We start from the raw sequence: 57,504 nt of genomic DNA, 5'->3' as shown, positions 1-57,504 counted from the left end.
TGACGTTGCGCTGTGAAAAGCTGCTGGCGCAGGTGAGCCTGGCGATCTCCCCCGACACCCGGGTGGGTGACCTCGGTCTGGGTCAGCAGCAGCTGGTCGAAATTGCGAAAGCGCTTAACAAGCAGGTGCGGCTGCTGATCCTCGATGAACCCACCGCCTCGCTGACTGAACAGGAAACCGCGGTATTGCTGGACATCATTCGTGACCTGCAAAACCACGGGATTGCCTGCATTTATATCTCCCACAAGCTTAACGAAGTGAAGGCGATTTCAGACACGGTCTGCGTTATTCGCGACGGGCAGCATATCGGCACCCGTGAGGCGCAGGGGATGAGCGAAGACGACATCATCACCATGATGGTCGGTCGCGAGCTGACCGCGCTATATCCCAATGAGCCGCATACCCTGGGCGAAGAGATCCTGCGCGTTGAACACCTGACCGCATGGCACCCGGTAAATCGCCACATCAAGCGGGTGAATGACATCTCCTTCTCCCTGCATCGGGGAGAAATTCTCGGCGTCGCGGGGCTGGTAGGGGCCGGACGCACCGAGGCCGTCCAGTGTCTGTTCGGCGTGTGGCCCGGGCGCTGGGAAGGCAGCGTCTATATTGACGGGCAGCAGGTCGACATTAAAAACTGCCAGCAGGCGATTGCTCACGGCATTGCGATGGTGCCGGAAGACAGGAAAAAAGACGGCATCGTGCCGGTGATGGCGGTGGGTAAAAACATCACCCTTGCCGCACTGGATCAATTCACCGGCAAGCTCAGCAGCATGGATGACGCCGCCGAACAGCACTGCATTCTTCAGTCCATACAGCGCCTGAAGGTCAAAACGTCTTCCCCCGAGCTGGCAATTGGTCGTCTGAGCGGGGGCAATCAGCAGAAGGCGATCCTTGCCCGTTGCCTGCTGCTCAATCCGCGCATTTTAATCCTCGACGAACCCACCCGGGGGATCGATATCGGCGCGAAGTACGAAATCTATAAGCTTATCAACCAGCTGGTGCAGCAGGGTATTGCCGTCATCGTGATTTCGTCGGAACTGCCTGAGGTGCTGGGTCTGAGCGACCGCGTGCTGGTGATGCATGAAGGGAAACTGAAAGCCAATCTGAACAACCAGAACCTGACGCAGGAACAGGTGATGGAAGCCGCATTAAGGAGCGAACGCCATGTCGAAGAGCAATCCATCTGAAGTCAAAGTCGCGGTGCCTACACCGGGCATATTTTCGGGGCTAAAAGCCCTGAATCTGCAGGTATTTGTGATGATTGCCGCGATTGTGGTGATTATGCTGTTTTTCACCTGGATGACCGACGGCTCCTATCTCAGCGCGCGTAACATCTCTAACCTGCTGCGTCAGACCGCCATCACCGGTATTCTGGCCGTCGGGATGGTATTCGTGATCATCTCGGCAGAAATCGATCTCTCCGTGGGCTCGATGATGGGGCTGCTGGGCGGCGTGGCGGCCATTTTCGACGTCTGGCTGGGCTGGCCGCTGCCGCTCACCGTGGTCGTCACCTTGCTGCTGGGTTTACTGCTCGGCACCTGGAACGGCTGGTGGGTCGCCTATCGCAAGGTACCGTCGTTTATCGTCACGCTGGCGGGAATGCTGGCCTTCCGCGGCATTCTGATTGGCATCACTAACGGCACCACCGTGTCGCCTACCAGCGCCTCTATGTCGCAGATTGGCCAAAGCTATCTCTCTGACGGGATCGGGTTTAGCCTGGGCGCCATCGGCCTGATGGCCTTTGTTGCCTGGCAGTGGCGCGGCAGAATGCGCCGTCAGTCGTTAGGTTTAGCCAACGCCCCTTCCACGTCTGCCGTCGGACGTCAGGCGCTGACGGCGGTGATTGTGCTCGGCGCAATCTGGCTGCTGAACGACTATCGCGGCGTACCGACGCCGGTGCTGCTGCTGGTGTTGCTGATGCTGGGCGGAATGTTTATGGCTACCCGTACCGCCTTTGGTCGCCGCATCTATGCAATTGGCGGTAACCTCGAAGCGGCCCGTTTGTCAGGCATCAACGTTGAACGCACCAAGCTCGCCGTGTTTGCCATTAATGGCCTGATGGTCGCCGTCGCCGGGCTTATCTTAAGCTCACGCCTGGGGGCGGGCTCGCCGTCTGCCGGGAACATTGCGGAGCTCGACGCCATCGCGGCCTGCGTCATTGGCGGCACCAGCCTCGCCGGGGGGATCGGGAGCGTCGCAGGGGCAGTGATGGGCGCATTTATCATGGCCTCGCTGGATAACGGAATGAGTATGATGGACGTCCCGACGTTCTGGCAGTATATCGTTAAGGGTGCCATTCTGTTGCTGGCGGTCTGGATGGACTCCGCAACCAAACGGCGGGCATAAGGACATTGCTATCGCCGATCACTGACTTTGGGAAAAGAGCGTCATGTTTGAGAAGCGTCACCGCATTACGTTGTTATTTAATGCCAATAAAGCGTACGACCGCCAGGTGGTGGAAGGCGTTGGCGAATATTTACAGGCGTCGCAATCGGAGTGGGACATCTTCATTGAAGAAGATTTCCGCACGCGTCTCGAAAACATCAAAGACTGGCTGGGCGACGGCGTCATTGCCGATTTTGACGACGCCGTGATCCAACAATTGCTGGTCGATGTCGGCGTGCCCATCGTCGGCGTCGGCGGCTCTTACCATAAGCCGGAAAATTACCCTGCCGTCCACTATATCGCCACCGACAACCACGCGCTGGTCGAAAGCGCGTTCCTGCATCTGAAGGAAAAAGGGGTTCACCGCTTCGCCTTTTATGGCCTGCCTTCCTCCAGCGGCAAATGCTGGGCGGCGGAACGTGAGTATGCGTTTTGCCAGCTGGTGGCCAGGGAGAAATATCGCGGCGTGGTGTATCAGGGTCTGGAAACGGCACCGGAGAACTGGCAGCACGCCCAGAACCGTCTCGCCGACTGGCTGCAAACCCTGCCGCCGCAAACCGGGATTATCGCCGTGACCGACGCCCGGGCCCGCCATGTGTTGCAGGTATGCGAACATCTGCACATCCCGGTGCCTGAAAAGCTGTGCGTGATTGGGATCGATAACGAAGAGCTCACGCGCTACCTGTCGCGGGTGGCGCTGTCGTCCGTGGCGCAGGGCACGCGTCAGATGGGCTATCAGGCCGCCAAGCTGCTGCATCGTCTGCTGGATAATGAAAACCTGCCTCTGCAGCGCTTGCTGGTGCCGCCGGTGCGCGTCGTGGAGCGGCGCTCAACGGACTACCGCTCGTTGAACGATCCGGCGGTGATTCAGGCGATGCACTACATCCGTAACCACGCCTGCAAAGGCATCAAAGTGGATCAGGTGCTGGATGCGGTCGGGATCTCGCGTTCAAATCTGGAGAAGCGCTTTAAAGAAGAGGTGGGAGAGACGATTCACGCGATGATTCACGCGGAGAAGCTGGAAAAAGCCCGCAGCCTGCTGATCTCCACGTCGCTTTCCATCAATGAAATTTCGCAGATGTGCGGCTATCCGTCGCTGCAGTATTTCTATTCGGTGTTCAAAAAAGAGTATGACAATACGCCGAAAGAGTATCGCGACCGCTACAGTGAAGTGTTGATTTAAAAAATCGGTTTCACAAACAAAAATGCCTTCCGGATGGAAGGCATTTTTTTAGCCATTACATATGCGAGGCGATCAAGCGCTGGTTATCCTGATACATCGCAAACAGATAATTGTTATAGCTCTGACCCTGGGTTGAGTAACCTTTCAGCTTGTGGATCATGGTGCTCGCCGTCACTTCCTGGTCCGCTTTACGCAGCTGCGCACGGGACTTACGGAATGACTTATACGCCGGGTGAGTGTTCAGATTCACCGCGTAGGCATTCACTGAATCTTTGACCGATTCAAAGTTGGAATAGCCTTTCACCTTGCCGGGTTCGTTATTACAACGCCCTTTCACGCATTTCATGCCGAACAGGTTGTTGTTGTTACGGGCCAGCTTAGAGGTACCCCAACCGCTCTCGGCGGCGGCCATGGTCGCAACCATACTGCCTGGGATGATATCCACACGCTCAAGCAGGGTGTTCCACGGAACACGACGCGTGTTGCCAGACCAGCTCACTTTATAGCTTTTGGCGATCGCTTTCAGGCGCGTACGCTCGGAAGGCGACCAGCGGCTGTCGTACTGCTTAGAGATAAGCCAGTTACGATCCGCGGTAATCGCAGCATTTTGACTGTTGATATAAGGCATTACCGTCCGAAGAAACGCTTTTTTTCGCGGTGTTCCGGAAGGGTATTTTCGCAAATCAGGAAGTGGACTACTCTTTACACTATTGCGAGAATACTCTTGTTTACTGCTTACCTTGGTTGTAACAATCGTCTTTACTACTGGGACTTTTGAACTCGCTGTTTTTTCGTGCGTCTTTGCAAGCACCTCACCAGAAATAGCCATGGTGAGTAACATGAGTATCGCAGCCCCATATCGTCGTATGGGATTCGATATCATTAGATCTCCTGGTCGGATTGAAGCATTCCAACACCTTATTTTATTCGCAAAATGAGAAGTGAATCTCAGATCCTAGCAAAAATAGTCGAGAAGAGCACTCAAAGAAATAGTCCAAATCCGAAAGCCTGTCACCTGGTCTTTGTTCACTTACGCGTCATTTTCACTGAAATGTGCGCAATATCGCAGTTAAATAGCATACTTAGCGCGCGATCACTCACCCTCTGGGCTCATCCCTGCGCGTTATCGCCTGGGGAGGAGTCAGCAGCGTAAAGGTGATGGCAAACTGAACAAAACGCCGTGACAGGAAAATGGAATGAAACGCTCTGCTCTCGCTCTTCTCCTCTTACCCGCCATAGCCAGCGCCGACTGGTCAGCCCCGGGTTTTCCATCTTTTACTGCCGAAGGTTCCGGGGTGTTTACGGCGCAGGCAAAGCTCACGAAGGGTACTCACCCGCTCACCCTGAATCTTGACAAGACGTGCTGGCAGCCCTTAGATGCCATAAAACTCAATGAGATGCTGTCACTCAAGCCGTGTGAAGGCGATCCGGCGTCCTGGCGCGTCTTCCGCGACGGGGATTACCAGGCCCGGATCGATACCCGTTCCGGCACGCCGACCCTGATGCTGACCCTTAAATCCGCAGCCGAGCAGGCGGTGAGCAACGTGGTTCGCCAGTGCCCGAAATGGGACGGTAAACCGCTCACCATTGAGGTCGCCAGCACCTTCCCGGAAGGGAGCGTAGTCCGTGATTTTTACAGCCAACAGACCGCCACCGTGCAGCAGGGCAAAATCACCCTGCAGCCTGCCGAGGGCAGCAATGGCCTGCTGTTACTGGAGCGGGCAGAAACCGATAAAGCCGCCCCCTTCAGCTGGCAAAACGCCACCGTCTATTTTGTGCTGACCGACCGCTACGTGAATGGCGATCCGGCCAATGACAACAGCTACGGGCGGCATAAAGACGGGATGCAGGAGATTGGCACCTTCCACGGCGGCGACCTGAAAGGGCTCACCGGCAAGCTGGATTACCTGCAGCAGCTTGGCGTTAACGCCCTGTGGATCAGCTCCCCGCTGGAACAGATCCACGGCTGGGTCGGCGGCGGTACGAAGGGTGACTTCCCGCATTACGCCTATCACGGCTATTACACTCAGGACTGGACCCGACTCGATGCCAACATGGGCACCGAAGACGATTTGCGCCAGCTGGTGGACGAAGCCCATCGCCGGGGCATCCGCATCCTGTTTGACGTGGTGATGAACCACACCGGCTACGCCACGCTGGCGGATATGCAGACGTATCAGTTTGGTGCGCTCTACCTTAAAGGGGATGAACTGAAGAAGACGCTGGGCGACCGCTGGACCGACTGGAAGCCCGCCGCCGGGCAAAGCTGGCACAGCTTCAACGACTACATTAACTTCAGCGATAAAGCCGCCTGGGAAAAATGGTGGGGCAAGCAGTGGATCCGCACCGATATTGGTGATTACGACAATCCCGGCTTTGACGACCTGACCATGTCGCTGGCGTTCCTGCCGGATCTGAAAACCGAATCCACCACCCCGTCCGGCCTGCCGAACTTCTATCGCCATAAACCGGACACCCGCGCGCAGGCGATCGACGGTGACACCCCGCGGGACTATCTCACCCACTGGCTGAGTCAGTGGGTACGGGAGTATGGAATCGACGGTTTTCGCGTCGATACCGCCAAACATGTCGAAATGGCGGGCTGGCAGCAGTTGAAAGCGCAGGCCAGTGAGGCGCTCAAGGCGTGGAAACAGGCGAACCCGGATAAAAAGCTGGATGATGCCCCGTTCTGGATGACCGGTGAGGCCTGGGGCCACGGCGTGATGCAGAGCGACTACTACCGCCACGGCTTCGATGCGATGATCAACTTTGACTATCAGGAGCAGGCGGCCAAAGCGGTGGATTGCCTGGCGAACATCGATCTGACCTGGCAGCAGATGGCGGAAAAGCTGCAGGACTTTAACGTTCTGAGCTACCTCTCCTCTCACGATACACGTCTGTTCCGCGAAGGCGACCAGCGGGCGGCAGAGCTGCTTCTGCTGGCACCGGGTTCAGTACAGATTTTCTATGGCGATGAATCGGCGCGGCCGTTTGGTCCGACCGGGTCAGATCCGCTGCAGGGAACACGCTCAGAGATGAACTGGCAGGAGGTGAGCGGGGCCCAGGCGCAGACCGTCGCCCACTGGCAGCGGCTCGGGCAGTTCCGCGCCCGCCATCCGGCGGTAGGTGAAGGGAAGCAGACTACGCTGACGATGGCTCAGGGCTACGGTTTTGTCCGTGAGCACAAGGGCGATAAGGTGATGGTGGTCTGGGCGGGGAATCCGTAGCGTCTGCCTGACACACAGCGGCCCTCTCTCATCGGGATGAGGGCCAGCAAAAACAGCATAATCCTCTAGCCATTTGACATTCCACAACAGAAAACAACAATTTCCTGCTTCCGCTCCGATTTGCACCTGCGCAGTTGTAGCGTTAAGGTGAGCCACACTTAGAACAAGCCCTATAGATCACCTGCTATGACCTTTTCACTTTTCGGCGACAAATTCACCCGCCATTCAGGCATTACCCGCCTGATGGAGGATCTCAACGACGGGCTGCGCACACCGGGTGCAATTATGCTCGGTGGCGGTAACCCGGCACAAATTCCTGAGATGAACGATTATTTCCAGGCGCTCCTCGCGGACATGCTGGAAAACGGCAAAGCCGCGGATGCGCTGTGCAATTACGACGGCCCCCAGGGTAAAACCGAGCTCCTCACTGCCCTGGCAGGCATGTTGCGCGACAACCTGGGCTGGGAGATTGAGCCACAGAATATTGCACTGACTAACGGCAGCCAGAGCGCGTTTTTCTACTTATTTAACCTCTTCGCCGGGCGATGCGCCGACGGTACCAGCAAAAAGGTGCTGTTCCCGCTCACGCCCGAGTACATCGGCTATGCCGACTCCGGCCTCGAGGAGGATCTATTCGTCTCGGCGCGCCCGAACATCGAGCTATTGCCCGAGGGGCAGTTCAAATATCACGTCGATTTTGAACATCTGCATATTGGCGAAGAGACCGGCATGATTTGCGTCTCGCGACCGACAAACCCCACCGGCAACGTCATCACCGACGAAGAGCTGATGAAGCTGGATGCGCTGGCAAATCAGCACGGCATTCCGCTGGTCATTGATAACGCCTACGGCGTGCCGTTCCCGGGCATCATCTTTAGCGAAGCGCGACCGCTGTGGAACCCGAACATCGTGCTGTGCATGAGCCTGTCCAAGCTTGGACTGCCGGGTAGCCGCTGCGGGATCATCATTGCCAATGAAAAAATCATCACCGCCATCACCAACATGAACGGCATTATCAGCCTGTCGCCTGGCGGCATTGGCCCGGCCATGATGTGCGAGATGATTAAGCGCAACGATCTGCTGCGCCTGTCGAATGAGGTGATTAAACCGTTCTATTTCCAGCGTGTTCAGGAGACGATTGCAACGATTCGCCGCTATTTACCGGAAAATCGCTGCTTAATCCACAAACCTGAAGGGGCAATTTTCCTCTGGCTGTGGTTTAAAGATCTGCCAATCACCACCGAGCTGCTGTACCAGCGTCTGAAAAAGCGCGGCGTGCTGATGGTGCCGGGGGATTACTTCTTCCCGGGGCTGGATAAGCCGTGGCCGCACACTCATCAGTGCATGCGCATGAACTACGTTCCGGACCCGGACAAAATCGAAGCCGGTGTGAAGATCCTTGCCGAAGAGGTGGAACGCGCCTGGCAGGAGAACGGTCAGTAACCTGTTATGCCCGAAAGCGCAGCCGGTCTGCGCGAATTCGGGCGGGATCAACGCAGGTGAGCGCGTAGGTTGGGCACGCCGCCACACAGGCAGGCCCGCCTTCGCGGTGCCAACAGCGGTTGCATTTCAGCGCCTGCACCTCCTCCCCCTCGCCTGTCACCTGCATTGCGCCGAACGGACAGGCGATCATGCAGCTTTTACAGCCGATACAGCGCGACTGATCCACCAGCCAGACCCCCGCCTGACGCTGAATCGCCTGAGTTGGGCAGACGTTGGCGCACGGGGCATCTTCACACTGATGGCAGGTGACCGCTGTGGTAAAGGTCCCGCCTTTCATCACCCGAATGCGGGAAGTAAAATTTCTGGCCGTCACGGCCGAACAATCCTGATCGTCCTGATGCGATACCACGCAGGCCACTTCACAGGTGCGACAGCCAATACATTTTGCCGGGTCTGCCACAATAAACGGGTTCATCGCCTGCTCCCTCCTTGCTGAAAAAGTCAGGTTGCCAGAGTGTCCAGGTAACGCGCTTTGATCCGACATGGGAAAAAGCCAGATTTGTACTGCCTGCCGGGAAAACTGGCCATCTGCCCAGGCCTCAGGCGGAGTTAATGTGCTCCTTGCAGTAGCGGCGTTTCCACACCCCGGGCGTTAATCCCGTATGCTTGCGGAAGATCTGGCGAAAATAGCCCGCATCGCTAAAGCCGCAGCGGATGGCCACCTCTTTCAGCGAGGCGGCATCGGTGAGCAACAGTTTTTCAGCGGCTCTGACTCGCTGGCGGTGGATGGCCTCGGTCAGGGTTAAATTAAACACCCGACGAAACACGCGTCCGAGATAATCCGCATTGCAGTGCAGCTCTTTTGCCAGCTGCGAGGTCGAGAGCGGCAGGTGAAAGTGGGTGCTGATGCGCTGCCGCGCCTTCCAGGCGAGGCTCACCCCCGCTTCATCCGGCGGCAGCGCCTGTCCGGCCGTGAGGGTGATTTGCTGCAGGATCAGCAGCAGGATTAATTCCAGCGCCGGGCTGCGCTGCAGCTTTTCCTGTTCAGTCAGAAACTGGCGAAACAGTGTAATCATCGCCTGCGGATCCTGGCTTTTTCCGTGCTGTGGCACGGCCAGCAGCGTACTGAAGGGCGGCGTCATCGCCTGCTCCTGCATCTCGAAGTGCAGCCAGTAAAAGCGTAGATCGGCCGGGAAATCCTCAATCCCCCGGTGCCGACGATCGGGCCACAGCAGCAAACTCTCACCGGGATGCACCTCGAAAACCGTCCCATCCTCCTGAATCGTTAATGTCCCCTTTTCGACCAGGATCACTTCCCAGGAGTCCAGCTTGCGCGCCGGATGCCGTCCCACGCCCCGGGAGATAAAATAGCCGCCATTCTGGACCTTAATCGGAAGCGTTATGGATAATTCGAGCGTGGTCATTCATTTTCTCGCTATTTATGCCGCATTAAATTCGCCTTATTACTGATTATTAACAGGTAATTGGCATTCGTCCCGATCGAAATCACATTTTGCGCACCAGGTCGGAATCCTCACCTTTTTATACTTTTCCCTTCCCTTGTTGCGGCCGGAAATCGGTGCAGAATGAATCAGGTACCCGACAAAACAACATAAAAAAATTCAATAACCGAGGAGTTACCTCATGACTTCCACTCCGATTACGCAGACAGACATTGCTCAGCAGGCCGTCGACGACCGCCTGACGGTGAGAGAAAAAATAGGCTACGGCCTGGGTGATGCTGGCGGGACGGTGATTACCTGTCTGATCATGAACTTCCTGACCTTTTTCTATACCGATATCTTTGGTTTAACCCCGGCGCTGGTCGGCACGCTGTTTATCGCCCTGCGCGTGTTCGATGCCATCTCCGACCCGGTGATGGGGATCATTGCCGACCGCACCCAAAGCCGCTGGGGACGCTTTCGTCCGTGGCAGCTGTGGGTCGCCGTGCCAATTGGCATTATTGGCGTGCTGACCTTCACCGTACCGGACGCCGGAATGGGGGTAAAAATCGCCTGGGCCTTCGGCACCTATCTGCTGCTCTCGGTAGGCTATACCGCCATCAACGTGCCGTACTGCGCGCTGATCAACACCATGACCACCCGCCACAGCGAAGTGCTCTCCTGTCAGTCCTGGCGTTTTGTACTGTGCGGCGTGGCCGGGTTCCTGGTCTCCGTCGGCTTGCCGTGGCTGGTGTCGGCGCTCGGGCAGGGCGACGTGGCGCAGGGCTATCAGCTGGGGGTCGGGGTGCTCTGCGCCATTGCGGTGGTGATGTTCCTGTGCTGCTTCTTCTGGGTCCGCGAGCGCGTGCCGCTGGCGCTGATGGGTAAATTCACCCTCAAAGAACACCTGGGCGGGCTGCGCAACAACGACCAGCTGCTGCTGATGCTGGTGATGTCGTTCCTGCTGATCAACGTCTTTAACATTCGCGGCGGCGGCTATATGTATTTCATCACTTACGTGCTGGAAGGCAGTACCGCTTACACCTCGCTGTTTTTCACTATGGTGACCTTTGCCTCCATTCTTGGCGCGGTGGTGGTTAACCTGCTGTCGCGCCGTCACGATGCCGTCAAACTCTACTACTACACCAACCTGGTGCTGGCGGTGCTGGCAGCGGGCATGTGGTTCCTGCCGAGCGGCCCGGCGAATCAAACGCTGTGGCTGGTGGTAATTCTGGCCAACGGGGTGATCCTCGGCTTTACCCTGCCGCTGCACTTCTCGTTGATGGCCTTTGCCGATGACTACGGCGAGTGGAAAACCGGCGTGCGCTCCTCGGGAATGAACTTCGCCTTTAACCTGTTTTTCATCAAGCTGGCGTGGGCCTCCAGCGCCGGGATCATCAGCGTGGTGTTCATTTTTGTCGCCTACCAGCCGGGCGCAGGCAACCAGACGGCCGCCTCGCTGCAGGGCATCACCACCATGGAAACCCTGCTTCCTGCCCTTTTCCATCTGCTGCTGGCGATTGCCATTCGCAAATGCAGACTCAATAACCCGATGATGGCGCGCATTGCCACCGACCTGCGCCAGCGTCACGCTCAGTCCTGAGGAGAATACGATGTTCATAATGGAACCCGACCTGCATAAACTGAAAATCAGCGACCCGTTTTTGGGCCACTATCAACAGCTGGTGCGCGATGTAGTGATCCCCTATCAGTGGGATGCCCTGAACGACCGCATCGCCGAGGCCGAGCCGAGCCACGCCATCACCAACTTCCGCATTGCAGCGGGACTGGAGAGCGGCGAATTCTACGGGATGGTCTTTCAGGATAGCGACGTAGCAAAATGGCTGGAGGCGGTGGCCTGGTCCCTGTGCCAAAAACCCGATGCCGAACTGGAAAAAACCGCCGACGAGGTGATTGAGCTGGTGGCCGCCGCCCAGTGCGACGATGGTTATCTGAATACTTACTTCACGGTCAAAGCCCCTGGCGAGCGCTGGACGAACCTGGCGGAATGCCATGAGCTCTACTGCGCCGGGCACATGATTGAAGCGGGCGTGGCGTACTTCCAGGGCACCGGCAAACGGCGTCTGCTGGAGGTGGTCTGCACGCTGGCCGACCATATCGACAGCGTTTTTGGGCCGGGTGAGCAGCAGCTGCATGGCTATCCCGGCCACCCGGAAATCGAGCTGGCGCTGATGCGCCTGTTTGATGTCACGCAGGAGCCCCGCTATCTGGCACTGGTGAAATACTTCGTCGAGGAACGCGGAACGCAGCCGCACTTCTACGATATCGAATATGAAAAACGCGGCAAGACCTCCCACTGGAACACCTACGGCCCGGCGTGGATGGTGCAGGATAAAGCCTACAGCCAGGCGCATCAGCCGCTGGCGGAACAGCCAACGGCAATCGGCCACGCGGTGCGCTTCGTCTACCTGATGACCGGCGTCGCGCACCTCGCCCGCCTGAGCCAGGATGAAGGCAAACGCCAGGACTGCCTGCGCCTGTGGGATAACATGGCCCAGCGCCAGCTGTATATCACCGGCGGGATCGGCTCCCAGAGCAGCGGCGAAGCCTTCAGCAGCGATTACGATCTGCCGAACGATACCGTGTATGCCGAAAGCTGCGCCTCCATCGGCCTGATGATGTTTGCCCGCCGCATGCTGGAGATGGAAGCCAACAGCCAGTACGCCGACGTGATGGAGCGCGCGCTGTTCAACACCGTGCTCGGCGGGATGGCGCTGGACGGGAAGCATTTCTTCTACGTTAATCCGCTGGAAGTGCACCCGAAGACCCTGAAATTTAACCATATCTACGATCACGTTAAGCCGGTGCGCCAGCGCTGGTTCGGCTGCGCCTGCTGTCCGCCGAATATCGCCCGGGTGCTAACCTCGATAGGCCACTACATCTATACCGCCCGCGAGGACGCGCTGTTTATCAACCTCTATATCGGCAATAGCATGGCCTTCCCGGTTGGCGAACAGGAGCTGCAGCTGCGGATCAGCGGAAATTACCCGTGGCAGGAGCAGGTGAAAATTGACATCACGTCGCCGGTCGCCATCGATCATACCCTGGCCCTGCGTCTGCCGGACTGGTGCGACACACCGCACCTGACGCTAAATGGCGAAACGGTGAGCGGCGACGTGCGTCAGGGCTATCTGTACCTGACTCGCCGCTGGCAGGAGGGCGATACCCTGGCACTCACCCTGCCGATGCCAGTGCGTCGGGTGTACGGTAATCCGCTGGTGCGCCAGCAGGCGGGAAAAGTCGCGATTCAGCGCGGGCCGCTGGTCTATTGTCTGGAGGAAGCCGATAACGGCACCGGGTTGCATAACCTGACCCTGCCCGCTGACAGCGACTTTAAGGTCTTTGAAGGCAAAGGCATTTTTGCCCACAAGATGCTGATTCAGGCCGAGGGTAACCGCCGACAGGCGGCCGAGACCGGGCATCAGCCGCTGTGGCAGTACGATCGCGCCCCAACTCTGCAGCAGTCGCAGACCCTGACCTTTATCCCGTGGTTTAGCTGGGCAAACCGCGGTGAAGGGGAGATGCGGATCTGGATCGATGAGGCGAAAGCCTAAAAAGGATACCGGGCGACGCTGGACATACCCCCGCCATTCAGGCCAGGTATGGGCAGCGCCGCCCGGGTTAACAGAGGCGGCCCTCGTCCCTGAGGACCGCTTTTTTAGTGGCTCAGAATGTCCAGGAGAGACCGGTCATCAGCGCGAAGCTGTCGTCACGGTCGATCATCGGGCTGTTCTTCACTTCGTCAGGCAGCACGGTATAGACCGCGCTGGCGTTGAGGTACAGGTTCTGTGTCAGCTGATACTTTGCCGCCACGCCCACGTAAGGGGTGACGCTTTCGTCTGCGCTGTACTGCTGCAGGCCGCTGCGGCGGGACTCCTGAGCCGACACGCCATAGTAATAATCGTTGAAGCTTGCATCGTAGAAGAGCACGCCCACCGACGGGGTCAGGGTCAGGCGTTCCATACGGATGGGACGGAAGTAAGACAGCTCACCCGCCACGCCACCGCTCTCATCCATTGCATCAGCGGCAACGGCAAATTTCAGGCTACCCCAGCTTTCGTGGCGGTAGTATGCGCCCCCGAGCATGGCTGACGATTTACGCTCGTCCAGCTGGCTCATGGCCGCGTCGTCATTGTCTTCCGGGTCAAAATGCAGCGGCATCCAGGAGGCCGTCAGGCTAAATTCGTTTTTTGCATCTTTCCACACCACCCACCCGGCGGTGGTCTGACGCACATAGAAATGCTCACCTTCGTAGCTAATTAACGGAACAGCAGAAACATTCTCGTTATAACCTTTGTACGGTGATTCATTAAACACGGCACCCGCGCCAACTGAAAAGTCCCCGGCCATTGCGGAAGTCGCCGTAAATAACGCGGCGGCGATGAGTACATTCTTTTTAAACGTCATTATTTTTGCAATCCATTAAATGTCATACGACCCGGCGCATAATAATGGTTACAAAATTCGCAATGCAACGCGGTTATTTGTATAATATTATATATAAAATCATATAGATGAGCGTGCGCAATGAACAAGCTGCAAATTAAACCGCGTGAATTAAAAATTGTTTCCGTCATTGCCGCCACGCACAGCATTGGTGATGCCGCCGCCCTGCTGGGGATGGCGCAGGCGAATGTAAGCAAATATCTGTCTGATTTTGAAACGCGCGTTGGCCTGAAGGTCTTTGAGCGTACCACCCGCCATCTGGCGTTGACGCAGTTTGGCGAAGCGTTGCTACCTTATATCAACGCCTCGCTGGAGAAAAATAGCCAACTGATTAATTTCATTGGCGATTACAAGCATGAAAAGCGCGGAAAAGTCACGATTTATGGCCCAACGGGGATCATCACCTATCTGGCCCGCCAGGTGGTGCATAAAATAGACGACATCGGCGAGATCAGTATTAGTTTGAAAACCTATAATCTGACTGCCAATGAATTTTTCGAAGGGGTCGCATTCCCCGACGATTGCGATATTTTGATTACTTATGCGCAGCCAAAAGATGAAAGTCTGGTCGCCAGCACCTTAACAAAATATTCTGTTACGGCGTTTGCCTCGCCGGAATATATTAATAAGCACCCGATTAGTCACCCGGATGATTTAATAAATCACTCCTGTATTCTTATCGACTCGATGATCATCGACGATGCCAATATCTGGCGTTTTCGTTCACACAACGGGGAGCAGATTCTGGATTATAAAGTCTCAGGAAATTATATCTGCGACAACACCCAGACGGCGCTGGAGTTGGCCCGTAATCATCTGGGGATCGTCTTTGCCCCGAAAGAGAGCCTGCAAAAAGAGATTAACCAGGGTGCGCTGGTCCCCTGTTTTTCCCATCAGGAAGAGTGGTGGCTGGATCTGGTGGCGATTTTCCGTAAACGGGAGTATCAGCCGTGGCGCGTACAGTTTGTCCTTGATGGGGTGCTGAATCATCTGCGCAGTCAAATTGAGCAGGCCACCCGCGGGCGACCTGCTCCGTGCGATTAGAACAGGCCGAGCGGTTTGTCGGAGTAGCTCACCAGCAGGCATTTGGTCTGCTGATAGTGGTTGAGCATCATCTTGTGGGTTTCACGCCCGATGCCCGACTGCTTGTAGCCGCCAAACGCGGCATGCGCTGGATAGGCATGATAGCAGTTGGTCCACACGCGCCCCGCCTGGATCCCGCGTCCCATCTTGTACGCCAGATTGCCGTTGCGGCTCCAGACGCCCGCCCCCAGCCCATACTGCGTGTCGTTCGCCAACTCCAGCGCCTCTTCCATGGTTTTGAAGGTGGTCACCGCCAGCACCGGGCCGAAAATCTCCTCCTGGAAGACGCGCATGTTGTTTTTACCCGACAGGATAGTCGGCTCGAGGTAGTACCCCTCTTTTAGCTCCCCGTCCAGCCGCTTACGCCGCCCGCCGGTTAAGATTTCTGCCCCCTCTTTCTTACCGATATCGATATAGTTGAGGATGGTCTCCAGCTGGCCGTGCGATACCTGGGCGCCCATCTGGGTGACGCTGTCCAGCGGATTGCCGCTGCGAATGGACTCCACGCGGCGGATTGCGCGCTCCATAAAGCGTTCATAGATGGACTCCTGCACCAGCGCGCGGCTTGGACAGGTACAGACTTCGCCCTGGTTAAAGGCAAAGAGGGCAAACCCTTCCAGCGCTTTATCGAAGAAAGCGTCCTCTTCATCCATCACATCGGCAAAGAAGATGTTCGGCGATTTGCCGCCCAGCTCCAGCGTTACCGGAATGATGTTCTGGGTGGCGTACTGCATGATCTGCTGGCCCACTTCGGTGGAGCCGGTAAACGCCACTTTGGCGATCCGTTTTGAGGTCGCCAGATATTCGCCGATTTCACCCCCGGCACCGTTCACCACATTCACCACTCCCGGCGGGAGCAGATCGCCCACCACTTCCATCAGCAGCAGCACCGACAGTGGGGTTAAGCGCGCCGGTTTGAGCACCACACAGTTACCGGCGGCCAGCGCGGGGGCCATTTTCCAGGCGGCCATCAGCAGCGGGAAGTTCCATGGAATAATCTGCCCGACCACGCCCAGCGGCTCCTGGAAGTGATACGCCACGGTGTCGTTATCCACTTCACTGATGCCGCCTTCCTGGGCACGAATGCACGAGGCGAAATAGCGGAAATGGTCAATTGCCAGCGGCACGTCCGCCGCCATCGTCTCGCGGATCGGCTTCCCGTTGTCCCAGGTCTCTGCCGTCGCCAGCAGCTCCAGGTTCTGCTCCATCCGATCGGCGATTTTAAACAGGATTGCCGCGCGATCCTGCACCGAGGTGTGCGCCCATTTCTCTTTGATCTTGTGGGCGGCATCCAGCGCCAGGTCAATATCGCGGGTCCCGGAGCTGGCAATCTCGCACAGCGGCAGGCCGGTCACCGGGGTTAAATTCTGGTAATAGTCGCCGTCGACGGGGGCTACCCAGTCGCCGCCGATAAAGTTGTCATAACGGGCTTTTAGCTTGAGGGGAAAACCATATTCGCCGGGCAGGATACGTGCTGATGGAGGGTTATTCGTCATGACTGTCTCCTTGCGTGTGTGTCCTACAAGGGTAGACCGGGGCGGTGAAAATTCAGCCAGTTGTCACCGGCTTTGCGAGCCTCTTCACGCATTACCTTACTTTACGTTTCGTTTTCCGCCCTGAGCCATACTTAAAGCGCACAAACCGGGGAGGTAAGGATAAATGCGGCTTTTTATCGGCTTTGACGTGGGTGGAACCCACATTAAACATGGCGTGATTGACGAAGACGGCAACGAGCTGACCACCGATCAATTTGATACGCCGGACGATGAAGATACTTTCAAACAGCAGTGGCGCGAGGTGGTGGAAGCGTATCAGCAGGAGCATGAGATTGCGGCGATCGGAGTGAGCATCCCGGGCCACATCAATACCCATACCGGCGATGCGGCCAGGGCCGGGGCGCTGGAGTACCTCGATAACGTCAATCTGTACGCACTGTTCTCTGAGCTGACCGACCTGCCCACTGTTGTCGATAATGACGCCAGTTGCGCCGCGCTGGGCGAACGCTGGTGCGGTGCAGGGCGCGAGTACGAGAATTTTGTCTGTATCACGGTAGGTACCGGGATCGGCGGCGGCATCGTGGTCGAGGGCGATCTCTGGCGCGGTGCACATCACCGGGCCGGGGAGTTCGGGGTCATCCCGGTCGGCAACCACGGCGAAGGGATGCACGTCGTCGCCTCGGCCAAAGGGCTGATGGAGGCCTGCCGTCGGGCACTGGCGGTCTCAGAAGAGGAGATGCCGACAGGCGAAGAGCTGTTTGTGCGCATGGAGAACGATCTGCACCTGCGCGAAGCCGTCGAACAGTGGGCGCTGTTTCTTGCCCGCGGAATCTACAGCGTGATCTCGATGTTCGACCCGCAGGTGGTGTTGATTGGCGGCGGCATCAGTGAGCAGGAGAAAATCTATCGCCTGCTCGATAAGCATCTGCAAACCTTCGAGGAGTGGGACGCGCTGCAGGTGCCCATCCTGCCCTGTCAGTTGGGTAACCAGGCGGGCAGGTTGGGCGCAGTCTGGCTGGCGAAGCAAAAACTTGCCCGGGAAAAAGCTTAGTCCCCGGCAAACAGCAGCGCGTCGCGCAGCAGGTGATCGTTACCCCGGCGACGGGTAAAGCCGATGCGGTTGAAATACTCGAGGATCTGTATCGCCAGCTTGCGCCCGACGTTGAGACGGTCGCGGAAGTCTGCCGCACAGGTCGAGCCACGCTCCTGATCCAGCGCGCGGATCAGGTTGGCAAAAATCACGATCCGATCGTTACGGTAATAGCGATCCTTGACGATCGCGGTAATCAGCCCCTGCTGCGCCGCATGGCGCAGCACCTGGCGCATCGTGCCTTCGTCAGTCGCGGTTTCGCGCGCTAAATCCCGCACCCACCACGGCTCGTCGCCAAACAGCGGCTCGGCCTGTTGCCAGATGGCCTGCTGCTCCGGGGTAAAGCCCGCCTTGTGATCCGGCAGGTGCAGCCAGCCGTGATAGCTGCGCAGGTCGCCGCTCTCCCGCATCCGCTCGATCAGCCTCAGCACCAGGGCTTCATCTTCCATTGGCAGCGCCATGCGCCGCAGGCGCTCACGCCCCGGGCCCGGCTCATCCTGATGCTGCTGATGATAGGTCGCCAGGGTGTCGAGAATTTTACGCTGCCAGCGGGCGGCAACGTCCATATTCAGCAGGCTCGTTCCGGCCTGGATAAACGACGGCTGCTGCGTCAGGGCCCGCAGCCCTTCCCCGTTCAGCTGGCGTGCCCAGCCGAACGCATCCAGATCCACCGCCCCGCGCTCCAGGTGCGCCAGCAGCGCCTCCCGGTCATCGCCCGCCTGTGCCAGCGTGGCCAGCCAGTGCAGGTATTCTGGTTTACGCTTGCCGCGGCGTGGCGGATTGAGCGTCACCACCCGCGCCCCGGCCAGGGTGATCCGCGCGGAGATATCACGCAGCACCAGCCGGTCGTTATCGGCCAGCCACAGCGGGGCGTCAAAGACCAGCTCCGCCAGCGCGCCCTCCAGCAGCGAGACGCGGCCGGTGACATGGCTGGCCGCATGGTGAATATGCAGCGGCTGCCACTGGGTCAGCGGCACATCGCCCTGCAGAGCGACAATCAGGCGCGTGGCCGGTTCCGGGGGGGCGTCGGACAGCAGCCAGTCGCCGCGGTTCAGCTGCGCTTTTTCGGTATCGCCCACCAGATTCAGGGCAATACGCTGGCCGGCCTGCGCCTGGTCGACAGGCTTATTCTGGGCGTGCAGCCCGCGAATTCGCACCGGTTTGTTAACCCCGGTGAGCCACAGGCTATCGCCAATGCGCACTTCGCCTGACAGCGCCGTGCCGGTCACCACCAGCCCGGCCCCTTTAACGGTAAACGCCCGGTCGATCGCCAGACGAAAGCGTTGGTGATCGGCGTGGGCGCGGGCAGGCAACTGCTGCAGATGGTCGCGTAACGTGTCGATTCCGCGCCCTTCGGTGGCCACGGTGACAAACAGGTCGGCATCGGCAAAGCCGTATTCCCGCAGGGTGGCCTGCACCTGCTCGCGCACCGCCTCTACCTGCGCCTCGTCGACGCGGTCGGCCTTGGTCAACGCCACCGTCAGCTGTGGATTGCCGGTCAGCTGGAGGATCTGCAGATGTTCACGCGTCTGCGCCATCACTCCGTCATCACAGGCCACCACCAGCAGGGCGTGATCGATGCCGCCCACGCCCGCCAGCATGTTGGACAGAAATTTTTCGTGTCCGGGGACATCGATAAACCCCAGCACCCGGCCATCCGGCTGGGGCCAGTAGGCATAACCGAGATCGATGGTCATGCCGCGTTTTTTCTCTTCCGGCAGACGGTCGGCATTCACGCCAGTGATCGCCTGCAGCAGCGTCGTTTTGCCGTGGTCAACGTGCCCGGCAGTGGCAATAATCATTTCAGCAACATCTCCAGAAACTGTGCTTCATCTTCAAGACAGCGTAAGTCCAGCCACAGACGTCCGTCTTTTATCCGTCCGAGCACCGGTACGGGCAGCGTTCGCCAGCGCAGGGCCAGCGCCTCCAGCTGACTGCCGCGCCCGTCGCGCGGGGTGAAGGTCAACGCCGCGCCGGGCAGTCGATCCACCGGCAGCGAGCCGCTTCCCGGCTGCGACAGACAGGCTTCAACCCGCACCTCAAAGTCCGGGTAATGCGGCGCCACCTGCACCAGCAGCCGTTCGCCCTGAAGCTGGATGTCAGCAGCCTCGCGGCTCAGCAGGCGCAGGGTCGGTAATTTTTCGGCTAACGTCTGTGGATGGAGGTAGAGCCGCAAGGTGGCGTCCAGCGCGGCGAGGGTCATTTTATCCGCGCGCAGGGCGCGTTTCAGCGGGTGCTGCTGCAATCTGGCGATAAGATCGCGTTTGCCGACGATAATCCCGGCCTGCGGCCCGCCCAGTAATTTATCGCCCGAGAAGCTCACCAGGCTAACCCCGGCGGCAATCAGCGCCTGCGGCATCGGCTCTTTCGGTAAACCGTACTGGCTAAGATCGACCAGCGAACCGCTGCCCAGATCGGCAATCACCGGGACGTTCATCGCCTGGCCAATCTGCGCCAGTTCGGCCTCATCGACCGCATGGGTAAACCCTTCAATCTGGTAATTGCTGGTATGCACTTTCATCAGCAGGGCGGTGTTTTCATTGATGGCCGCCTGATAATCCCTGGCATGGGTGCGGTTGGTGGTGCCCACTTCATGCAGCCTGCACCCGGCCTGGGTCATCACATCCGGGATGCGAAACGCGCCGCCAATCTCCACCAGCTCTCCCCGGGAGACCACCACTTCCTTCCCGTTCGCCGTGGCGGCCAGCATCAGCAGCACCGCCGCCGCGTTGTTATTCACAATGCAGGCATCTTCCGCGCCGGTAAGCTGACACAGCATCGCCGCCAGGGCACGATCCCGGTGACCGCGCCCGGCGCCGTCGAGATCGTATTCCAGCGTCACCGGTGCGCGCATCGCCTGGGTGACTGCCTCCACCGCCTCTTCTGCCAGCAGCGCCCGCCCCAGATTGGTATGCAGCACCGTGCCCGTCAGGTTAATCACCGGCCGCAGGCCCTGCGGCGCCCCCGCCGTCAGACGTTTTTCCGCTTCCTGTGCCCAGTCATCGCACCATGCCGGCAGGCCGTTTTGTGTGCGGATATGGGCGCGTGCCTCATCCTGCAGCAGGCGTAGGGTATCGACGGTCCGGGTATGACCAAACTGTTCAACAATCGGGATGATATGGGCGTGGCGAAGCAGACGATCGGTCGCGGGAAGTTGGCTGTAGAGCGTGTTCTGAGTAGTCATGAAAGCGCCTGACGGTTGGGGGTCAATGTCAGGCGTAATTGTACCGCGTCCTTCGGGGAAGTGTTATCGACGACATCAAGCCTTTGGCGGTTCGGTGCGGGCAAAACTTTCGCGCTGGAACAGGGTTTCGGCCAGCTTGACCAGTAAAGGGCGATCGACGCACCAGCCTGGCGACACGCGGCGGAAGTTAAGGTAGCCGATGGCGCAGGCAATGGCGATGGTCGCCAGGTTAACGCTATCGGTGGCGAGCGTACCGTCGCGGATCAACTGTTCGCACCGGTCCAGGCTGCGGCTGATTTTCTCGCGCTGGCGCAGCAGTTCTGTTTCTGACTGCTGTGCCGCCGGGCGGGCCTGTTCGCGTACCGAAGTGAGGGCGGCATCCATGATCCCGTCCGCCAGCGCTTCCGTCTGGCGAATAATCAACGCCGCTTTGCCGTCACGCGGCACCATCGCCGGGGCAATGTCCAGCAGCTCGATATAGCTGGCAATGATCGGGGAGTCGAACCAGTATTCGCCGTCATCGGTGACCAGCGCCGGAACTTTGCCCAGCGGGTTATACTGCGCCACGCCGTTTTCGGCCTGGTAAGGTTGTTCATTAACAAATTCAAAGGTGATGCCTTTCTCCAGCAGGAGAACGGAGATTTTACGCACGAAGGGACTGGTATAACTGCCGATAAGTTTCATTGCCTGCTCCTTTTCGCCAACAAAAAAGTAAGTATGGCCCAGGCAATAAAAAAAGGCAGGTCATGCGTCGCGCATGCCTGCCTGAGAAAGGATTAATGATCGAGATAGAGGTAGTGCATCCAGCTGGTCATGCGCAGCAGCACTTTACGCATCACCGACACGTGCGAGAAGTGGTCTGAGTACACCGCTACCTGGGCATAGATACCGTCAGGCAGCGCGTCGACATCGGCATTTGGCTCCAGCTCGATGGTGCCAAGCACACCATCAGTACCCGGAATCACCGTTAACGACTGCAGTGCACCCTGAGCCTGATAAGAACCGCCGGGTACCACAGGCAGGATGCCAGTAAGCTTACCGGAGAAGACCTGGCCTGGCAGGGCATTGAACACCACTTCCGCTTCATCGCCCGGTTTCAGACGCAGTAACGAGTTCTGGCGGAACTGGGCCACGATCTGCCGTTTCTGCTCAGGAATGAACACCATCACCGGACGCAGCGGCAGCGCGGCAGCATAAGTCCCCGGGCGAATCAGCACCTGAGTGATGTAGCCGTTGCTTGGCGCACGCACTATCGTCTGATCGAGGTTATAGGTCGCTTCCGCCAGCTGGGCGCGCAGGGAGGCAATCTGCGACTGCTCCCCATTAGACATGCTGTCTAACTGGCTCTGGATCTGGGTCTGCTCAGCAATCGACCCTTTTACCATCGCATCCTGCGCCAGATAATTCTGTCGGGCGTTATCAATATCGCTTTCAGAGAATGGATTCACCTTCGCCTGACTACCCTTTATATAACGCTGGTAGTCTTTAAACAGTCGGTCGCGCTCGGCGGACACCCGCGTGGTGTTGGCCTGTGCTTCAGACAACTGGGCTTTCAGTACATCAATGTTATGCGTTGCCGTTACCAGATCGGCCTTCAGGCGGTCTACTCGCGCCTGGTACCTGCCCGGATCGAGTTTAAATAACACTTCGCCTTTTTTAATGAGCTGATTATTTTTATCCGTGACTTCGCTCACGACGCCCGTGACCTGCGGCGTAATCGGAATAGAAATAACCGCTTTCTGCGCCGTAAAGGTATACGGGTGGTTATAGTTCATTAATAAAATAAGACCGGCAACAATGAAAATACCCCCCAGTGATGCTGTCGCCAGCGTCCACTGGTTTACCGGAATGCGAAATATTTTAAATATGGCCCACGCAAAGGCGACATAGGTCAATATAATCAACAGATCCATGATTATTGCTCCGACGTGTTCTTAACGGCTGCGGCTTGCACCGCGGCCAGTTTTTGTTCCAGCTCAGCTACGCGCTTTGCCAGCGCATCAACGTCGGGATTACGTTCTGGCGGTTGCATATGGTTTTGCATCCCCCAGCCGCGCTCTGGTTGATAGAGCGTTGCCCAAATCCACAGGAATGGCCAAATGGCGTGGAGCGTAAACAGGCTAATCCACCCGGCAGTATGGATAGCATCGGCATGCGGATGGTTGCGTTTTTTTGCCATGTTATAAGGAATGTCATGAATGGCGATGATTCCATAAAAAAGAACCAGGAATACAAACACCAACACTCCCAGCGCAAAATAGTTGAGAAACATATTTGCCTCACTGAATAAATCGTAAACTCATTAAAACAATTAAATGGTAAGCAACCACATTAATTCACTGTTAAGTAAACAGAATGAAATTCTTATCACAAATTGGCCGGGGAGTATGGTTTTTTATTCTATCTCCATGCAAGTTTAGAAGCGTGACAAAATATATCCTGAAGAATAATAGAGTTAAGTTTACAGTAAGAGCTTAATCTAGCTTGGAACTTTTCGCCATACCACATTGCAGGTGAGTATTTTTAGCTTTTCGTGTTGCATGCTTACATCCTGGCGTCTAGCGCCACAGCAGAGTTTGCCGCCGATCACATCCGGAGAAATCCGACTAAAAATACTTTGTGAAATTGATCACATTTCAGAAACAAACACACGCAATCATAATGTGATCAACTTCACATCAATGGGCTAATTTCGCTTATTTTATGATCGTAAATTTTTTACAGACCGCTGTTTTGTGACTCAGATCACCCCGCCATACCCCATACACATTGCATTTACGTGATTGAGATCACACAAAATTTCACTATCTGGACAGTTAGATAATTAAGTGCCAGATTTCACGTTATCAGAACAGGGCTCGGCTACCTCTGCCGCCGCGCATTAACAATAAACCTCGGGCTCAAGCCTAAGCGTAAACAGAAGAAGGGGTGTTTTATGTCATCCGATTTCAAGATCAAAGTACAAAGCTTTGGTCGTTTCCTCAGCAACATGGTGATGCCAAATATCGGCGCGTTTATCGCGTGGGGTATCATCACTGCATTGTTCATTCCGACAGGGTGGTTGCCGAACGAAACGCTGGCAAAACTTGTTGGCCCAATGATTACCTATCTGCTGCCGCTGCTCATCGGTTATACCGGTGGTCGTCTGGTTGGCGGTGACCGCGGCGGTGTGGTCGGTGCAATCACCACCATGGGCGTGATCGTCGGTGCGGATATGCCGATGTTCCTCGGCGCAATGATTGCCGGTCCGCTGGGCGGCTGGGCAATTAAGAAATTCGACGTCTGGGTTGATGGCAAAATCAAATCCGGCTTCGAAATGCTGGTAAACAACTTCTCCGCTGGCATCATCGGGATGATCCTGGCGATTCTGGCGTTCCTCGGCATTGGTCCGGCAGTTGAAGTGCTCTCCAAAATTCTGGCGGCGGGCGTCAACTTCATGGTTGCCCACGACATGCTGCCGCTGGCGTCCATCTTTGTTGAACCGGCGAAAATCCTGTTCCTCAACAACGCCATCAACCACGGTATCTTCTCGCCGCTGGGTATTCAGCAGTCACACGACCTCGGCAAGTCTATCTTCTTCCTGATTGAAGCGAACCCGGGTCCAGGTATGGGCGTGCTGCTGGCGTACATGTTCTTTGGTCGCGGCAGTGCCAGGCAGTCTGCTGGCGGTGCGGCAATCATCCACTTCCTGGGCGGTATCCACGAAATTTATTTCCCTTACGTGCTGATGAACCCGCGTCTGATCCTCGCCGTAATCCTCGGCGGTATGACCGGCGTGTTCACCCTGAGCGTGCTGGGTGGCGGTCTGGTCTCTCCTGCATCTCCAGGTTCTATCCTGGCGGTACTGGCGATGACCCCGAAAGGTGCTTACCTCGCGAACATCGCGGCAATCTGCGCGGCAATGGCCGTCTCCTTCGTGGTCTCGGCTATCCTGCTGAAAACCAGCAAAGTGAAAGAAGAAGACGATATCGAAGCGGCGACCCGTCGTATGCAGGATATGAAATCCGAGTCTAAAGGTGCTGTAGCTGCAACGCCGCTGGCTGCGGGTAGCGTCTCTAACGACCTGAGCCACGTGCGTAAAATCATCGTTGCCTGCGACGCCGGTATGGGTTCCAGCGCTATGGGTGCAGGCGTGCTGCGTAAGAAAGTCGCGGATGCGGGTCTGAGCAATATCTCTGTGACCAACAGCGCGATTAACAGCCTGCCGCCGGATGTTGACCTGGTGATCACTCACCGCGACCTGACCGAACGTGCGATGCGCCAGGTGCCACAGGCCCAGCACATTTCGCTGACCAACTTCCTCGACAGCGGTCTGTACTCCAGCCTGACCGAGCGTCTGGTTGCCGCGCAGCGTCACGAAGATAACGAAGTGAAAGTGCGTAGCAGCCTGCAGGACAGCTTCGACGAGAGCAACAGCCACCTGTTTAAACTGGGTGCGGAGAACATCTTCCTTGGCCGCACCGCGAGCCACAAAGAAGAAGCGATTCGCTTTGCCGGCGAGCAGCTGGTGAAAGGCGGCTACGTTGAGCCAGAGTACGTTGCCGCGATGCTGGAACGTGAAAAACTGACCCCAACGTATCTGGGCGAATCCATCGCAGTGCCGCACGGTACGGTTGACGCGAAAGATCGCGTGCTGAAAACCGGCGTGGTGTTCTGCCAGTATCCAGCCGGTGTACGCTTCGGTGAAGAAGAAGACGACATCGCCCGCCTGGTGATTGGTATCGCCGCTCGCAACAATGAGCATATCCAGGTGATCACCAGCCTGACCAACGCGCTGGACGATGAAACTGTCATTGAGCGCCTGGCCAACACCACCAGCGTTGAAGAAGTGCTGGCGCTGCTGAACAAGTAAGTTCCCCACTACCCCCTCTCCCACTGGGAGAGGGTTAGGGTGAGGGAAAAGCCTCACCCCAGCCCTCTCGGGTAAAAACATTGATGAAGGTGAATACGATGAAAGCATTACATTTTGGCGCAGGTAACATTGGCCGCGGTTTTATCGGCAAACTGCTGGCAGACGCGGGCATTACCCTGACTTTCGCCGATGTGAATCAGACGGTCCTGGATGCCCTGAATGCTCGTCATAGCTATCAGGTGCATGTGGTCGGTGAAAACGAGCAGATTGACACCGTGACCGGTGTTAGCGCGGTCAGCAGCATCGGTGACGAGGTTATCGACCTGATTGCCGAGGTGGACCTGGTGACCACCGCCGTCGGACCGGTAGTGCTGGAGCGCATCGCCCCGGCCGTGGCGAAAGGGCTGGCAAAACGTAAAGCCCAGGGTAACGACGCCCCGCTGAATATCATCGCCTGTGAGAACATGGTGCGTGGCACCACCCAGCTGAAAGGTCACGTGCTGGCTGCGGTCGCTGATGAAGACAAAGCCTGGGTTGAAGCGCACGTCGGCTTTGTGGATTCCGCCGTTGACCGTATCGTTCCGCCATCGGCCTCAGCGACCAACGACCCGCTGGAAGTGACCGTTGAAACCTTTAGCGAGTGGATTGTCGACAAAACCCAGTTCAAAGGCGCGCTGCCTGAGATCCCGGGTATGGAATTAACGGACAACCTGATGGCATTTGTCGAGCGTAAGCTCTTCACGCTGAACACCGGGCATGCTATAACCGCCTACCTCGGAAAATTAGCCGGTCATCAGACCATTCGCGACGCGATCCTCGATGAGAAAATTCGCGCAGTGGTTAAAGGTGCAATGGACGAGAGCGGCGCGGTTCTGATTAAACGCTACGGTTTTGATGCCGATAAGCATGCGGCATATATTCAGAAAATCCTCGGTCGTTTTGAAAACCCGTATCTGAAAGATGACGTTGAGCGCGTGGGCCGTCAGCCGCTGCGTAAGCTGAGTGCGGGTGACCGTCTGATCAAACCGCTGCTCGGTACCCTGGAGTACGGCCTGCCACACGCTAACCTGGTCACCGGTATCGCCGCCGCCATGCATTACCGCAGCGAAGAAGATCCGCAGGCGCAGGAGCTGGCACAATTAATTGACGAGAATGGCCCACAGGCTGCGCTGGCGCAGGTATCCACGCTGGATGCCAACAGCGAAGTCGTGGTGGAGGCCGTTAACGTTTACAACGCAACCAAATAATGCAGGACCGGGCGCCGGTCATCCTGCGCCCGGATGATAGATTGTCAGATATGCAGGCAACAATGGAACAAACCCAGGCCTTTGAAAACCGTGTGCTGGAGCGTCTGAATGCTGGCAAAACCGTTCGAAGTTTCCTGATATCCGCCGTCGAGTTGTTAACCGAGGCGGTGAATATTCTGGTGCTTCAGGTGTTTCGCAAAGACGACTACGCGGTGAAATACGCAGTTGAACCGTTACTCGACGGCGACGGCCCCTTGGGCGATTTATCCGTGCGTCTGAAACTGATCTATGGCCTGGGCGTCATCAGCCGTCACGAGTATGAAGATGCCGAGCTTCTGATGGCGCTGCGCGAAGAGCTGAATCACGACGGCAGCGAGTATGCGTTCACCGACGACGAAATCCTCGGCCCGCTTGGCGAGCTGCACTGCGTCACCGCTCTGCCCCCGACGCCGCATTTTGATACCAGCGACCCGGAGCTGTACGCGATGCAGAAGCAGCGTTATCAGCAGATTGTCCGCTCCACCATGGTCCTTTCCCTGACTGAGCTGATTTCCCGAATCAGCTTAAAAAAAGCGTTTCAGAAGTAAGCCTGCGCACATTGGTGTATCCTTCCCTGTAATCTCCCCCGAATTTAGAGCTATATGTGATGAAAGAAGTCGAAAAGAACGAAATTAAACGCCTGAGCGACCGCCTGGATCTGATCCGCCACCAGCAGGCAAGCCTTTCGCTGGTTGATGCCGCCGAGAAATACGCCGAGCTGGAAAAAGAGAAAGCGACGCTGGAAACTGAAATCGAGCGCCTGCGCGGCGTGAAAGACCAGAAGCTGAGCAAAGAAGCGCAGAAGCTGGCAAACCTGCCTTTCCGTCGGGCGATCACCAAGAAAGAACAGGCCGACATGGGCAAGCTGAAGAAAAGCGTGCGCGGGCTGGTGGTTGTTCACCCGATGACCGAGCTGGGCCGTGAAATGGGCCTGAAAGAGATGACGGGTTTTAGCAAGACTGAGTTCTGATTTCCCCGCATTTTTCCCCTTTCCCCCTGCGGAGAGGGGATGACTCTCCTCCCCTCAAATTGGCCCAACCAATTCCGCAACCAACCCTCCTCTGGTTCACACTTCCATAATCTTTGCTCACAAACTCATTGCCGATTAATAACATTTGGTTAACCATTTGTTGTCATTAACCCTACATCACACTATTGGCAGGACCACTTTTACACTTATTGTGACGCCGAGATGAGCACAGACTCACCGCGCCGCAGCAGGTGTGGTCCTCAGGAGACCTGCAATGAGCCTCTGGCAACAAAACTACGATCCGGCAGGAAATATCTGGCTGTCGAGCCTGATAGCATCGCTACCTATTCTGTTCTTCTTCTTCGCGCTGATTAAACTCAAGCTGAAGGGGTACCTTGCCGCAACGTATACCGTGGCTATCGCCCTGATGGTGGCGCTGTTCTTCTACAAAATGCCGGTCGACCGTGCGTTAGCCTCCGTGGTGTATGGCTTCTTCTACGGACTGTGGCCGATTGCGTGGATCATCATCGCGGCGGTCTTTGTCTACAAAATCTCGGTGAAGACCGGGCAGTTCGACATTATTCGCTCGTCAATCCTCTCCATAACGCCGGACCAGCGCCTGCAGATGCTGATCGTCGGCTTCTGTTTTGGTGCATTCCTCGAAGGGGCGGCAGGCTTTGGCGCACCGGTGGCGATTACCGCCGCGCTGTTGGTTGGGCTGGGCTTTAACCCGCTGTATGCCGCCGGCCTGTGTCTGATCGTCAATACCGCGCCGGTTGCCTTTGGCGCGATGGGTATTCCGATTCTGGTGGCCGGACAGGTCACCGGGCTGGACAGCTTCGAAATCGGCCAGATGGTAGGCCGCCAGCTGCCGTTCCTGACCATCATCGTGCTGTTCTGGATCATGGCGATTATGGACGGCTGGCGCGGTGTGAAAGAGACCTGGCCTGCGGTAATGGTGGCGGGCGGCTCTTTCGCGATTGCCCAGTACCTGAGCTCCAACTTCCTCGGCCCGGAACTGCCGGACATTATCTCCTCACTGGTGTCGCTGGTCTGTCTGACCCTGTTCCTGAAGCGCTGGCAGCCGGTACGAACCTTCCGCTTTGGCGATATGGGCGCGTCGCAGGTTGATATGACCCTGGCGCGCACCCGCTACACGCCGGGCCAGATTGTCCGCGCCTGGTCGCCGTTCCTGTTCCTGACCGCCACGGTGACGCTGTGGAGCGTACCGCCGTTTAAAGCCCTGTTTGCCCCGAATGGCGCGCTGTACGACATGGTGGTGAACATTTCCGTGCCGTTCCTCGACAAAATGGTGGCCCGCATGCCGCCGGTCGTGCATGACGCCACGCCGTATGCTGCGGTCTACAAGTTCGACTGGTTCTCCGCGACCGGCACAGCGATCCTGTTTGCCGCTATTCTTTCTATCGTATGGCTGCGGATGAAGCCAGCCGCGGCAATACAGACCTTCGCCAGTACGCTGAAAGAGCTGGCGCTGCCGATTTACTCCATCGGGATGGTGCTGGCCTTCGCATTTATCTCTAACTACTCAGGACTGTCGTCGACGCTGGCACTGGCGCTGGCGCATACCGGCTCCGCGTTCACCTTCTTCTCGCCGTTCCTCGGCTGGCTGGGGGTGTTCCTGACCGGATCGGATACTTCATCTAACGCACTGTTTGCTGCCCTGCAGGCGACCGCTGCCCAGCAGATCGGCGTCTCGGACGTGCTGCTGGTTGCGGCCAACACCACGGGCGGCGTCACCGGGAAGATGATCTCTCCGCAGTCCATTGCCATCGCCTGTGCGGCGGTAGGCCTGGTGGGTAAAGAGTCGGACCTGTTCCGCTTTACCGTGAAGCACAGCCTGATATTCACCTGCATGGTGGGTGTGATCACCACCCTGCAGGCCTATGTCTTAACCTGGATGATCCCATGATAGTCATGCCCAGACGCCTGTCCGACGAGATTGCCTCTCGCGTGCGGGCGCTGATTGAAGAACAGCAGCTGGAGGCGGGCATGAAGTTGCCCGCCGAGCGCCAGCTTGCCAGCCAGCTTGCCGTGTCGCGCAACTCGCTGCGCGAAGCGCTGGCGACGCTGGTCAGTGAAGGGGTGCTGCTGAGCCGTCGCGGCGGCGGAACCTTTGTACGCTGGCAGCATGAAGACTGGTCCGGGCAGAACATCGTTCAGCCGTTAAAAACGTTAATGGAGAACGACCCGGACTACAGTTTCGATATCCTCGAAGCCCGTCACGCCATCGAAACCAGCACCGCCTGGCATGCCGCAATGCGCGCCACGCCGGCTGATAAAGAGAAGCTGAAGGCCTGTTTTGAGGCAACCCACAGCAGCGATCCGGATATCGCCTCGCAGGCGGATGTGCGTTTCCATCTGGCGATTGCCGAAGCCTCGCATAACGTTGTGCTTCTGCAGACCATGCGTGGCTTTTTCGACCTGCTGCAATCCTCCGTGAAGCAGAGCCGTCAGCGCATGTATCTGGTCCCACCCGTTTTTGCAAAGCTTACCGAACAGCACGAGGCGGTGCTTAACGCCATTCTTGTTGGCGATGCCGAAGCCGCGCGCACTGCGATGATGGCGCACCTGGGCTTCGTCCACACCACCATTAAACGATTCGATGAAGATCAGGCTCGTCAGGCGCGCATTACCCGCCTGCCCGGCGAGTCCGCCGATCCCAGGGAGAACAAAGCATGATTATTTCCGCAGCCAGTGACTACCGCGCCGCGGCGCAGCGCATCCTGCCACCGTTCCTGTTCCACTACATTGATGGCGGGGCCTACTCTGAATACACGCTGCGTCGCAATGTGGAAGACTTATCGCAAGTCGCCCTGCGCCAGCGCGTGCTGAAGAATATGTCTGACCTGAGCCTCGACACGACGCTCTTCAACGAAAAACTGTCGATGCCGGTGGCCCTCGCCCCGGTCGGACTGTGCGGCATGTATGCCCGTCGCGGCGAAGTGCAGGCCGCCGCCGCCGCCGATGCAAAAGGGATCCCCTTTACGCTCTCGACCGTCTCGGTCTGTCCGATTGAAGAAGTCGCCCCAACCATCAAGCGCCCGATGTGGTTCCAGCTGTACGTCCTGCGCGACCGCGGGTTTATGCGCAATGCACTGGAGCGTGCCAAAGCGGCAGGCTGCTCGACGCTGGTCTTTACCGTCGACATGCCCACCCCGGGTGCCCGCTATCGCGATGCCCACTCCGGGATGAGCGGCGCAAATGCAGCGATGCGTCGTTACTGGCAGGCGGTGACCCATCCGCAGTGGGCGTGGGATGTGGGGGTCAATGGCCGCCCGCACGATCTGGGGAATATCTCGACCTATCTCGGTAAACCAACCGGGCTGGAAGATTACATCGGCTGGCTGGCAAATAACTTCGATCCGTCGATCTCGTGGAAAGACCTGGAGTGGATCCGTGAGTTCTGGGATGGCCCGATGGTGATCAAAGGGATCCTCGATCCGGAAGATGCCCGCGATGCGGTGCGCTTTGGCGCAGACGGGATTGTGGTCTCGAACCACGGCGGACGCCAGCTGGACGGGGTACTCTCTTCTGCCCGCGCCCTGCCAGCGATAGCCGATGCGGTGAAAGGTGATATTGCCATTCTTGCTGACTCGGGCATCCGCAACGGTCTGGACGTGGTGCGCATGATTGCGCTGGGTGCGGACACGGTCCTGCTGGGCCGTGCGTACCTGTACGCGCTGGCGACCCACGGCCAGGCGGGCGTGGCAAATCTGCTCAACTTGATCGAGAAAGAGATGAAAGTGGCGATGACCCTGACCGGAGCGAAGACTATCCGTGAGATCAGTAAAGAGATGCTGGTCCAGGAGCTGAGCAACCTCCCGGCCGGGCTGGCCCCGCTGGCACAGGGGAATGCGGCCTAGCCCCTCACCCTAACCCTCTCCCCAAAGGGGAGAGGGAATGCTATTCTGCCCGCCGCAACTTTTGAGCCAAATGAGATGGGAGAGCATGCTTAACATCGTTCTATTCGAACCAGAAATTCCACCTAATACTGGCAACATCATCCGTCTGTGCGCCAATACCGGTTTTCGCCTGCATATCATTGAGCCGATGGGCTTTACGTGGGACGACAAACGCCTGCGCCGCGCCGGGCTGGATTATCACGAATTCACTGCCGTGGTTCGCCACCCTCATTACGCTGCCTTTGTGGAAGCGGAAAACCCACAGCGTATGTTCGCCCTGACGACGAAAGGCACGCCCGCGCATAGCGCAGTGAGTTATCAGGAAGGCGATTATCTGATGTTTGGCCCGGAAACGCGCGGGCTGCCCGCGACCATCCTCGATGTCCTGCCTGCTGAGCAAAAAATTCGTATTCCGATGATGCCGGACAGCCGCAGCATGAACCTGTCGAATGCGGTGTCGGTGGTGGTGTATGAAGCCTGGCGCCAGCTGGGTTATGCCGGCGCCGTTCTCAGAAGCTAAATCCCGTCGCCATACTCAAAGGTATGGTGAATACCGTTGAAGAACTGATCCATGTCCATTGACGGTTTATCGCTGTCTGGCTTGCCGACGATACGCGCCGGGACGCCAGCGGCGGTGGTGTGCGGGGGAACAGGCTGCAGGACCACGGACCCGGCACCGATCTTCGCCCCGCGCCCGACTTCGATATTGCCGAGGATTTTCGCCCCTGCGCCAATCATTACTCCTTCCCGAATTTTTGGATGACGATCGCCGCTGGTTTTGCCGGTACCGCCAAGGGTAACGGACTGCAGGATCGAGACATCGTTTTCAATCACCGCGGTTTCACCCACCACAATGCCGGTAGCGTGGTCGAGCATGATGCCGTGGCCAATCTTCGCTGCCGGATGGATATCCACCTGGAAGGTGACAGAAACCTGGTTTTGCAGGAAGATAGCCAGCGCGCGGCGGCCTTCATTCCACAGCCAGTGGCCGATGCGGTAGGACTGCAGCGCGTGGAAGCCTTTCAGATACAGCAGCGGCGTGGAGTATTTGTCCACCGCCGGGTCACGGTTGCGCACCGCCTGAATATCGCAGGCAGCGGAGGCGATCATCTCCGGATCGGCAGCATAGGCCTCTTCCACAATTTCACGGATGGCGATAGCGGGCATGATCGGGGAAGCCAGTTTGTTAGCCAGCATATAGCTCAGGGCGCTGCCGAGATTTTCGTGCTTGAGTAGCGTCGCGTGGTAGAAGCTGGCCAGCATAGGCTCGCAGTCGGCCAGAGCCCGGGCTTCGGCTTTAATATTGTTCCAGACGATATCCAGTTCTTCACACGGCATTGCTTGCTCCAGACGAAATGATAATGACCGGCCAGTTCTTCGCTAGCCGGGTCATTCAGGTGATAACGGTTCCCTGCGGTTAATTACTGCTACGCTCGTCCTTGCGTGCACGACCTAATAGGGTCAATGCTGCCTCGCGCGCATTTTTTCCGCAATACAATACCTGATAAATTTCCTCGGTTATTGGCATTTCCACCCCAAAGCGGTGTGCCAGCTCGCGAACTTCTTTGGTATTGCGATAACCTTCGACCACCTGACCAATCTTCTCCTGCGCGCCGATCACATCCATGCCCTGACCGAGCATCATGCCAAAGCGGCGGTTACGGGACTGGTTGTCGGTACAGGTCAGCACCAGATCGCCTAACCCTGCCATCCCCATAAAGGTGGCCGGATCGGCACCCAGCGCCGCGCCCAGACGGCTCATCTCAGTTAAGCCCCGGGTGATCAGCGCCGTACGCGCATTCGCCCCAAAGCCAATACCGTCGGACATGCCCGCGCCAATGGCGATAACGTTCTTCACCGCGCCGCCCAGCTGTACGCCGATAAAATCGGGGTTGCTGTAAACGCGGAAGCTTTTACCGCAGTGCAACAGCTGCTGCAGGTCATCAGCAAAGACATCATCGGTGGAGGCCAGCGAGATCGCCGTTGGCAGCCCTGCCGCCAGCTCTTTCGCAAATGTCGGGCCGGAGATCACCGCCAGCGGGATGTCATCCCCCAGGGCTTCTCGGGCGACATCCTGCAGCAGGCGTCCGGTCTCGGCTTCCAGCCCTTTTGTCGCCCACACCACCCGCGCATCAGCCCGCATCAGCGGTTTGATCTGCCGCAGCACATCGCCAAAGACATGGCTCGGGACAACAATCAGGATATTACGGCTGGCGGCCAGCGCCGTCGCAAGGGAGCTTTCGAGGTGCAGAGAGTCCGGGAAGGTGACATCAGGAAGAAACGCCACATTGCAGCGGTCCGCTTGCAGCGTAGCGATATGTTTAGGATCGTGGCCCCAAAGAACCACTTCGTGACCATTTCTTGCCAGAGTAATGGCAAGAGCGGTGCCGTATGAACCGGCACCGATCACAGTCATTGACGCATTGACAGTACTCATCAGGCATCCTGATGTTGTTCAGTACCTTCGCCAGCTTGCTGCTGCAGATAGTTCATGAACAGCGCATCGAAGTTCACCGGCGCAAGGTTCAGTTGCGGGAACGTACCACGGGAAACCAGGCTGGTGATGCATTCGCGGGCATACGGGAACAGGATGTTCGGGCAGTATGCACCCAGGCAATGCGCCATCTGATTACCGTCGATACCTTCGATGGAGAAGATGCCGCCCTGCTGTACTTCACACAGGAATGCAGTCTCTTCGCCCAGAGAGGCGGTCACGGTAACACGCAGTACGACTTCATACACGCCATCCGCCAGTTGGGTGGACGCGGTATCCAGATCAAGTTTAACTTCTGGCTGCCAATCTTTCTGGAAAACATGCGGCGCATTAGGTGCTTCGTAGGAGACGTCTTTAGTATAAATGCGCTGGATCTGGAACGTCATTTCGGTGTTGTTTTGTTCTGACATGGAAAAACCCTTTTTAATTGTCCTAAAACGCCTTAGCGCAGCAGGGGATCAAGTCCACCACGCGCATCAAGCGCATACAAGTCATCACAGCCGCCAATGTGCTGCGCATCAATAAAGATCTGCGGAACCGTCGTACGGCCACTACGTTTAATCATCTCTTCGCGCTTTGCAGCGTCGCCATCAATCGGCAGTTCCTGAACGGTAACGCCTTTGCTGTCCAGCAGCGCTTTTGCACGATGGCAGAACGGGCAGGTCGCTTTGGTGTAGATTTCGATATTGGCCATGACTTGACTCCTGTTTACTTACCGCGAACCAGAGGCAGATTCTCACCGCTCCAGCCAGAAATACCGTCCTTCAGGACAGTGACTTTCTCAAAGCCGGCTTTAACGAGTGTATTTGCCGGCTCCTGAGCCTGCATACCGCTACCGTCAACGACAATAATGGGTTTGTCTTTATGCTTATCCAGTTCGCCAAAGTTATTGGCTTTGATTTCAGTAGGCAGCAGGTTAATGGCGCCTGCAATATGGCCTTTACGGAAATCGTCACGCTGACGCAGGTCTACAACCACCGCCTCTTCTTTATTGATGAGACGCGTTGCTTCGCCACGGGTGATCACTTTCACTTTAGAGGTAATACCTTTGAAAGTGGTGAACAGTACTGCTGCCAGTAAACCAATCCACGCGATACAAAGTATGGGGTGGCGGCTAACAAATTGCATAATTTCTTGCATGGGGGGTAACAACTCCCGACTGAGTGAATAAAAAACCAGGACAGGAGTATACCTGTGCGCTGTGGCAAATACAGCCAGCGACAATAAGCTAATCCATTTTCTGCGGCCTGCCACGAAAAAAAAGACCCAAAATGACCTATCCTTACGCTTGCCCCTGCGATTTTCTTGATCTTCTGCGGCTATTTTATCGATTCAGCTGTAGTAAAATTACGCAAATTTTTCGTCTTTTGAGCAAAGAGGTTGTCGCAATGTCGGTTTCTAAAAAACCTGTGGTACTGATGATTCTGGATGGGTATGGCTACCGTGAAGACAGCCAGGATAACGCCATTTTCAGTGCTAAAACCCCGGTTATGGATGCACTGTGGGCCACACGTCCCCACACGCTGATCGACGCTTCCGGTCTGGAAGTGGGTCTGCCGGATCGCCAGATGGGCAACTCTGAAGTCGGACACGTCAACATCGGCGCAGGCCGCATTGTCTATCAGGATCTGACCCGTCTGGACGTTGAAATCAAAGAACGTACTTTCTTTACCAACCCGGTGCTGACGGGCGCTGTCGATAACGCCGTTGCCGCAGGCAAAGCAGTGCACATTATGGGTCTGCTCTCCGCCGGTGGCGTACACAGCCACGAAGACCACATCATGGCGATGGTTGAGCTGGCCGCGAAACAGGGTGCCGACAAAATCTATCTGCACGCCTTCCTCGATGGCCGCGACACTCCGCCACGCAGCGCTGAATCCTCCCTGAAAGCGTTCGAAGACAAATTTGCCGCGCTGGGCAAAGGCCGCGTGGCCTCCATTATTGGCCGCTACTACGCTATGGACCGCGACAACCGTTGGGACCGCGTTGAGCAGGCCTACAATCTGCTGGTTGAAGCCAAAGGCGAGTTCCAGGCAGACACCGCCGTTGCCGCGCTGCAGGCCGCTTACGCCCGCGATGAAAACGACGAATTCGTGAAAGCGACCGTGATCCGAGCTGAAGGTCAGGCTGATGCGGCAATGGAAGATGGCGATGCGCTGATTTTCATGAACTTCCGCGCTGACCGTGCCCGTGAAATCACCCGCGCCTTCGTCAATGCCGATTTCGACGGCTTCACCCGTAAGAAAGAAGTGAAGCTCGATTTCATCATGCTGACCGAATATGCCGCCGACATCAAAGTGCCGTGCGCGTATCCACCGTCATCGCTGGCGAACACCTTTGGCGAGTGGGTAGCGAAGCACGACAAAACCCAGCTGCGCATCTCCGAAACCGAGAAATATGCTCACGTTACCTTCTTCTTTAACGGCGGCGTTGAAGAGTCGTTCAAAGGCGAAGATCGCATTCTGATCAACTCCCCGAAAGTAGCGACCTACGATCTGCAGCCAGAGATGAGCTCCGCCGAGCTGACCGAGAAGCTGATTGCCGCCATCGAAAGCGGCAAATATGACACCATCATCTGTAACTACCCGAACGGTGATATGGTCGGCCACACTGGCGTCATGGAAGCGGCAATCAAAGCAATCGAAGCCCTGGATGCCTGCATCGATCAGGTAACGAAAGTCATCGAAGCCGTTGGCGGCCAGATGCTGATCACCGCTGACCACGGCAACGCCGAGCAGATGCGCGATCCGGCTACCGGCCAGGCGCACACTGCCCATACCAACCTGCCAGTACCGCTGATTTACATCGGTGATAAAGCGGTTAAAGCGGTTGATGGCGGCAAGCTTTCAGACATCGCGCCGACCATGCTGACCCTGATGGGCATGGAAATCCCGCAAGAGATGACTGGCAAGCAGCTGTTCATCGTGGAATAATCCGTCCCCATGAGGGGAAAGGCGATTGTTTCAATCACATGGGTCGTGAAACCGTTTCGGTTATCAGTCAGGCCCCTGCTCTACGCCAGCGCACTCAGCGCTGGCGTATTGCTGTGCGCGGCATCCGCCCAGGCGGACGAACGTGACCAGCTCAAATCCATTCAGGCCGATATCGCCGTCAAAGAGCGCGCGGTACGCCAGCAGCAGCAGCAGCGCTCGTCTCTGCTTGCCCAGCTTAAGCAGCAGGAAGAAGCCATTTCCGCCGCCGCCCGGAAGCTACGCGAAACCCAAAACACCCTCGCCCAGTTAAATAAGCAGATCGATGAGATGAACGCGTCGATTGCGAAACTTGAGCGCCAGCGGGCGGCGCAGGAGAAAAACCTTGCCGCGCAGCTCGACGCTGCCTTTCGCCAGGGTGAACACACCGGCGTCCAGCTGATCCTCAGCGGCGAAGAGAGCCAGCGCGGACAGCGTCTGCAGGCCTACTTCGGCTATCTCAACCAGTCCCGGCAGGAGACCATCGCGCAGCTTAAGCAGACTCGCGAAGAGGTCACCACGCAAAAAGCAGAGCTGGAAGAGAAGCAGAGCCAGCAGCAAACCCTGCTCTACGATCAGCAGGCCCAGCAGGCCAAACTGGAACAAGCGCGCAACGAACGTAAGAAAACCCTCTCCGGACTGGAGTCCTCCATTCAGGAGAGCCAGGCGCAGCTGGGTGAAATGCGCGCCAACGAATCCCGCTTACGTAGCAGCCTCGCCCGCGCAGAAGCGGCGGCAAAAGCACGTGCCGAGCGTGAGGCCCGTGAAGCGCAGGCCGTGCGCGATCGCCAGCAGGAAGCATCCCGCAAAGGCACCACCTACAAACCGACCGAAAACGAGCGCTCGCTGATGTCGCGTACCGGCGGCCTGGGCTCGCCACGCGGTCAGGCCTACTGGCCGGTCCGCGGTTCAATTCTGCATCGCTATGGCGAACAGCTGCAGGGTGAGCTACGTTGGAAGGGGATTGTGATCGGCGCAGCGGAAGGCAGCGAAGTCAAAGCTGTTGCCGATGGTCGCGTGATCCTTGCCGACTGGCTTCAGGGCTACGGACTGGTGGTGGTGGTTGAACACGGTAAAGGCGACATGAGTCTTTACGGCTACAACCAGAGCGCACTGGTCAGTGTCGGCACTCAGGTGCGCGCCGGTCAGGCTATCGCCCTGGTGGGCAGCAGTGGCGGTCAGGGCCGCCCGTCACTCTATTTCGAAATTCGTCGCCAGGGTCAGGCGGTCAATCCACAGCCGTGGTTGGGAAGATAAGTTTTGCTTCAATTTCGTCGTACGCTTCTCTCCGTCGTCAGCGCACTGATGCTGGTGGCGCCGGTTTACGCAGGTAAACTTGCAATTGTCATCGATGACTTCGGTTATCGCCCCCAGACGGAAAATCAGATCCTGGCGATGCCATCCGCCCTCTCCGTCGCCGTGTTGCCCAACGCGCCTCACGCCCGCGAAATGGCCACCAGGGCCCACAACAGCGGGCATGAAGTGCTGATTCATCTGCCGATGGCACCGCTCAGTAAGCAGCCGCTGGAAAAAGACACGCTGCGCCCGGAGATGAGCAGCAGCGAGATCGAGCGCATTATTCGCGAGGCGTACGGCAAGGTCCCCTATGCCGTGGGGCTGAATAACCATATGGGCAGCGCCATGACCTCCAGCCTGTTCGGCATGCAGAAGGTGATGCAGTCGCTGGCGCGCTACAATCTTTACTTCCTCGACAGCATGACCATCGGCAACAGCCAGGCGATGCGCGCAGCGCAGGGCACTGGCGTGAAGGTGATTAAGCGCAAAGTGTTCCTCGATGACACGCAAAACGAAGCCGATATCCGGTTCCAGTTTAACCGCGCCGTACAGCTGGCGCGCCGGACGGGCTCGGCAATCGCCATTGGTCACCCACATCCATCGACCGTTCGTGTGTTACAGCAGATGCTGCCGAGCCTGCCGGCGGATATTACCCTGGTCCATGCCAGCAGCTTGCTGAATGAACCGCAGGTGGATACTTCGACGCCTCAGCGCACGCCGCCGAAAAATGCCGCACCCGTCGCACCGCGTAATCCCTTCTCTGGCGTAAAAGTGTGCCAGCCGAAAGGATCGTTAGAACCCGTCGACGCCCGTCGTTTCTTCAGCGTGTTGAGTGAAAGTATTGCCCAGAGCATGCTGATTAAGTATATGCAGCACCAGTGGCAAGGTTGGGGGAAGTCCCCCAACAGCGCCCCTGTTAAGGTAGATTAAGCGCCTTACGCGCGACACGACGCTGGGACTGCGTCTTGTCGCGCCACTGCCACAGGCGGAATGACCATAGCAGCACCTGGTACGCCAGCTTCACGCCGCGCACGTTGCTCACCATCCGTTGATACATACCGGAAGTATAAATTTCGGCGATCATCCGTTTTCGCATCGCGACATCCGGCTCTTTGCGGACGCAGTGGCATACGCGCAGCGCTTCGTAAATAACCTGGTCATGAAATTCCGGATAAATCGGAATACGGCCAGCATATTCACGATTAAGCTTATCTAATAAGCGGGTAATTTTAATATAGTGTCGCTGATAATTAAGGTTCTTATCCCCTTGTCGTTTTAAACGACTCACGGAATTATCATGCAGGAAATACTTATATAACGATTGCTCGGTATAGCGGGCGCGCTTAGCATTAAACATAAACTCAGTCGTCCACACAATATCCTGGTGATGCAATCCGGGAATAAAAGTAATGTTATTGTTAATAATAATCTCGCGGCGATAAATGCCCATCCACACCACGTGCGTCCAGCGGCGTGACTTAAGCGCCATCCTTAACCACTCCGGCCCGGTTAATACCCCGGTCGAGCGAACACGCTCGGGAGGGATTGACTGCCAGGTGTTGCCGGTTTCTCGGTAGCTCCAGTCGGAGTTGCACTGCGCAACGTCCAGATTGTCTTCCAACATCATCTTCATCAGCGTTTCGTACATGTCTGGATAGACCAGATCATCCGCATCAACAAAGGCAATATACTCTCCGGTCGCGGCGGCTAAACCACGATTGCGCGCCACGGAAGCACCGGCATTAGCCTGATGCAGCAAACGGACGTGGGGATAAGCGTCGACATAGGATTGCGCGATTTCAACAGAGCCATCCGTTGAGCCATCATTAACAATGATGATTTCCAGGTCATTCCATGTTTGCGCGATTAAGGATTCCATGCAGGCCTTGAAATCATGCCCTGCGTTATACAATGGAATAATAACGCTAAGTTTATTTGCATTATTCTTCATACATTTACCGAATGCCTTTGAGGATACCCCGCCATTGTATGAACAAATGATTATGGCTTACAAATACTATTTTTACGAACCAGACGAGATAAATGCGGGAAGGATCGGATAAATGAAATGTTCAATGCAACAAACCAATGTCTCTCCTAATATTGAAAATAACATTACTTTACATATTTTCCGATTTTCCTGAGGAACAGGCCGGATAATCCGGCCTGTTTTTGCGATTAATCCCAGCTCAGGATCACTTTACCTGACTGGCCTGAACGCATCGCGTCAAAGCCCTGCTGGAAATCATCGATGGAGAAATGATGGGTAATCATCGGGGTCAGATCCAGACCCGACTGGATCAGCGCGGCCATCTTGTACCAGGTTTCGAACATCTCGCGGCCATAAATCCCTTTAATGAACAGACCCTTAAAGATAACTTTGTTCCAGTCGATAGACATGTCTGACGGTGGAATACCCAGCATCGCAATACGCCCGCCGTGGTTCATGGTGTCGAGCATGGTGCGGAACGCCGGCGGCGCACCGGACATCTCCAGACCCACGTCAAAGCCTTCAGTCATGCCAAGCTCAGCCATTACGTCGGTGAGGTTCTCTTTGGAGACATCCACCGCACGGGTAACGCCCATCTTACGCGCCAGCGACAGACGGTATTCATTCACGTCAGTGATGACCACGTTGCGCGCACCCACGTGCTTCGCCACGGCGGCGGCCATGATACCGATAGGACCGGCACCGGAAACCAGCACGTCTTCACCCACCAGATCAAACGACAGCGCCGTGTGAACCGCGTTGCCGAACGGATCGAAGATGGAGGCCAGATCGTCAGAAATGTTATCCGGAATTTTGAAGGCGTTGAATGCCGGGATCACCAGGTATTCGGCAAAGCAGCCCGGGCGGTTAACGCCCACGCCGACGGTATTGCGGCACAGGTGCGTACGTCCGCCGCGGCAGTTACGGCAGTGGCCGCAGGTAATGTGACCTTCGCCAGAGACGCGATCGCCAATTTTAAAGCCTTTTACTTCCTGACCGATGCCGACCACTTCGCCGACATATTCGTGGCCAACCACCATCGGAACCGGAATGGTTTTCTGCGACCACTGATCCCAGTTGTAGATGTGCACGTCAGTGCCGCAAATGGCGGTTTTACGAATTTTGATCAGCAGATCGTTATGACCAACTTCCGGCTCCGGTACGTCGGTCATCCAGATGCCTTCTTCCGCTTTCAGTTTGGATAACGCTTTCATCACTCGTCCTCAGGCAATCACGCCCAGTTGTTTGCCGATGCGGGTAAAGGCTTCGACCGCACGCTCAATTTGCTCAGGGGAATGCGCCGCCGACATCTGGGTGCGGATACGCGCCTGACCTTTTGGCACCACCGGGAAGAAGAAACCGGTGACGTAAATGCCCTCTTTCTGCAGCTCGCGCGCGAAGTTCTGCGCCACCGCCGCGTCACCCAGCATCACCGGGATAATGGCGTGATCGGCACCGGCCAGCGTGAAGCCCGCTGCACTCATTTTTTCGCGGAACAGACGGGCGTTGGACCACAGACGGTCGCGCAGTTCGCTACCCTCTTCCACCATCTCCAGCACTTTGATGGAGGCCGAGACAATCGCCGGGGCCAGCGAGTTGGAGAACAGATACGGACGGGAGCGCTGGCGCAGCCACTCCACCACCTCTTTACGCGCCGCGGTATAACCGCCGGACGCGCCGCCGAGCGCTTTGCCCAGCGTACCGGTAATGATGTCCACCCGGCCCATCACCTCGCAGTATTCATGCGAGCCGCGGCCGTTTTCGCCGACAAAGCCAACCGCGTGAGAGTCATCGACCATTACCAGCGCATCGTATTTATCCGCCAGATCGCAGACGCCTTTCAGGTTGGCAATCACGCCGTCCATCGAGAACACGCCATCGGTGGCAATCAGAACGTGACGTGCCCCGGCTTCGCGGGCCTCTTTCAGACGCGCTTCCAGCTCCTGCATGTCGTTGTTGGCGTAGCGGAAACGCTTCGCTTTACACAGGCGCACGCCGTCAATAATTGATGCATGGTTCAGCGCATCGGAAATAATGGCGTCTTCCGCACCGAGGAGAGTCTCAAACAGACCGCCATTGGCGTCGAAGCAGGACGAATAGAGGATTGCATCTTCCATGCCGAGGAACGCGGCCAGCTTGCCTTCCAGCGCCTTATGGCTGTCCTGGGTACCGCAGATGAAACGCACCGAGGCCATCCCAAAACCGTGGGAGTCCATGCCCGCTTTCGCCGCAGCGATAAGCGCCGGGTGATTCGCCAGGCCTAAATAGTTGTTGGCGCAAAAGTTGATCACATGGCTGCCGTCGGCAACGGTGATATCCGCCTGCTGAGCAGAAGTGATAATCCGCTCTTCTTTGAACAACCCTTCCGCACGCGCGGTTTCCAGGTCATTGTTTAACTGTTTGTAAAAATCACCACGCATTGCAATTCTCCAGACTCGGCAAATTTCGGAACATATTACCCAAACCTATACCTCGATACGAGATGACACATTAACTGTTACCATTTTTGCAGCATAAATCACGTGTACCCCTGCGCGATGTCGGTGAATGGCTGAAGGGTCGTCATACTAATGATATGATATGAGTATTAGTGCCTGGGATTTTCCCCAGGCTCCACACTTCAAAGGTTACAGCTATGATCATCGTTACCGGCGGCGCGGGCTTTATCGGCAGCAACATTATTAAAGCCCTCAATGACAAAGGCATCACTGACATTCTGGTGGTGGACAACCTGAAAGACGGCACCAAGTTTGCTAACCTGGTGGATCTGAACATTGCCGATTACATGGATAAAGAAGACTTTCTGATCCAGATTATGGCAGGCGAAGAGTTCGGCGATATCGAGGCCATCTTCCATGAAGGCGCGTGCTCATCCACCACCGAGTGGGATGGCAAGTACATGATGGATAACAACTATCAGTACTCCAAAGAGGTTCTGCACTACTGCCTGGAACATGAAATTCCGTTCCTGTACGCCTCTTCTGCAGCCACCTACGGCGGCCGCACGTCTGACTTTATTGAATCCCGTGAATACGAGCAGCCACTAAACGTTTACGGCTACTCTAAGTTCCTGTTTGATGAATATGTGCGTCAGATTTTGCCAGAAGCCAATTCGCAAATTGTCGGCTTCCGCTACTTTAACGTTTACGGACCGCGTGAAGGCCACAAAGGCAGCATGGCGAGCGTAGCATTCCACCTGAACACCCAGCTGAACAACGGCGAAAGCCCGAAACTGTTCGAAGGCAGCGATGGCTTCAAGCGCGACTTCGTGTATGTGGGTGACGTGGCGGCAGTGAACCTGTGGTTCTGGGAGAACGGTGTTTCCGGTATCTATAACCTTGGCACCGGCCGCGCAGAGTCGTTCCAGGCGGTGGCCGACGCGGCGCTGGCGTACCATCAGAAAGGCAGCCTCGAGTACATCCCGTTCCCGGAAAAACTGAAAGGTCGCTACCAGGCATTTACGCAGGCGGATCTGACTAACCTGCGCGCTGCCGGCTACGACAAGCCGTTCAGGACCGTTGCCGAAGGCGTGACGGAGTATATGGCCTGGCTGAACCGCGACGCGTAAGAAGTAAGCATGAAGATACTGGTGATCGGCCCGTCATGGGTGGGCGACATGATGATGTCGCAAAGTCTCTATCGCACGCTCAAGGCGCGCTATCCCCAGGCGGTAATTGACGTGATGGCACCCGCGTGGTGCCGTCCGCTTTTATCGCGCATGCCCGAAGTGAACGAAGCGATCCCGATGCCGCTTGGTCACGGGGCGCTGGAACTTGCTCAACGTCGCAAGCTTGGCCATAACCTGCGTGAAAAACGCTATGACCGCGCTTACGTATTGCCCAACTCCTTTAAATCTGCGCTGGTGCCTTTCTTTGCTGGCGTGCCGCACCGCACCGGCTGGCGCGGCGAAATGCGCTACGGTCTGCTGAATGACGCGCGTGTACTGGATAAAGACGCCTGGCCGCTGATGGTGGAGCGCTACGTCGCGCTGGCCTATGACCAGGGCGTGATGCGCAGCGCAAAAGACCTGCCGCAGCCGCTGCTGTGGCCACAGCTGCAGGTGCATGAAGGCGAGAAATCGCAGACCTGCAATGCCTTTGGTCTGCTGACCGATCGCCCGTTGATTGGTTTCTGCCCTGGCGCAGAGTTTGGTCCAGCTAAACGCTGGCCGCACTATCACTACGCAGAGCTGGCGAAACAGCTGATCGACGAAGGCTATCAGATTGTGCTGTTTGGCTCGGCGAAAGATCACGAGGCGGGCAATGAAATCCTCGCCACGCTAAGTATGGAGCAGCAGGCATGGTGTCGTAATCTGGCGGGAGAAACTCAGCTGGAGCAGGCTGTTATCCTGCTGGCCGCCTGTAAGGCGGTGGTCTCCAACGACTCCGGTCTGATGCACGTTGCCGCGGCGCTGAACCGCCCTCTGGTGGCGCTGTATGGCCCGAGCAGCCCCGACTTTACCCCGCCGCTGTCGCATAAAGCCCGCGTCATTCGCCTGATCACGGGTTATCACAAAGTGCGTAAAGGTGATGCCGCAGAGGGTTATCACCAGAGTCTGATCGACATCACCCCACAGCGCGTCCTCGACGAGCTGAATGAACTGTTATTGAGTGAAGAAGGGTAACAAATGCGTGTGCTGATCGTTAAAACGTCCTCAATGGGCGATGTGCTGCACACTCTGCCCGCGCTGACTGACGCGACGCAGGCCATTCCCGATATTCGTTTTGACTGGGTGGTCGAAGAAGGCTTCGCACAGATCCCGACCTGGCACGCCGCAGTAGATCGCGTGATCCCGGTGGCGATTCGCCGCTGGCGCAAAGCGTGGTTCTCTGCGCCGGTTAAAGCCGAGCGGCGCGCATTTCGTGAGACTGTCCGCGCCCGACACTACGATGCGATTATCGACGCGCAGGGGCTGGCCAAAAGTTCCGCGCTGGTCACTCGTCTGGCACGGGGCGAAAAGCATGGCATGGACTGGCAATCTGCCCGCGAACCGCTGGCAAGCCTGTTCTATCGTCATCGCCATCATATTGCTAAACAGCAGCACGCCGTAGAGCGCACCCGTGAATTGTTCGCCAAAAGCCTGGGTTACGCCAAACCGGAAACCCAGGGCGACTATGCCATCGCCCGGCATTTCCTGAATCATCTGAATTCGAATATGAACCCGTATGTGGTATTTTTACACGCCACGACCCGGGACGATAAGCATTGGCCAGAAGCCCACTGGCGAGAGTTAATTGGGTTACTGAGCGAAGCAGGAGTACGCATTAAGCTGCCCTGGGGGGCGGCTCATGAAGAAGCCAGAGCAAAAAGGCTGGCAGAAGGATTTGATTACGTTGATGTCTTACCACGAATGAGTCTGGAAGAAGTGGCTCACGTATTGGCGGGTGCTAAAGTTGTTGTATCCGTTGATACCGGTTTGAGTCATCTGACTGCGGCACTGGATCGGCCAAACATTACATTATATGGGCCAACGGATCCGGGCTTAATTGGTGGTTACGGGAAGAACCAGGAAGAGTGTCGTTCTGCGAGTAGAAGCCTTGTCAATTTGTCTGCTTCTACCGTATTTGATCGTTTACTGTTGAAGCTATAAAAACTCGTATGCAGATGTCGGAGCAATGATGATACAAACATTATTTTCTTTAAAAGAGAAAAAAAACTGGCAGTTATACTGGAACAGAACACTTGTATTCTTGTTTATTGCTACTTATTTTTTAGATGATATCACACGATATAAACATCTGATTGTTATTCTTATGACAATCACAACAATTGTGTATTTGTGTAAGCATTTCAGAGATTACACCCCTGTTTTCAAAACGTTGCTTTTTGGCAGTATTGTTTTTCTAACAGTTGCAGCACTACTATCTTTGTTTCAAACGCCCGATATTAAAGCAAGCCTGAAATCAATCACTAACTCGGTGATTGAAAACATGCTGCTATGTACGCTTACCCTTCCTGTATTGCTACGGAATGAAGGAAAGGAATTTATCGCAAAGTTGATTTTTTCTTCATTCCTTTGCGCATTAAGTTTGCGATGCCTGACAGAACTGGTTTCTTACTATCATGATTTTAAGAATGACATTATGCCGTTTACGGATTACAGGCATCGTAGCATTTCTGACGCATTAGTCTTTCTTTTTCCCGCTCTGCTAAATTTATGGCTTATAAAATCTGCGAAATACCGTATTGCGTTTCTCATTATGGGTGCAGTGTATCTGTTCCTGATGTTAGGGACACTTTCGCGTGGAGCATGGCTGGCAGTATTGATGGTTTGTCTGGTCTGGACCTTATTGTATAAGCAATGGAAATTACTTATTTCGGGCGGGATAGCTGCAGCAATTATAGTAACATTACTTTTTTCACATAAAGAGATGCCCGCTACTTTAGCATTTAAACTGCAGCAAACAGACAGCTCCTATCGCTACACCAACGGGACCCAGGGGAGTGCATTGAACCTCATCATGGAGAATCCGGTAATAGGCTATGGTTTTGGCAATAAAGCCTATGATGACGTTTACAATAAACGCGTCGTTGATTACCCTGCATGGATCTCCCGAGAGTCTATTGGGCCACATAATCTGGCGCTATTTGTCTGGTTTGGCACGGGTCTTCTGGGGCTAGCGGGACTGTTATTAGTGTATGCTGGTGTGATTAAAGAATGCCTGTCTAACGCATTTAGAGAGAACCGCTACTCGCCATTAAATGCCTATATCATCATCATGTTATCTTTCTTCGGCTATTTCATAGTCCGTGGGAATTTTGAGCAGATAGAGTTAGATCTTCTCGGTATTTTCGCTGGCTTCCTGTTAGCGATGAAAAATAAGAAAGCATGATCAAAAAAGGCTACGTTACGTAGCCTTTTTTTCAGTTAAACCATCCGTTAATAACCTCTTCGAACCTTTGTGTCACGCCAGTCCAACTGTAATGTTCATAAACGTATTTTTGTCCACGCTTAGCGATGTTGGACAACTCAGCATTGTACAAAACGGCCACAATATCCTGAGCAATGGTTTCTGCTGTCATCGGCTCTTGTAGGTGATAGCCGGTGTCGTTTTCCTTAACAAACTCAACCATCCCCCCGCGCGTACTCACCAGAACCGGTTTTCCGGCCCCCATCGCCTCTATCGCCACCATGCAAAATGGCTCCTGGAACTGGGAAGGAATAACAACCAGATCACCCAGCGGATAGTATCGATGCATCTGATCGGGTGGAAGGCTACCTGTCATAACGCACCGGTCTGCGAGACGTTCTGCAACGGCTCTGACCTCACGCTGGTAGGCTCCCCCATCAGTTTTACTGACTTCGTTATAGTCGCCGACAACAATCAGCTTCAGATTATTATGCGTTGCAATAAGCTGTTCAAACGCCTGGAGAAGTAACAAAACACCCTTGTCCGGCACAATACGCCCGGCATAAAAGATGACTTTTTCATCAGGTAATATCGCGATTTTAGGTTTTGATATCGGCGCAGAGTCGGACTGGTAGCGTTTTAAATCAATCCCATTCGGTACAATCTCAATATCTGCTTCGGGAAGAAAAGAGTGATAGTAATTCTTCAAAAATAAACTTGGCACAATCATTTTTACATCATGCTCGAGCCCTTTCGGTTCGAACGCGTTATGCATATGTAGGGCGACCTTTGCCTGCGGGGCACGTTGTCGAATTTGCCGGTACAGCTTCATACTGTTATGCACAACGATCACGCTGTGATCGGTGACAGGAAAATCTTTGGCGATCTTCAGTATCCGTTTCGAATAGGGGAGAGGATCGAGTCGCGTCCATTTCTGAAACAGACGCTTATATATACGGCTAAACCCCACACGGTGGATGCTACAGTTTTCATTCACCTGTGAAAAATCTGCGTATCCTTCATTCCTGATACACACAATCCGGTTCGGAATTGAGGTTCGTTGTGCAACCTCATACATCCATGTCTCTACTGCCGCTGCGCCGCGAGGAGGAATAGAGAAAATGGGCGTCACCGTAAATATAATTTTATCAACCATGTAACATCAACCCTTCATTAAATTATATTTAACCGCAGCCAGAACACCGCCAATATAGTTTTTTTGGTAAAGCAAATGTTTATATTTTTCACGGTACTCATGTTTTCGCATGGCAGTCTGATAAGGGATGGCTTTCCATGGCGATAATTCATATACCCTACGGAAAAAGAGTGCCGATGGGTAATCTGCCCAGCTGTGCCACGGTTTGGTTACACCTGTATAATGGATAAAAACGGTGCGATCGCTGATAATCGATTTGTAGTGGCTGGTATCTTTTATCTCAAACTCAGACTTCAGCGAGTATATTGTGTTGTATTCTCTGGATAATATTTTCACATGATGGAGGAACATAACATTCAAAATATCCTGATCAGGGTATTTTAAATTCTTCACAAGTTCATCATCAGCAAGTAACTCGAAAAACCTTTCAGTAAGGTTTGATCGTAACCACTGCTGTAAATTGATATACATCACACCAGAGTTAAAATAATTCCCTCTAAACTCTGCATTGTTTAAACGATTCGCACTTTTATTTTGCATCGAATCCACATCTACCACCACTGCACCATACTCATCGCTAAACTTCAGCATAGCAAGATCGTGCAAAGAGCCTTTACAGGTGATATCTGCATCAAGATAAAGTAATTTATCCAGACGTTCAGAAAAATAATCAAACGAGATCACGCGATAATAAATTGAGACTGGCCAGATGTTCGTTTTAGGCAAAGACGATAAAGGCTCGGCATCAATAAGATACAGTTTAATGACGGTACCATACTGCTCAGCCAACTGTGTTAAAAGCGCAATATACTCATTGTCCAGATAGTCTGAAATGATATGAAAGGTAAAATCAATTGACTGCTGTTTATTATTTTCCAGGATTGATGCAATAGAAATTGCAGCACCAGTCTGATAATTTTTATCGATACCCCAGGAGATATTAAACGTGTCGCGGTCATCACGAACGTCAGTACGCCTGTCCAGCACTATGATATCTTTAAACTGTGTGAGTTGTTTAAAATCCACTTTTAATTACCTTTCACCATCATTAACGTTGCGTTATCATTTAATAAAAAACGCTATGGCCAACATTGTTAGTGAGCTACCCTGTTTCGTAGCAAAACTATTATATGCCTTCATTTAATAATTTTAAGTTTGTAATAATGAAGGTAATTTAAGATGCCTTTAACATACATTTTTTGATTAAATTTGTGCTTGGCCGAGTATCTGAATTGGTTACTATTCGTTGGCTTAAGGAGGTCAACGTTATGCCAGGGTGAAGCATCTTTGGCGAGCAAAAAACTCTTCGAGATCGGATAACTCGCCCACTCATGCCAGGGTTTAGTTGGCCCAATATAATGAATAAACACTGTCTCATCATTTACCGGATTGTCTACACCCTCTTTTAATTCATAGTTAATGCTAAACCGCGTATTATATTTACCATTAATAAACCTGACTTTTCCTGCCAGAAGCACATTCAGTACATCCTGATCCAGGTGCGTAATTTTCTCCACCCACTCAGGTACACGTAGCATCTCAATCGCTTTGTTGGAGATATTATTTTTATGCCATTCATTGATATTGATCAGCAAGAAACCCGCGTTGAAATAACCTGAGGTCAGCTCCGGTGTGGTCAGCCTCAGGGCACGATTTGTCCACCACTCAACATCTCTTTCAGAAACAACAGCAGCAATTTCCTGCTCTGCAAATACATAATCAACTAACTCCTGAATGCTCCCTTTACAGGCGATATCAGCATCCAGATAGAGTAGCTTGTCTATCTTATTATAAAAATAATCAGCTATTATGAAGCGGAAATACGTTGCGTAACTCCAGTTCTTCGTACTTGGTAGCGACTTAAGTTTTTCGCAGTCGATTAAATATACTTTTATACAGCTTTGATACTGCTCCGCTAAAGCTGAAAATCGTGATTTATCGTCTTCACTAAAAGAATCAGTAAAGACGTGAAATTCAAAGTTGATGGTTTTATTATTTAACAAGATCGACGAAATCGCGACGCCACATCCGAAAAGGAAGTGTTTATCGATACCAAATGCGATATTAAAACTATCTTGAGAGGATGTTTTTTTGAAGTTATATTCGTGAACTGAAAGAATAACGTCTTTGTCGCTGAGTTGAGACATATTTAACTCTTATCCATTATAGGTGAATAGACAATCCATAAACACCTGAGGCGCGTTGATAGCTTAATGTACTTCGGTCACTCTAATGAACAATTATAATGCTTTTCGGATTGTTCTTTCTCGAATTTTATTGGCTTTAACATTTGCCTGTTGAATGAGTTGACCTTCTCTGGAAAAAATATCTTTCAGAGGTTGTTCAAAATATATTGTCAGGAACCGCCAGACATCTCGCTGCGTTAAGCCGATATTCAATGAGGAAAAATATAATCCAATCAGATCTTTATCACGCCAACGGCGTGGCACGTTATTGCGGATCTGCGCCCGATGCAGATCAATAACTGAGATTTTCAAATCCTCTTTCTGGCCTGTAAAAGGTAAATGCAGCAGGAAGTGGCAAATATAACAGTCACGATGATTAATGCCCCCAGCATGCATCTTACGTACCATCGTTGCGACACGCTCAATAAGCATGCGCTTCACCTTCACGTCCGGAGGAGTGGTCGCCCAATTCGCGCAGTAGTCTTCAAGGCTTATCGTTGGGGTCAGATCTTCAGTAATGATGAATGATGTCCGGGTCAGCGGGTTTAATCCCTTCTCCCCGAACCCAACGCCATACATGGTATCGACGCCCAGGCTCTGCAGCCGATGAATGGCGTTCCACTCCCTGTCAGCGCCTAAAACGGGCATGCGCAGCGAGAGAAGGTTTTTCACGATCTCTTTCAGAGACGTACCCCGATGCCATTTGAGGAAATAACTTTTTCCTGCCAGCTCAAAACGTAACGTACGCCGGGTCTCCAGCTCCCTGAAGACCTCGCCCTGTAACGTTTTGACTTGCTCGAAAGCATCTTTACCACGCCATAAAGTGGCTAACGGCTCTTTCAGCTTAACCATCCAAACCACCTGTTATGATATCCGCCGCTTTCTCAGGCAGACTGTACAAATCTTGGGTATCGGCATACTGCCGTGCGTTTTCCGCCCAGGCGGTTCGCAATGAGGGCTCTGTCAGCGCTTTACGTAAAATGTCGTTGAGGGCCGTCTGCCGGAAGGGTTCATCAAGCACCGCACCGCCGTTAGCATCCGCAATATAATGCGCATAACCACACACTGCCGTTGTCAGCACCGGCAATCCCGCGGTGATAGCTTCCAGCAATACAATACCCGCCGCTTCCTGATAGGCCGGGTGCAGTAAGAGATCCGCAGCAGCCATTAATTCGGCCACATCATTACGCCCGGAAAAGAAGCTGACATTTTCCCGTACTCCAAGCTTTTCGGCCAGCGCTTCAAATTTTCGCGGCTTATCCTGCCCGACAATAAAGAGAAGCGTATTAAGCCGAAGGCTTTGCGGCAATGACGCCAGCGCTTCGATAGAGCGATCAACACCTTTACGGGTAAAGTCAGAGCCCACCTGCAGCAATAAATGCTGATGCTCCCTAATGCCATTTTTCTGGCGATAGACTTCCCGGCTGTTCGGGATCTGCTGGCTGTATTTTCTGTCCGGATAAATGCCTGGCGGGAGAATACGAAAACGCTCGCTTTCTGTCTGGTAATGCTTCTGAAAATCAGCGATCTGTTTATCCGTCAGCATCAAAAGCTGGGTGGGTTTACCCTGTTCAAACGTCGCGCGTTCAAAAGCAGCATAGTGCCGATAGCGAGATGTCAGGCGGTAGAAAAAGCCTTTTTCCTGTGCCACTTTCTCGGCATAACAGACATCAGCTGCATAATAAACGTCCAGTCCGGGCATTTTATTAAAGCCGACAATACGGTCGACAGGGTGGTTGACCAGGTGCGCCTGTACCCAGGCATAATACTCCGCATTACGCCCATGATTCGTTCGGGATTTTACCGGTACACGGATTAATTCAAAAGCGTCAGGACAATCGCCTTCCCAGAGCTGGGTATAGATGCGCACATGATGGCCACGTGCGGCGATGGTCTGAGCGATACGCATAAAATCACGTTGCAAACCGCCAAACGGGAAATATTTGTACAAACAAAAGGCAATGATCATAAGGAGGCATCTTCCGCTGATGGGATCACTTTATCAGACAGCAAGGTATCAATGGCCGCTATCACATCCTCTGCAGGAATGGCTGAAAGATACATTTCGTTGCGGTCTCGCTGCTCGCGTGGTGGCATGGGCCGATAATCACCCGCCCAGAATTGGATCATCTTGTTCGACCATGGCCGCCAGAAGATATGATCCGTCGCACCGAACAAACAGACCAGCGGTGTATCAACGGCCGCGGCGATATGCCCAGGGGCAGAATCAACACCGATAAAGAGTCGGGCATGATCAATCAATGCACCTAATTCTGGAAACGTCACGTTACCCGCCAGCGCGGTCACAGGCGCAGATTTGCATGCGCCTGCAATAGCATTTACGCACGCCAGATCGTCAGCACCCGGCCCGGAGGTGAGTACCACCTGGTAACCACGGTTATGCAGAGCGTCAATAACTTGCGAAAACTTCTCATTATTCCAGCACTTGAATATTTGACGAGCCGTTGGCTGAATAACGATGTAATGCTCTCCGACGCCCGCTTTATCTAATTCGTGGCGCACACGTTCCCAGCAGGCGGGGGGATAGCTCATTGTCGTGTGCTTCACCCAGGATTTCACTCCCAGTGGCACCAGTACGGACAGATTACTCTCCACCACATTATCCCCTACCAGCGGAGCCAGATGGGTAAAACTTTTGCGCCAGAATGCAGACTGACGATGGCTGTAATCTTGTGAAATTTTGAGCGATGCATCTAATAACCTGACCAGCAGCGCAACCATCCACTGATCCGTCAGGTTGATAATCAGGTCGTACTGATTAGCACGTAAATCTCTGATCAAGCTGACGAAATTTGTTATTTTCTCAACCGCTTTTGCCTTTTTATTCTTTATGCCATACAGCGTATTAATGTCAGGGTTTTCAGACAAAATGGGGATCGTGTCCTGGTAAAGAAGCACATCGATTTTTGCGTCAGGATAATTCTGCTTCAACGTACTAATGACCGGGGTCGTTAATAACATATCTCCGTGAAAACGCATTTTTATGAGCAGAATTTTTCGAAATGGCTTTTCCACAAGCGACTCTTTTGTTGTGATTATCCGATAAAGGTAAGCTGAAAAAGCACGCTACCGCCCCAGGCTCAACAGCTACCTGTTTACTGATATCGCACTCATTTTTACGTGCTAGTGTACCATTTCTTTTGGCACGATCCGACACGAATAGCCCTTGAGCAAAAACGTGGTTATTACCTTTTAAATCAATGAAATGCAGTATTGAGGATGGGTTGTTGCTGGAGTGTTTTGTTACTCTCATGAATGCCTGTACGCACAGACCTGCAGAAAGTACACAAAAATGCCAAAAACGTTATCTCCTGAATCCCTTAGGCCGCACCGGGGCTATTTAATTCAAAAACGGGAAAAGTAATGGTAAAGGCCCAGCTAAATACATAGAATTCCCAGCACATCCCTAAGTCAGCGATTTACTATGCTCGAATTGCTTTACACCGCCCTTCTCTACCTTATCCAGCCACTGATTTGGATACGTTTATGGGTGCGCGGACGTAAGGCCCCGGCCTACCGTAAACGCTGGGCTGAACGCTACGGTTTCTACCGTCGTCCCCTCAAACCTGGCGGCATCATGCTGCATTCGGTCTCCGTGGGTGAAACATTAGCAGCAATCCCTTTAGTTCGCGCTCTGCGACACCGCTATCCGGATCTCCCGATCACGGTCACGACCATGACACCGACCGGTTCAGAGCGCGTCCAGTCTGCCTTCGGTAGCGATGTTCAGCACGTCTATCTGCCTTATGATTTACCGGATGCCCTCTCGCGTTTTCTGAATAAAGTTGACCCCAAATTGGTGTTAATTATGGAAACGGAGCTCTGGCCGAACCTGATTGCCGCCCTGCATAAACGCAAAATCCCTTTAGTGATTGCTAACGCACGCCTGTCTGCCCGTTCAGCAGCGGGCTACGAGAAGCTGGGTAAATTTGTCCGCAGACTGCTGCGTCGCATTACGCTGATTGCGGCGCAAAATGAAGAAGATGGGCAGCGCTTTGTAAAACTGGGCGCAAAGAACAATCAGGTTACCGTCACCGGCAGCCTCAAGTTCGATATTTCTGTGACGCCGCAGCTGGCAGCAAAAGCCGTCACCTTGCGTCGCCAGTGGGCGCCGCATCGCCCGGTGTGGATTGCCACCAGTACCCATGATGGTGAAGAGAGTATTATCATCGCCGCGCATCAGTCTCTGCTGCAGCAGTTCCCTAATTTGCTGCTGATTCTGGTGCCGCGGCATCCGGAACGTTTCCCGGATGCCGCTAACCTCGTTCGCGAAGCTGGACTAAGCTATAGCACACGCTCATCGGGTGACGTGCCGTCCGCCAGTACTCAAGTTGTGATTGGCGACACCATGGGCGAATTAATGCTGTTGTACGGCATTGCCGATCTCGCCTTTGTCGGCGGTTCGTTGGTTGAGCGCGGTGGGCATAATCCACTCGAGGCAGCGGCACACGCCATTCCAGTGCTGATGGGGCCACATACCTTTAATTTCAAAGATATCTGCGCCCGTCTTGAGCAGGCGAGCGGACTGATTACGGTCACCGATGCCGCATCCCTGACCAAAGAGGTCTCCTCATTACTGACTGATGCGGATTATCGTAATTTCTACGGTCGTCACGCCGTTGAAGTGTTATATCAAAATCAGGGTGCGCTGCAGCGCCTGCTCCAACTGCTGGAACCTTATCTGCCCCCGAAAACGCATTGAGGACTGTGATGCAAAAACGCGCGATTTATCCGGGTACTTTCGATCCCATTACCAACGGTCATCTCGATATTGTCACGCGCGCAGCCTGCATGTTTGATACGGTGATCCTGGCGATCGCCTCCAGCCCCAGCAAAAAACCGATGTTTGACCTGAAAGAGCGCGTTGCGCTGGCGCAAGCCGCCACCGCCCATCTCGCCAACGTTGAAGTGGTGGGTTTTAGCGATCTGATGGCACATTTTGCTCGCGTCCAGCAGGCGAACATTCTGATCCGCGGCCTGCGTGCCGTGGCTGATTTTGAGTATGAGATGCAGCTGGCGCATATGAATCGCCATCTGATGCCCGAGCTGGAAAGCGTCTTCCTGATGCCGTCAAAAGAGTGGTCGTTTATCTCCTCTTCGCTGGTGAAAGAGGTTGCACGTCATGCGGGTGATGTGACCCATTTCCTGCCGGCAAACGTGCATCAGGCGTTGATGGATAAGCTTAAGTAGTTTCCTGCCTGCTTACCGGATAGCGCTCGCGTATCCGGCCTGCAAATCGATCACTTCTGACACTGACGGCAGTAAAACGTCGCCCGCTGCGCATGCTTAGAGGCCACAATCGGCGAACCACATACCCGGCACGGTTCCCCTTTGCGGCCATAGACCTGCAGCTCCTGTGCAAAATAGCCCGGCTTACCGTCACTTTGCAGGAAATCTTTCAGAGTGGTTCCACCCTGCTCAATCGAACGCTGTAGCACCGCTTTAATGACCTTAACCAACAACCCGTACTCATCTGCAGAGAGAGAGGAGGCCAGCCGATCGGGATGGATCCCGGCGGCAAACAGGGATTCGCTGGCGTAGATATTACCGACGCCGACTACCAGTTTGTTATCCATCAGCCAGGGTTTAATCGGGGTCTTCTTCTTCGCACACATCGTTTGCAGGTAAGCGGCGTTAAAAGCGTCGCTCAACGGCTCTGGCCCCAGATGCGCCAGTACATTGTGCCCTTCCAGTTCTTTGGTCCACAGCCAGGCGCCAAAGCGCCGGGGATCGGTGTAACGCAGGACTTTGCCGTTGCTCATCACCAGGTCGACGTGGTCATGCTTCTGCGGCGGAAGCTCCTCCGGCAGAATACGCAGGCTGCCAGACATTCCCAGATGGATGATGATCCAGCCGTCCGGCAACTCCAGCAGCAGGTATTTGGCCCGGCGCTGCACGCTGAGAACCGGCTTATCGCTCAGGGTGTGGATCTCAGTGGATACCGGCCAGCGCAGGCGACCGTTGCGCACGATAGCATGCAGAATGGTCTCACCCACCAGATGCGGCTCAATACCCCGGCGGCTGGTCTCTACCTCAGGTAATTCAGGCATGTTTCCTCCCTTGAGATTCACAAATTGAGATTCGCAGAATGCAAAAAACCCCGCAATTGCGGGGTTTTTCAATACAAGGAATCTAAAATTATTTAATTTTAGCTTCTTTGTACAGTACGTGCTGGCGTACAACTGGATCAAACTTTTTCAGTTCCAGTTTTTCCGGCTTAGTACGTTTGTTCTTCGTGGTGGTGTAGAAGTGACCTGTACCAGCAGAAGAAACCAGCTTGATTTTCTCACGAATACCTTTAGCCATGATTTATTTCCTCTTTAAGTACTTAGTACTTTTCGCCACGGGCACGCAGTTCGGACAGAACTGTATCGATGCCTTTCTTATCAATAACACGCATACCTTTAGCAGATACACGCAGGGTGACAAAACGCTTCTCGCTCTCAACCCAGAAACGGTGAGAGTGCAGGTTCGGCAGGAAACGGCGTTTAGTCGCGTTCAGTGCGTGGG

General features: G+C 55.0%; 53 protein-coding genes (1 of these 53 only partly in view). 26 read left to right on the top strand and 27 right to left on the bottom strand.

Going from position 1 to position 57,504, the window contains the following annotated elements; all coding sequences use genetic code 11:
- The 3 genes in view from ACRDD5_RS09825 to xylR are tightly spaced (at most 43 nt apart) and all read left to right on the top strand, a layout consistent with a single transcriptional unit that may run on beyond the window.
- A protein-coding gene (locus tag ACRDD5_RS09825; protein WP_438676645.1) for a xylose ABC transporter ATP-binding protein crosses the window boundary here: on the top strand, positions 1-1,187 show its 3' portion. The gene continues 355 nt to the left of window position 1, outside the view; 1,187 of the gene's 1,542 nt are visible here — the last part of the coding sequence; its start codon lies off the left edge, out of view; it ends in the stop codon at positions 1,185-1,187.
- The gene (gene xylH / locus ACRDD5_RS09820; protein WP_271282928.1) at positions 1,165-2,346 is read left to right on the top strand and encodes a xylose ABC transporter permease XylH; all 1,182 of its coding nucleotides are present in this window, start codon (positions 1,165-1,167) and stop codon (positions 2,344-2,346) included. The genes ACRDD5_RS09825 and xylH overlap by 23 nt, the downstream gene beginning before the upstream one ends.
- 43 nt (positions 2,347-2,389) lie before the next feature.
- The gene (gene xylR / locus ACRDD5_RS09815) at positions 2,390-3,568 is read left to right on the top strand and encodes a D-xylose utilization transcriptional activator XylR (RefSeq protein ID WP_271282929.1); all 1,179 of its coding nucleotides are present in this window, start codon (positions 2,390-2,392) and stop codon (positions 3,566-3,568) included.
- A 55-nt stretch (positions 3,569-3,623) separates the two neighbouring features.
- On the opposite strand, the gene ACRDD5_RS09810 is transcribed toward xylR, so the two are convergent.
- Positions 3,624-4,451, bottom strand: coding sequence for a protein bax (locus ACRDD5_RS09810; RefSeq protein ID WP_271282930.1), 828 nt, complete (start codon positions 4,449-4,451; stop codon positions 3,624-3,626).
- A 313-nt stretch (positions 4,452-4,764) separates the two neighbouring features.
- Here ACRDD5_RS09810 and ACRDD5_RS09805 point away from each other — a divergent pair, with 313 nt between their 5' ends.
- Together ACRDD5_RS09805 and avtA are read left to right on the top strand one after the other, a co-directional pair.
- Positions 4,765-6,795: an alpha-amylase gene (locus ACRDD5_RS09805; RefSeq protein WP_438676644.1), complete on the top strand. Its 2,031-nt coding sequence runs from the start codon at positions 4,765-4,767 to the stop codon at positions 6,793-6,795.
- A gap of 186 nt (positions 6,796-6,981) precedes the next feature.
- Positions 6,982-8,238, top strand: a complete 1,257-nt coding sequence (gene avtA, locus ACRDD5_RS09800) for a valine--pyruvate transaminase (RefSeq protein WP_271282932.1) — start codon at positions 6,982-6,984, stop codon at positions 8,236-8,238.
- Positions 8,239-8,242: 4 nt separating this feature from the next.
- Here the strand turns inward: avtA and ACRDD5_RS09795 are convergent, their stop codons facing one another.
- Together ACRDD5_RS09795 and ACRDD5_RS09790 are read right to left on the bottom strand one after the other, a co-directional pair.
- Complete coding sequence (locus ACRDD5_RS09795) at positions 8,243-8,713, bottom strand: 4Fe-4S dicluster domain-containing protein (RefSeq protein WP_438676643.1); 471 nt, start codon at positions 8,711-8,713, stop codon at positions 8,243-8,245.
- Between the two features lie 124 nt (positions 8,714-8,837).
- On the bottom strand, positions 8,838-9,662 hold the full coding sequence (locus tag ACRDD5_RS09790; protein ID WP_438676642.1) for a helix-turn-helix domain-containing protein: 825 nt from the start codon (positions 9,660-9,662) through the stop codon (positions 8,838-8,840).
- Positions 9,663-9,882: 220 nt separating this feature from the next.
- On the opposite strand from ACRDD5_RS09790, the gene ACRDD5_RS09785 reads away from it, so the two are divergent.
- Both ACRDD5_RS09785 and ACRDD5_RS09780 read left to right on the top strand, forming a co-directional pair.
- A complete protein-coding gene (locus ACRDD5_RS09785) occupies positions 9,883-11,283 on the top strand; it encodes an MFS transporter (RefSeq protein WP_271282935.1) in 1,401 nt (466 codons plus the stop codon).
- A gap of 10 nt (positions 11,284-11,293) precedes the next feature.
- On the top strand, positions 11,294-13,255 hold the full coding sequence (locus tag ACRDD5_RS09780) for a glycoside hydrolase family 127 protein (RefSeq protein WP_438676641.1): 1,962 nt from the start codon (positions 11,294-11,296) through the stop codon (positions 13,253-13,255).
- Positions 13,256-13,367: 112 nt separating this feature from the next.
- On the opposite strand, the gene ACRDD5_RS09775 is transcribed toward ACRDD5_RS09780, so the two are convergent.
- The gene (locus tag ACRDD5_RS09775; RefSeq protein ID WP_438676640.1) at positions 13,368-14,108 is read right to left on the bottom strand and encodes a MipA/OmpV family protein; all 741 of its coding nucleotides are present in this window, start codon (positions 14,106-14,108) and stop codon (positions 13,368-13,370) included.
- Between the two features lie 120 nt (positions 14,109-14,228).
- Here ACRDD5_RS09775 and ACRDD5_RS09770 point away from each other — a divergent pair, with 120 nt between their 5' ends.
- Positions 14,229-15,191, top strand: a complete 963-nt coding sequence (locus ACRDD5_RS09770) for a LysR family transcriptional regulator (RefSeq protein ID WP_438676639.1) — start codon at positions 14,229-14,231, stop codon at positions 15,189-15,191.
- Here ACRDD5_RS09770 and aldB read toward each other — a convergent pair.
- Positions 15,188-16,726, bottom strand: coding sequence for an aldehyde dehydrogenase AldB (gene aldB, locus ACRDD5_RS09765; protein ID WP_271282939.1), 1,539 nt, complete (start codon positions 16,724-16,726; stop codon positions 15,188-15,190). The two genes, ACRDD5_RS09770 and aldB, sit on opposite strands and share 4 nt — an antisense overlap.
- A 163-nt stretch (positions 16,727-16,889) precedes the next feature.
- Between aldB and ACRDD5_RS09760 the strand changes: the two genes are divergently transcribed.
- Positions 16,890-17,777, top strand: a complete 888-nt coding sequence (locus ACRDD5_RS09760) for an ROK family protein (RefSeq protein WP_438676638.1) — start codon at positions 16,890-16,892, stop codon at positions 17,775-17,777.
- Here the strand turns inward: ACRDD5_RS09760 and selB are convergent.
- The 5 genes from selB to ACRDD5_RS09735 form a co-directional block, all read right to left on the bottom strand.
- Positions 17,774-19,618: a selenocysteine-specific translation elongation factor gene (selB, locus tag ACRDD5_RS09755; protein ID WP_438676637.1), complete on the bottom strand. Its 1,845-nt coding sequence runs from the start codon at positions 19,616-19,618 to the stop codon at positions 17,774-17,776. The two genes, ACRDD5_RS09760 and selB, sit on opposite strands and share 4 nt — an antisense overlap.
- Positions 19,615-21,000, bottom strand: a complete 1,386-nt coding sequence (gene selA / locus ACRDD5_RS09750) for an L-seryl-tRNA(Sec) selenium transferase (RefSeq protein ID WP_438676636.1) — start codon at positions 20,998-21,000, stop codon at positions 19,615-19,617. Before selA ends, selB begins: the two co-directional genes overlap by 4 nt.
- 75 nt (positions 21,001-21,075) lie before the next feature.
- Positions 21,076-21,684, bottom strand: a complete 609-nt coding sequence (locus tag ACRDD5_RS09745; protein ID WP_438676635.1) for a glutathione S-transferase — start codon at positions 21,682-21,684, stop codon at positions 21,076-21,078.
- A gap of 92 nt (positions 21,685-21,776) precedes the next feature.
- The gene (locus tag ACRDD5_RS09740; RefSeq protein WP_271282944.1) at positions 21,777-22,913 is read right to left on the bottom strand and encodes an HlyD family secretion protein; all 1,137 of its coding nucleotides are present in this window, start codon (positions 22,911-22,913) and stop codon (positions 21,777-21,779) included.
- A gap of 2 nt (positions 22,914-22,915) precedes the next feature.
- Entirely contained in the window at positions 22,916-23,272 is a 357-nt protein-coding gene (locus tag ACRDD5_RS09735; RefSeq protein ID WP_438676634.1) for a DUF3302 domain-containing protein, read from the bottom strand.
- A 663-nt stretch (positions 23,273-23,935) separates the two neighbouring features.
- Here ACRDD5_RS09735 and ACRDD5_RS09730 point away from each other — a divergent pair.
- From ACRDD5_RS09730 to trmL, 8 genes are all read left to right on the top strand, one after another.
- Complete coding sequence (locus tag ACRDD5_RS09730; protein ID WP_438676633.1) at positions 23,936-25,852, top strand: PTS mannitol transporter subunit IICBA; 1,917 nt, start codon at positions 23,936-23,938, stop codon at positions 25,850-25,852.
- A 98-nt stretch (positions 25,853-25,950) separates the two neighbouring features.
- Positions 25,951-27,099, top strand: a complete 1,149-nt coding sequence (gene mtlD / locus ACRDD5_RS09725) for a mannitol-1-phosphate 5-dehydrogenase (protein ID WP_271282947.1) — start codon at positions 25,951-25,953, stop codon at positions 27,097-27,099.
- Entirely contained in the window at positions 27,099-27,686 is a 588-nt protein-coding gene (mtlR, locus tag ACRDD5_RS09720; RefSeq protein ID WP_271282948.1) for a mannitol operon repressor MtlR, read from the top strand. The genes mtlD and mtlR overlap by 1 nt, the downstream gene beginning before the upstream one ends.
- A 59-nt stretch (positions 27,687-27,745) precedes the next feature.
- Positions 27,746-28,108, top strand: a complete 363-nt coding sequence (locus tag ACRDD5_RS09715; protein ID WP_271282949.1) for a YibL family ribosome-associated protein — start codon at positions 27,746-27,748, stop codon at positions 28,106-28,108.
- A 274-nt stretch (positions 28,109-28,382) separates the two neighbouring features.
- Positions 28,383-30,038 carry an L-lactate permease gene (lldP, locus tag ACRDD5_RS09710; protein ID WP_271282950.1) on the top strand — a complete coding sequence of 552 codons (1,656 nt, stop codon included), beginning with the start codon at positions 28,383-28,385 and terminating at the stop codon, positions 30,036-30,038.
- Positions 30,035-30,808, top strand: a complete 774-nt coding sequence (gene lldR / locus ACRDD5_RS09705; RefSeq protein ID WP_438676632.1) for a transcriptional regulator LldR — start codon at positions 30,035-30,037, stop codon at positions 30,806-30,808. Before lldP ends, lldR begins: the two co-directional genes overlap by 4 nt.
- On the top strand, positions 30,805-31,992 hold the full coding sequence (lldD, locus tag ACRDD5_RS09700) for an FMN-dependent L-lactate dehydrogenase LldD (protein ID WP_271282952.1): 1,188 nt from the start codon (positions 30,805-30,807) through the stop codon (positions 31,990-31,992). Before lldR ends, lldD begins: the two co-directional genes overlap by 4 nt.
- Positions 31,993-32,077: 85 nt before the next feature.
- Positions 32,078-32,551 carry a tRNA (uridine(34)/cytosine(34)/5-carboxymethylaminomethyluridine(34)-2'-O)-methyltransferase TrmL gene (gene trmL, locus ACRDD5_RS09695; protein ID WP_438676631.1) on the top strand — a complete coding sequence of 158 codons (474 nt, stop codon included), beginning with the start codon at positions 32,078-32,080 and terminating at the stop codon, positions 32,549-32,551.
- Here trmL and cysE read toward each other — a convergent pair.
- The 5 genes from cysE to ACRDD5_RS09670 all read right to left on the bottom strand — a co-directional run bounded on the left by cysE (position 32,548) and on the right by ACRDD5_RS09670 (position 35,665).
- Entirely contained in the window at positions 32,548-33,369 is an 822-nt protein-coding gene (gene cysE / locus ACRDD5_RS09690) for a serine O-acetyltransferase (RefSeq protein ID WP_271282954.1), read from the bottom strand. The genes trmL and cysE overlap by 4 nt on opposite strands.
- A gap of 79 nt (positions 33,370-33,448) precedes the next feature.
- Positions 33,449-34,468 (bottom strand): NAD(P)H-dependent glycerol-3-phosphate dehydrogenase, encoded by a 1,020-nt coding sequence (gene gpsA, locus ACRDD5_RS09685; protein ID WP_271282955.1) that lies wholly within the window; start codon positions 34,466-34,468, stop codon positions 33,449-33,451.
- The gene (secB, locus tag ACRDD5_RS09680; protein WP_271282956.1) at positions 34,468-34,935 is read right to left on the bottom strand and encodes a protein-export chaperone SecB; all 468 of its coding nucleotides are present in this window, start codon (positions 34,933-34,935) and stop codon (positions 34,468-34,470) included. The genes gpsA and secB overlap by 1 nt, the downstream gene beginning before the upstream one ends.
- 32 nt (positions 34,936-34,967) lie before the next feature.
- A complete protein-coding gene (gene grxC, locus ACRDD5_RS09675) occupies positions 34,968-35,219 on the bottom strand; it encodes a glutaredoxin 3 (RefSeq protein ID WP_271282957.1) in 252 nt (83 codons plus the stop codon).
- Positions 35,220-35,233: 14 nt separating this feature from the next.
- Positions 35,234-35,665: a rhodanese-like domain-containing protein gene (locus tag ACRDD5_RS09670; protein ID WP_271282958.1), complete on the bottom strand. Its 432-nt coding sequence runs from the start codon at positions 35,663-35,665 to the stop codon at positions 35,234-35,236.
- Positions 35,666-35,913: 248 nt separating this feature from the next.
- On the opposite strand from ACRDD5_RS09670, the gene gpmM reads away from it, so the two are divergent.
- Genes gpmM through ACRDD5_RS09655 form a run of 3 tightly spaced genes read left to right on the top strand, consistent with a single transcriptional unit; the run spans position 35,914 to position 39,720 of the window.
- Positions 35,914-37,458 (top strand): 2,3-bisphosphoglycerate-independent phosphoglycerate mutase, encoded by a 1,545-nt coding sequence (gpmM, locus tag ACRDD5_RS09665; protein WP_438676630.1) that lies wholly within the window; start codon positions 35,914-35,916, stop codon positions 37,456-37,458.
- Positions 37,459-37,491: 33 nt separating this feature from the next.
- Positions 37,492-38,751 carry a murein hydrolase activator EnvC gene (envC, locus tag ACRDD5_RS09660; protein ID WP_271283095.1) on the top strand — a complete coding sequence of 420 codons (1,260 nt, stop codon included), beginning with the start codon at positions 37,492-37,494 and terminating at the stop codon, positions 38,749-38,751.
- Between the two features lie 3 nt (positions 38,752-38,754).
- The gene (locus tag ACRDD5_RS09655; protein ID WP_438676629.1) at positions 38,755-39,720 is read left to right on the top strand and encodes a divergent polysaccharide deacetylase family protein; all 966 of its coding nucleotides are present in this window, start codon (positions 38,755-38,757) and stop codon (positions 39,718-39,720) included.
- On the opposite strand, the gene ACRDD5_RS09650 is transcribed toward ACRDD5_RS09655, so the two are convergent.
- From ACRDD5_RS09650 to kbl, 3 genes are all read right to left on the bottom strand, one after another.
- Positions 39,707-40,741, bottom strand: a complete 1,035-nt coding sequence (locus ACRDD5_RS09650; protein WP_438676628.1) for a glycosyltransferase — start codon at positions 40,739-40,741, stop codon at positions 39,707-39,709. The genes ACRDD5_RS09655 and ACRDD5_RS09650 overlap by 14 nt on opposite strands.
- A 227-nt stretch (positions 40,742-40,968) precedes the next feature.
- The gene (gene tdh / locus ACRDD5_RS09645; protein WP_271282962.1) at positions 40,969-41,994 is read right to left on the bottom strand and encodes an L-threonine 3-dehydrogenase; all 1,026 of its coding nucleotides are present in this window, start codon (positions 41,992-41,994) and stop codon (positions 40,969-40,971) included.
- A 9-nt stretch (positions 41,995-42,003) separates the two neighbouring features.
- Positions 42,004-43,200, bottom strand: coding sequence for a glycine C-acetyltransferase (gene kbl / locus ACRDD5_RS09640; protein ID WP_438676627.1), 1,197 nt, complete (start codon positions 43,198-43,200; stop codon positions 42,004-42,006).
- Between the two features lie 215 nt (positions 43,201-43,415).
- On the opposite strand from kbl, the gene rfaD reads away from it, so the two are divergent.
- Genes rfaD through rfaL form a run of 4 tightly spaced genes read left to right on the top strand, consistent with a single transcriptional unit; the run spans position 43,416 to position 47,613 of the window.
- On the top strand, positions 43,416-44,348 hold the full coding sequence (gene rfaD, locus ACRDD5_RS09635; RefSeq protein ID WP_271282964.1) for an ADP-glyceromanno-heptose 6-epimerase: 933 nt from the start codon (positions 43,416-43,418) through the stop codon (positions 44,346-44,348).
- A gap of 9 nt (positions 44,349-44,357) precedes the next feature.
- Entirely contained in the window at positions 44,358-45,404 is a 1,047-nt protein-coding gene (rfaF, locus tag ACRDD5_RS09630) for an ADP-heptose--LPS heptosyltransferase RfaF (RefSeq protein WP_438676626.1), read from the top strand.
- 3 nt (positions 45,405-45,407) lie between these two features.
- Positions 45,408-46,370 carry a lipopolysaccharide heptosyltransferase RfaC gene (gene rfaC / locus ACRDD5_RS09625; protein WP_438676625.1) on the top strand — a complete coding sequence of 321 codons (963 nt, stop codon included), beginning with the start codon at positions 45,408-45,410 and terminating at the stop codon, positions 46,368-46,370.
- Between the two features lie 28 nt (positions 46,371-46,398).
- Positions 46,399-47,613, top strand: coding sequence for an O-antigen ligase RfaL (rfaL, locus tag ACRDD5_RS09620; protein WP_438676660.1), 1,215 nt, complete (start codon positions 46,399-46,401; stop codon positions 47,611-47,613).
- 31 nt (positions 47,614-47,644) lie between these two features.
- Here the strand turns inward: rfaL and ACRDD5_RS09615 are convergent, their stop codons facing one another.
- From ACRDD5_RS09615 to rfaQ, 6 genes are all read right to left on the bottom strand, one after another.
- A complete protein-coding gene (locus ACRDD5_RS09615; RefSeq protein WP_438676624.1) occupies positions 47,645-48,787 on the bottom strand; it encodes a lipopolysaccharide N-acetylglucosaminyltransferase in 1,143 nt (380 codons plus the stop codon).
- A 6-nt stretch (positions 48,788-48,793) separates the two neighbouring features.
- Positions 48,794-49,813, bottom strand: a complete 1,020-nt coding sequence (locus ACRDD5_RS09610; protein WP_438676623.1) for a glycosyltransferase family 8 protein — start codon at positions 49,811-49,813, stop codon at positions 48,794-48,796.
- 110 nt (positions 49,814-49,923) lie between these two features.
- Positions 49,924-50,934: a lipopolysaccharide 3-alpha-galactosyltransferase gene (waaO, locus tag ACRDD5_RS09605; RefSeq protein ID WP_271282969.1), complete on the bottom strand. Its 1,011-nt coding sequence runs from the start codon at positions 50,932-50,934 to the stop codon at positions 49,924-49,926.
- 93 nt (positions 50,935-51,027) lie between these two features.
- On the bottom strand, positions 51,028-51,825 hold the full coding sequence (gene rfaP / locus ACRDD5_RS09600) for a lipopolysaccharide core heptose(I) kinase RfaP (protein WP_438676622.1): 798 nt from the start codon (positions 51,823-51,825) through the stop codon (positions 51,028-51,030).
- Positions 51,818-52,942 (bottom strand): glycosyltransferase family 4 protein, encoded by a 1,125-nt coding sequence (locus tag ACRDD5_RS09595; protein ID WP_438676621.1) that lies wholly within the window; start codon positions 52,940-52,942, stop codon positions 51,818-51,820. The genes rfaP and ACRDD5_RS09595 overlap by 8 nt, the downstream gene beginning before the upstream one ends.
- Positions 52,939-54,009 (bottom strand): lipopolysaccharide core heptosyltransferase RfaQ, encoded by a 1,071-nt coding sequence (rfaQ, locus tag ACRDD5_RS09590; RefSeq protein ID WP_438676620.1) that lies wholly within the window; start codon positions 54,007-54,009, stop codon positions 52,939-52,941. The genes ACRDD5_RS09595 and rfaQ overlap by 4 nt, the downstream gene beginning before the upstream one ends.
- Positions 54,010-54,418: 409 nt before the next feature.
- Between rfaQ and waaA the strand changes: the two genes are divergently transcribed.
- Together waaA and coaD are read left to right on the top strand one after the other, a co-directional pair.
- On the top strand, positions 54,419-55,696 hold the full coding sequence (gene waaA, locus ACRDD5_RS09585) for a lipid IV(A) 3-deoxy-D-manno-octulosonic acid transferase (RefSeq protein WP_271282973.1): 1,278 nt from the start codon (positions 54,419-54,421) through the stop codon (positions 55,694-55,696).
- Between the two features lie 8 nt (positions 55,697-55,704).
- A complete protein-coding gene (gene coaD / locus ACRDD5_RS09580; RefSeq protein WP_271282974.1) occupies positions 55,705-56,184 on the top strand; it encodes a pantetheine-phosphate adenylyltransferase in 480 nt (159 codons plus the stop codon).
- A 50-nt stretch (positions 56,185-56,234) separates the two neighbouring features.
- Here coaD and mutM read toward each other — a convergent pair whose 3' ends face one another.
- The 3 genes from mutM to rpmB all read right to left on the bottom strand — a co-directional run.
- Entirely contained in the window at positions 56,235-57,044 is an 810-nt protein-coding gene (mutM, locus tag ACRDD5_RS09575) for a bifunctional DNA-formamidopyrimidine glycosylase/DNA-(apurinic or apyrimidinic site) lyase (RefSeq protein ID WP_271282975.1), read from the bottom strand.
- A gap of 88 nt (positions 57,045-57,132) precedes the next feature.
- Positions 57,133-57,300, bottom strand: coding sequence for a 50S ribosomal protein L33 (rpmG, locus tag ACRDD5_RS09570; protein WP_003024094.1), 168 nt, complete (start codon positions 57,298-57,300; stop codon positions 57,133-57,135).
- A gap of 22 nt (positions 57,301-57,322) precedes the next feature.
- A partial coding sequence (rpmB, locus tag ACRDD5_RS09565) for a 50S ribosomal protein L28 (RefSeq protein WP_438676619.1) occupies positions 57,323-57,504 on the bottom strand: 182 nt, incomplete at its 5' end.

The sequence above is a fragment of the Silvania sp. genome, from assembly GCF_051656365.1.
GTDB classification, from domain to species: Bacteria; Pseudomonadota; Gammaproteobacteria; order Enterobacterales; family Enterobacteriaceae; genus Enterobacter; species Enterobacter hatchlandensis.
This window is presented reverse-complemented; position numbering and strand designations above follow the sequence as displayed.

Bases quoted from the DNA above. Each gene is read 5' to 3' on its own strand.
- xylH (WP_271282928.1), top strand. From the start codon at position 1,165: ATGTCGAAGAGCAATCCATCTGAAGTCAAAGTCGCGGTGCCTACACCG.
- xylR (WP_271282929.1), top strand. From the start codon at position 2,390: ATGTTTGAGAAGCGTCACCGCATTACGTTGTTATTTAATGCCAATAAA.
- ACRDD5_RS09810 (WP_271282930.1), bottom strand. From the start codon at position 4,451: ATGATATCGAATCCCATACGACGATATGGGGCTGCGATACTCATGTTA.
- ACRDD5_RS09805 (WP_438676644.1), top strand. From the start codon at position 4,765: ATGAAACGCTCTGCTCTCGCTCTTCTCCTCTTACCCGCCATAGCCAGC.
- avtA (WP_271282932.1), top strand. From the start codon at position 6,982: ATGACCTTTTCACTTTTCGGCGACAAATTCACCCGCCATTCAGGCATT.
- ACRDD5_RS09795 (WP_438676643.1), bottom strand. From the start codon at position 8,713: ATGAACCCGTTTATTGTGGCAGACCCGGCAAAATGTATTGGCTGTCGC.
- ACRDD5_RS09790 (WP_438676642.1), bottom strand. From the start codon at position 9,662: ATGACCACGCTCGAATTATCCATAACGCTTCCGATTAAGGTCCAGAAT.
- ACRDD5_RS09785 (WP_271282935.1), top strand. From the start codon at position 9,883: ATGACTTCCACTCCGATTACGCAGACAGACATTGCTCAGCAGGCCGTC.
- ACRDD5_RS09780 (WP_438676641.1), top strand. From the start codon at position 11,294: ATGTTCATAATGGAACCCGACCTGCATAAACTGAAAATCAGCGACCCG.
- ACRDD5_RS09775 (WP_438676640.1), bottom strand. From the start codon at position 14,108: ATGACGTTTAAAAAGAATGTACTCATCGCCGCCGCGTTATTTACGGCG.
- ACRDD5_RS09770 (WP_438676639.1), top strand. From the start codon at position 14,229: ATGAACAAGCTGCAAATTAAACCGCGTGAATTAAAAATTGTTTCCGTC.
- aldB (WP_271282939.1), bottom strand. From the start codon at position 16,726: ATGACGAATAACCCTCCATCAGCACGTATCCTGCCCGGCGAATATGGT.
- ACRDD5_RS09760 (WP_438676638.1), top strand. From the start codon at position 16,890: ATGCGGCTTTTTATCGGCTTTGACGTGGGTGGAACCCACATTAAACAT.
- selB (WP_438676637.1), bottom strand. From the start codon at position 19,618: ATGATTATTGCCACTGCCGGGCACGTTGACCACGGCAAAACGACGCTG.
- selA (WP_438676636.1), bottom strand. From the start codon at position 21,000: ATGACTACTCAGAACACGCTCTACAGCCAACTTCCCGCGACCGATCGT.
- ACRDD5_RS09745 (WP_438676635.1), bottom strand. From the start codon at position 21,684: ATGAAACTTATCGGCAGTTATACCAGTCCCTTCGTGCGTAAAATCTCC.
- ACRDD5_RS09740 (WP_271282944.1), bottom strand. From the start codon at position 22,913: ATGGATCTGTTGATTATATTGACCTATGTCGCCTTTGCGTGGGCCATA.
- ACRDD5_RS09735 (WP_438676634.1), bottom strand. From the start codon at position 23,272: ATGTTTCTCAACTATTTTGCGCTGGGAGTGTTGGTGTTTGTATTCCTG.
- ACRDD5_RS09730 (WP_438676633.1), top strand. From the start codon at position 23,936: ATGTCATCCGATTTCAAGATCAAAGTACAAAGCTTTGGTCGTTTCCTC.
- mtlD (WP_271282947.1), top strand. From the start codon at position 25,951: ATGAAAGCATTACATTTTGGCGCAGGTAACATTGGCCGCGGTTTTATC.
- mtlR (WP_271282948.1), top strand. From the start codon at position 27,099: ATGCAGGACCGGGCGCCGGTCATCCTGCGCCCGGATGATAGATTGTCA.
- ACRDD5_RS09715 (WP_271282949.1), top strand. From the start codon at position 27,746: ATGAAAGAAGTCGAAAAGAACGAAATTAAACGCCTGAGCGACCGCCTG.
- lldP (WP_271282950.1), top strand. From the start codon at position 28,383: ATGAGCCTCTGGCAACAAAACTACGATCCGGCAGGAAATATCTGGCTG.
- lldR (WP_438676632.1), top strand. From the start codon at position 30,035: ATGATAGTCATGCCCAGACGCCTGTCCGACGAGATTGCCTCTCGCGTG.
- lldD (WP_271282952.1), top strand. From the start codon at position 30,805: ATGATTATTTCCGCAGCCAGTGACTACCGCGCCGCGGCGCAGCGCATC.
- trmL (WP_438676631.1), top strand. From the start codon at position 32,078: ATGCTTAACATCGTTCTATTCGAACCAGAAATTCCACCTAATACTGGC.
- cysE (WP_271282954.1), bottom strand. From the start codon at position 33,369: ATGCCGTGTGAAGAACTGGATATCGTCTGGAACAATATTAAAGCCGAA.
- gpsA (WP_271282955.1), bottom strand. From the start codon at position 34,468: ATGAGTACTGTCAATGCGTCAATGACTGTGATCGGTGCCGGTTCATAC.
- secB (WP_271282956.1), bottom strand. From the start codon at position 34,935: ATGTCAGAACAAAACAACACCGAAATGACGTTCCAGATCCAGCGCATT.
- grxC (WP_271282957.1), bottom strand. From the start codon at position 35,219: ATGGCCAATATCGAAATCTACACCAAAGCGACCTGCCCGTTCTGCCAT.
- ACRDD5_RS09670 (WP_271282958.1), bottom strand. From the start codon at position 35,665: ATGCAAGAAATTATGCAATTTGTTAGCCGCCACCCCATACTTTGTATC.
- gpmM (WP_438676630.1), top strand. From the start codon at position 35,914: ATGTCGGTTTCTAAAAAACCTGTGGTACTGATGATTCTGGATGGGTAT.
- ACRDD5_RS09650 (WP_438676628.1), bottom strand. From the start codon at position 40,741: ATGAAGAATAATGCAAATAAACTTAGCGTTATTATTCCATTGTATAAC.
- tdh (WP_271282962.1), bottom strand. From the start codon at position 41,994: ATGAAAGCGTTATCCAAACTGAAAGCGGAAGAAGGCATCTGGATGACC.
- kbl (WP_438676627.1), bottom strand. From the start codon at position 43,200: ATGCGTGGTGATTTTTACAAACAGTTAAACAATGACCTGGAAACCGCG.
- rfaD (WP_271282964.1), top strand. From the start codon at position 43,416: ATGATCATCGTTACCGGCGGCGCGGGCTTTATCGGCAGCAACATTATT.
- rfaF (WP_438676626.1), top strand. From the start codon at position 44,358: ATGAAGATACTGGTGATCGGCCCGTCATGGGTGGGCGACATGATGATG.
- rfaC (WP_438676625.1), top strand. From the start codon at position 45,408: ATGCGTGTGCTGATCGTTAAAACGTCCTCAATGGGCGATGTGCTGCAC.
- rfaL (WP_438676660.1), top strand. From the start codon at position 46,399: ATGATACAAACATTATTTTCTTTAAAAGAGAAAAAAAACTGGCAGTTA.
- ACRDD5_RS09615 (WP_438676624.1), bottom strand. From the start codon at position 48,787: ATGGTTGATAAAATTATATTTACGGTGACGCCCATTTTCTCTATTCCT.
- waaO (WP_271282969.1), bottom strand. From the start codon at position 50,934: ATGTCTCAACTCAGCGACAAAGACGTTATTCTTTCAGTTCACGAATAT.
- rfaP (WP_438676622.1), bottom strand. From the start codon at position 51,825: ATGGTTAAGCTGAAAGAGCCGTTAGCCACTTTATGGCGTGGTAAAGAT.
- ACRDD5_RS09595 (WP_438676621.1), bottom strand. From the start codon at position 52,942: ATGATCATTGCCTTTTGTTTGTACAAATATTTCCCGTTTGGCGGTTTG.
- waaA (WP_271282973.1), top strand. From the start codon at position 54,419: ATGCTCGAATTGCTTTACACCGCCCTTCTCTACCTTATCCAGCCACTG.
- coaD (WP_271282974.1), top strand. From the start codon at position 55,705: ATGCAAAAACGCGCGATTTATCCGGGTACTTTCGATCCCATTACCAAC.
- mutM (WP_271282975.1), bottom strand. From the start codon at position 57,044: ATGCCTGAATTACCTGAGGTAGAGACCAGCCGCCGGGGTATTGAGCCG.
- rpmG (WP_003024094.1), bottom strand. From the start codon at position 57,300: ATGGCTAAAGGTATTCGTGAGAAAATCAAGCTGGTTTCTTCTGCTGGT.